This is a genomic window from Vibrio sp. HM8-C, from assembly GCF_058630515.1.
Genome location: NZ_JBMMKS010000005.1, coordinates 115344 through 173014, shown reverse-complemented (window position 1 = coordinate 173014; position 57671 = coordinate 115344). Strand labels below are relative to the sequence as shown.

Genomic DNA, 57671 nt, shown 5'->3' with positions numbered 1-57671 from the left:
CTTGGCTACCTCACTTGGTTTCACGACTCTCAACAATCGCGAACTTATGGTCGATTACTAGAAGCGTTCGGTACGCACCATGCTCAGCTCTACCCGAATAGCTCCAGCATGTTAAATGCGCTGCTCAAGGGTGAAATTTTCATCGCATACAATCTTGTAGGGTCTTACGCTTTTGAATGGTCTGAACAACACCCTTGGATAGAGACGATTATGCCTACCGACTATACGTCCGTCATAATGCGTACCGCTTTTATCTATCGCCATGCTAAGCATCTCGATTTAGCTCGACAATTTTTAGATTACTTATTGTCTGTAGAAGGGCAAAGTCAGTTAGCACAAAACTCTAGCTTAATCCCTTTATCAGAAACTGCAGAAGGTAAAAACAGCCGCGCCATTTTGCAACGTAAACCCCATGGTATTTTCCGCCCAATTCCCTTTGGCTTACCGACGCTTGTACAAACAGATCAAGCCAAGAAACAACTGCTATTGGAAGAGTGGCATAACGCCATGTCAAAACACAGTAATTGAAAGATTAACAACTGATTGCACATGATTGTTCTTCTTTCTTTAGAAGGAACTTATGCAAGGATCACAAAAGCGAGATGTTATGTAAATGTTAAGCCGCCATGAAAGGTTCATGAAAGGTTCAAGCGATATATTGCCTCCATGGTTAGAGCGTTATTTAACCATTAAAAATTATAAAAAGACTATTCCAATAACGAGGCACAAATGAAAAAGAACATCCTACTTGCAACGGCGCTTGCCGCCGCATTGACTTCGACGTTTTCTCTCGCAGCTGATCGTATTTCTATCGGTACCGGTGGTACAGGTGGTCTATTTTACGTGATTGGTGCTGGCGTAGCGGAAACCCTTAACAAACACTTAGACGATACAACTGCTCGTGCAGAAGTGACTGGCGCATCCGTTGAAAACAACCATCGAGTTGCTGCTGGCCAAATGACCCTTGGTCTATCCTCTTCATCGACTCTATTTGAAGCCAAAAATGGTCAAGGTCCTTTTGAAAAGACTGGCGCTTTAGATGTCGCAGCTATTTCATATCTTTACCCTGCGGTTCTTCAAATCGCGACTATTGATAATAACGGCATCAACTCATTTAAAGACCTTGTAGGTAAACGTGTAAGTATGGGGCCTCCAGGAAGTAATGCTGCTGTTATTGCAACTCGATTACTTGAGGAATACGGTGTATACGGCGTTATCATTCCTCGTTTTCTTTCATACACCGAAGGGGTTAAAGCGCTAGTGAATGGTCAGGTAGACGCAACGGTCGTACTTGCTGGTGCGCCAACGTCATCACTTATCGACTTAGATTCTCAGGTAGATATGAAGCTTCTGTCTGCAGATGAAGATAAGGTGAACAACATGATCAAGAAATACCCTTTCTATCAAGTTGCCCAGTTGAAAGAAGGTACTTATCCAGACGTTAAACAACCCGTCACCGTGATCAATGACCCAGCGATTCTGTTCACTAGCGGAAAAGAAGATCAGACTAAGGTTTACAACATTACTAGCGCGATTTTCTCTCATCTAGACGAACTGAGTCAGGTACATCCACAAGCTAAGTCTATTCAGCTAGATACAGCACCGAACACACCTATTGCTTTACACCCTGGTGCGCAAAAGTACTTTGATCAAGCAAAAGCTAACTAGAGGCATTCCTTATGAAGCAGACAACCTTTGCGAGTCTGCTTCTTCCATCTGATTATTTAGGTCGGAAGGAGCAGCTAGTTGTTTCCATTGTATTCAGCGTATTAGCTGTCAGTATCGCTGGTCTTGTGCTGTATGGAGCATATTACGGCGGTATCACAGCTCTGCTTTTACGTTCTTCGTTTTTCTCCCTCGTCGCTTGTGCCGCTATGATGTTCTATGCAGCAAAGCAACGATCATCTCTCGTACGAGGGAGCTTTTATTTGTTGTCGTTGATAGCGTTAATTCCCGGCCCTTATCTGTGGAATACTTATATCGACATCATCATGCGTGGCGCCATGTCTGTACCCGATGATATTTGGGTTTTCTTAGCGCTGGTTTTAGTCGTGTTTGTCTTTGTAAAGCTCGCGGTTGGTTATACGTTAGTGATACTCATGACCACAGCATTTCTCTACGCGCATTTTGGCTATTTGATCCCAGGGCAGTATGGACATGGCGGTTACGATCTTAATCGTCTAACCTCGACGCTGTTACTATCAACCGAAGGTGTTTATGGCGTACCGATGGGCGTCGCTGTTGAATACATCTTCTTGTTTGGTCTGTTTGGCGCCATCTTAACCAAAATCGGCACTGGTGAAGTATTCGTGGATATTGCACGTGGCTTAACGGGTCGCGTGCAAGGTGGACCAGGTCTGTCTGCCGCACTTTCCAGTGCTTTACTTGGCTCATTAAACGGAAGCGCCGTTGCTAACGTTGTTACCACAGGTACTTTCACAATTCCTTTGATGAAACGTGTCGGCTACAGTCCAAAGCTCGCAGGAGCGATAGAAGCCGCTGCCTCTTCTGCTGGTCAAATCATGCCACCTGTTATGGGCGCTGCTGCTTTCCTTATGGCAGAAATGATCGGTATTCCGTATGCGGAAGTGGCGTTAGCGGCATTAGTACCAGCGCTACTCTATATTCTGGCATTAATGGTCTCCGTGCGTTTAGAAGCAGGTCGTCTTAATCTCCAACCGGACACGGAAGCGGGTTGGGAGCTGCTTAAAGCCACATTAAAATCTAAAAGCTATTTGTTGCTGCCTCTGTTCGCCTTAGTAGGATTGATGATTGCAGGTAAATCGCCAACACAAGCTGCGGTTATTGGTATAGTGGTTGGCCTTGCGATTAGTCCTTGGAAAAAAGCGACTCGTGTTAACTGGATTGATTTAATTGAATCTTGCAAAGAGACACTGACAAACACGCTACCGATCGTTGCTGCGGTTGCTTCAGCTGGTATCGTGATTGGCATTCTCAACCTAACGGGTATGGGATTAATGGTGTCGGGTTTGATCATTGAAGTCGGTGACGGAAACCTATGGAGTGTTCTGCTACTAACTGCCCTAGCCTCATTCATATTAGGGATGGGATTGCCAACGTCAGCAGCGTATTTGTTACTTGCAGTGTTGGTTGCTCCGGCGATGACGCAGCTAGGAATGGAAACACTCTCTGCACACATGTTCATCTTCTACTTTGGCTTAGTTTCGGCAATCACACCGCCTGTAGCACTAGCAGCTTATGCAGCAGCCACTATTTCTGGAGCTTCTGCAAATGAAACTGCTATCGAGTCGATGCGATTGGGTTTTGTTAAGTTACTGGTGCCGTTCCTGTTCGTCACCATGCCGGGAATTCTGTTGATAGGTGATTCACTGAGTATCTTTATCGCAATTACCCTCGCGTCACTAGCAACAGTTTCTATGAGCATTGGTTTCTCTGGTTGGTTGGGTATTCCATTAACTTGGGCAAAACGATTCGGCTTTGTTATTGCAGCAGTGCTGATTGCATGGCCAGAAGCGGCCAGCAATTTCGATACTCATATCGTTGTCCTCCGCCTGACAGGTTTAGCTATATTTATCGCACTTAGCTTTGTGCTAAGTCCGCTTTGCAAGAGATGCAAAACCCAAACAGCTTAAACAAGATTACAGAGATAAGTAAAAGGCACCCTAAGGTGCCTTTTTGATTAATGGTGATTTAAATTTTACTTCAAGCTCAAATATCAGTTGCTTAACCTGTTGTCAGAACTTGCTTTTTAACGTGTTAAACGAGCCAACATTCGATTTGCTTTACTGATGAAACTTTTCGCGGCTTTTTCAGGAGTTGATTCACCGTAGTCAATCGCTTGAAGTTCTTCACTGAAAATATCGATTAACTGCGCATTGTCGGTGTACGGCGTTGAGGCGATTATTTGAGGTAAAGATAGTGCTTGCTGGTAACCAGCAAACGCTAAATTAGATTCGTCTAGTGTGCCTTCACTCTTAAGTACTTTCATACCTGAGCTGCTCAACGGTATACCACGAGTTAATCCCAATGCTTTGATACCATCCGTGTCGTTAAGCAGGAAGTTTATTAGTTTAGCCGCTTCTGCAGGATGCTTGGAATTTCTCCCCACTGAAAACATCATTGACGGACGAGATAGCAGACCTGCGTCTTTAGCACCTTTAGCCATCGGGTAAGGAGCTAGGTCTAAAGTTAGATTGTCTGTATATTTTGTGATAGCGGAATCCCACATATATACGCCTCCAAACTCGCCACTGAGCCATGGGCGCATTTCGTACAAATTCGCTTTACCATAAGAAGCAAACTCTTTAGTCGATGGGAATACATGATTATTCACTTGCTGTACATACAGTTTGAAGAAACTGGTCATCTCTTCAGGAGTGAAGTTAATTTTTCCATCTGTCGACAATATGTCTTTGTTCATGGTTTGAATCATGTATGAACGATTCATCGCAAACACGTCATGCGCTTCCAAAACAATTGGGAAATATTTGTCACCGAGTTTCGATTGGAAAGCTTTACCCGCAGCCATGAGTTCATCCCAGTTATTGGGATAAGCTACTCCTGCCTTCGTCCAAGTGTCGTGATTGTAAAAGAAAACGCGTGAAGTCATGCTAACCGGAATACCGTTTAACTTATCGCCAAACGTTACTGTGTTTAACGCCGCTGGTGCAAAGTTTTCTAAAGCGATTTCAGGTTTGACCTTTTTAAGATCATAAAAACCATTACCGTCTTTAGAAAAGATTGGCATCCAGTTTAAATTTGTTTGCATAACATCTGGTTCAGTGTTTCCCGCAATCTGTGTTGTTAAGCGAGTCAATGCCCCATCCCATCCAGTGTATTCAGCTTTTACTTTTATATCAGGATGCGCAACTTCAAATCGCTCAATAGCTGCATTCGTTGCTTGATGTCGTTCGTTCCCTCCCCACCAAGACATTCGCAGTTCAATCTCTGCAAACGCACTCGCAGATATAATGGCTAATGTTAATGACGTAACGGTCGTTACCAATTTAGTTTTCATGAACTCGTCCTTATTTCCATTACACAATTATTTCACGTACATTTACCACATTAATATTGCCTATAATTAATACAGAAAATATTAATATCTTTTATTAAAAACAACTATCACTTGACTATATAAATATCACTATCTTTATTCCAAACATCACTATCAGAGTTTTTTCGGATTACCTTTAATTTATTAACCTCAAATCCAGTAACACCAACGGAATAAATAGCCGGAATACCATTTTCATATCTTTCCACACCAAAAGGTTTTGTTGTTTCAGGATTAATTTTATAGCTATTATCTAATCCCATCCCTGTGGGTGTATCTGGATTACACGGTGGACGAATATCGTAATAACCATAATCGTCATGATCTGTGTGAATTTGCGTTAATGTTATCCCATTAAATTCGATACCTGACACCGCATGTTCAATTTCACTGTAAAGACTAATCGCCCCATGGCATTCACCAGAAATATTTGAGAAAGTAATATTTTCAATATTCCCCGGTCTAATTGCAGGATCTCGATATCTTACACTGATACCAATTGGCTCAGCTTTTCCCCAATGATGAGGTACACACAAACGGCTTTCGAAAATAATGTTTGAAAACATCATTTGACGTAAATTTCCACCGTCTCTAGATACCAGTGCAATTGCACGATTCGAATCAAATATGGAAATGTTGCTGACAAGTACACTTTCTACATTGCCGAACGTTTCCGTTCCCACTTTAATTGCAGCCCCACGAGAACGGATTACGCAGTTGGTTACTGTCACATGCTTAGTGTCCTGACATCCTTGCACCTTCTTTCTGGTGGTTTTAATGCAAACGCCATCATCAGCCGCGCTAAGGAAACAGTTCGCTATCCGTACATACTGACAACTATCAATATCAATAGAATCTGTGTTGGGTAGGTATAGGTGATTGTTTACTTTAACGTTGTCTATAGCAACGTTGCTACAACACACTAAGTGTATAGTCCACATCGGAGAACGCTGGATAGTGAAGTCATTAAGTGTGACGTTGTCACACCCCTCCAACACAAGCATCCTTGGGCGCTCAACTTTAGGCATATGATAGCCAGCGTCATCAGCATGTTGAGAGAACCATTTTGAATCTTGACCTTCTATCAAGCCATTACCACAGATCTTGATGTTACTTTTCCCCTTAGCATACAGAAGAGCCCGATAAGAAAGTTCAGCCATAGACTGTGTAGTGATGTGGTAATAGTCTTCAATGTTTTCGCTTGCAACAATCTCAGCGCCAGCCTCTAAACTCAGCACTAGATTGGAAGGCAAACTGAGACTTGCACATAAGTATCGACCTGCAGGGATTCTTAACTCTCCGCCTCCAGCAGATTGAATGGCATCAAGTTGTTTCTGTATTTGTTCCGTGACTAAGTTTTCTGCAGAACGACATATTTCTGGGTCATCTAGATATATAAACATTTATTTTCTTACCTTAATAGCTATAATCAAAATCACGATATTCTTTATGTGCTTATAAAAATGAAAAAAGTGCCAAATTTTTTGATGGAATTAAATACTCAATTCATATGGGATTGGAATTGGTTTACCAATTGCGTGTCCCACGCAGAACAATTTGGTTACACAGGCATAATTATTCACCAGCAAGAACTACTCTCTATTATTGTTTCTCCATCAAAAACTTCTGTTCATGCGCATAACGAGAATTTAATTCATCAGAGAAACCACGCACTTCAATATTTAAAAAGAATTTCCGAATATCTATCGAATAGAAAACTCTCATTTTGGCTTCAAGGTGAAGCAACCCCACAAGATGATATAGTCAATCGAAAATTTCCTGAATTTAATTCAGACAACCCTTTTAATGATAATTTTTGGACAGAGTTTTATTCATCGTTCCTAAATTCTATCTTTAATTATGTACCCAAATTTGATGGCATAATTCTGAGTTTAACTATGCCCGACTTTCAGCCTGATAATTGGCATGACTCGTTGCATCAAATGTGGCAGCAGCTGCGTCAGCAAGGAAAAAAGCTCGTACTGCGAGATTTTATCGACACCGGTTGGCCAAGACGCCAACTTCCTTTAATTCTTTCTAAACTACCAAACGATGTCAGAGCATCTTTCAAACCAACAGAGTTAGATTTCCATCCTGGGTTCGCAAACCATCCACACATTGATATGGTGCCAAATAACAAGAAATGGCTCGAATATGATTTGTGGGGCACAGGATACGGTTGGTCATTTCTCCCTTGTTACTTATCCGATGAGATCCAACAGCGTATTAACTGGGCAATGAGTCTTGAAGGTGAAGGCATAGAAGCCATTACAACCCGAGTGTGTTGGCAATGGATGCCCAGCAGAACAACCTTTGACTCTATAAACCTTATTAATCTGATTGGATTAAGCCTCTTTCACTCTGGTGAAGAAAACCTAAATACACAACTGGAGACCGATTGGCTCAAAATGTCCGGTGTGCATTTTCAATCTTCAATTGATAAACAACTTTTCTTCAATTCTATTCGCTCAAGTCACTCTTGGTTTATGAGTACTCCTAACATTCTTGGGCGTCGTTTACATTATCAAAGTCAGATTCCTCAAAGCCTTGCTCACGCCCGTCAATTAATGCACATGGATACTCGTAGTGCCAGATGGCAACTCTCTTTTGAGCCATTTTTGCCAGCAGACGACAAAGCGACTGGGCAGAAACAACGAGAACTTGTCTCTCTAGAGAAGGAAAATGCATCCTTCATTGCTCACTCTGAACTGCATCGTTTAATAGCTATGAAACCGACTGTCTTTGATCCTCATGGCTATTTCGAACAAGCTTTGGATGCTTGGAAAATTGCCAACATCTATAGCGAAATGTTCACTGCGGTATCACTCTCAACGACAGAAGCTATCTGGAAAGAGCAGTATGAATCTACCAATGGTAGTACCTTCAATCAGCAGCTTAAATCGCAAAATGAACTTCTAATACTCGCTGACAAATTAGATCATTTCTGCCAATCACGTAATGCACCGACTGAATTGACTTTACCTTTATTGCTCAGCGCAGAACGACTAGCCGACTTTGCCTATTCACTCACCATCAGTCCGTGATTAATAAGTTATCTCACCACATTCTTTTTTGCATAATCAACATTGAGTAATTTGGTCGGAAAAAAATAACGAACCACTACGAATGTGACTTCGGGCAAAGATTATGAAAGTTTCGTGTTACTGACATCACAGTCACAACTAAAAAAAATGTGAGTTAAGTAACCTTCATAGAGAAAGCCGTCTCTATTCGATCGATTTACTATCCTAAATGTAAAAATACGTAAGATTGATGTATCAAGATATTTGATGCAGTTAAATTATGAACTGGAAAATATATGAACAGTAATTCAACGTCATAGCTTGTAGTGCAGCACACTCCATGCCTGATAGAGGACTTTATGAAACCAATTCACGCGCTCACCTTTTCACTTATTGCCGCATCTCTCTTTTTAACTGGTTGCGAATCTAAAGCCCCTGAAACAACAGGTGCAGAGTATGTAGCACTCTATGAAGAGGCTAACGCACTTGGTAAGGATACCGAAGCACTCTACTACCTTAAAAAGGCGGCTGAAACGGGAGATGCAACAGCGGAGTCTCGTCTTGGAGACGCTTATTTGCATCAGCGTTACGGTCTGAACAACCCAACATTAGGCTTTACCTATGTGCAAAGCGCAGCGGAAAAAGGCGAAGCCAGAGCCATGACCAATTTAGGGATTCTTTATCTAAATGGTGAAGTAGTTGAACAAAACTACCCCCTCGCTTATCAGTGGTTCGAAAAAGCACAAGCCAATGGTGATATGAAAGCTCCACGCTATTTAGGGCTCATTTATGAAAAGGGATTGGGCAAAACTCCAGACTATGTAAAAGCATCTACCTTTTATAAAGCCGCTGCAGATAAAGGTGACATTACCTCTCAATACAATCTGGCTCATCTTTATGAAGCTGGCTTAGGTGTGGACCAGAGCTGGACTAAGGCGATAGATCTTTATGAACAATCAGCTGCTCGAGGAGATATCATCAGCATGCCAGCAATGGTTGCACTCGGTAAGATCTACGAAAGCGGGACTGGCGTTGAAAAAGATGTTGAGCAAGCATTAGTTTGGTACAACAAAGCCGCTAATCTTGGCGACCAAGAAGCCAAAATTAAAGTAGGTCAGTATCAATACCCCAATAACCCTTACATAATGAATGTAAATACACTCGTTAAGGTAATTGGCGATGGCCAAAAAGTTGCGGGGGTGGCTATTGAGTACACCTCTAATATCGATTCAAGTTCACTTCAATTAAGTGATTTTCATGTGAGTGGTAGAGAGATCACATCCGTATATCTCAGCAATCAAGTCGTTTTAGGTCACCCTATGGATAGCGGTTCATTCGTGATTGTTGAGCTAAAAACAGACATTGATCCTGCTAGTAGCCAGATGGGTGGTGGTCCTCAAGATCAAGCGAAAGGCAGCGGGAGTTCTAATCAAGGACCGGGACCAGGCGGACCGAAAATGGGACAAATTTCAGATAAGCCAGCTGAAGCCGTGATTCTAACTAGCAGTATCTCTCAGGTAGGTGATGTTTCACTGACAGATGGAACGCTGGTGAAATCAACTAAAGAGGTTCTCAATAGTAATCACACTCTTAATCCTGACATTGCAGATTTTCAACAATTGACCTTTCACGATAGTCAGTTCAACAAAGATCTGATGTACAACTTGTTCGTTCCCAAAAATTACGATCCGAAGAAGTCTTATCCTTTAGTGCTATTCATGCACGATGCGGGAGTGGTCAGCAATAATCCGATTGAAACCCTAACGCAAGGATTAGGTGCAGTTGTCTGGGCTTCAGATAAAGACCAAACGCTGAATGAGAGTTTTGTACTTGCGCCGCAATATACCTCTGTAATGACAGACGATACGGGCGCGGTATCTGATGACATGGATATCACTGTTAATTTGATTAAAGACCTAGTGACCAAATATTCCATCGACACGAATCGACTATATAACACAGGGCAATCGATGGGAGGAATGATATCCATTGCTATGGATATCAAATACCCAGACTTATTTGCTGCATCTTTGCTTGTCGCGTGTCAATGGAATCCTGACTTAGTTGCACCGCTCGCAAACAAACCGCTTTGGATCATCGTGTCCCAAGGCGATACAAAAGCGAATCCAGGAATGGACGCGATTACCAGTGTGCTTGCGCAGAATGGAGCAACAATAGCTAAGGCTTCATGGAACGCTGAAGCTGAGCCTAGCGAACTGGCAAACGATGTGGAGCAGATGCTAAGCAAAAATGCATCGGTCAATTATTCCGTCTTCGATGGAGGTAGCCACACTTATACTTGGCAATACGCCTATTCGATTGAAGGTGTACGCGAATGGTTGTTCAAACAACATAAATAGCGTGCAACATATTGAGATTTAAAATGGCTAAATTTTTCTGTGTCATCATCAAGTTACTGACTGGGGTGTTTATTTCAGCGGCGCTCACTCTGCTGCTGATTATGTTCACGCCCAGTATATTTAACAAAGCTCTCGGTCTATGGATTGAAACGTTACCGAGCTTTAAATATGTCAGTTATCAAGTTACCTCCAAACAGGAATTGGCGGACCGTTTTGGTCTAGAAACAAAAGATGATGACGTTGCTCTATTTAGTCAGCTACAAGACTCATTGCCTGATACCAAAGATAAAAGTTCGCCGTTTTTTAGATTTTTAACCGTACACGCATACCCTACTCCCTGTAGTTTCACGCTGATTGGTATCCACCGTACGATTGATGTCACATGGCAAATTGAAGGACTTAGATGTAAAGGCAAAGAAGCGTGTGAGCTAGCAAAAACTCAGCAAATCTGCCCAGACAAAAAGAAGCATGACAAATGAAGGAGAAAATTAAACTGTTATGCTGGTTAACTTCCGCAATATTAGCGATCTACGGGATGCAGCAAATCTATAGCACCTATAGCTTAGGAGACATGCAGCATATGATTAGCCTGTATTTTGTCCCAATATTAAGTTGCTATATTGTTCTCATCTCTATTCGTGGGATTCTCTTTATACCGACTATGCCGGTCATACTCTTGATGGCAAGTGCCTTAGATAATGTTTTGATGTTAGTCGTTACACTAACCGCAACTTGCTTTTCAAGTTACCTAGTATGTATCGCGGTCGACTATATGGGGTTTAAGTCTCGGATTGCAAACATGTCATCTAAATCTGTTAGGAAAGCACAAAGTTGGGTGCAGAATTATGGCATTGTTGCGATTGCTGGTTGGGCTTTTTTCCCATTTGTGTTTACTGAAATCATCGTTTATTTAGCAAGGATTGCCGGAATATCCAAGCAGCAGATCATTCTATCCGTTGCTCTCGGAGAGGGATTAATGTTATGTATTTTAGTTTACATTACCGATTGGTTTATTAATCTTACAGCATAATCATAAAATACAACTCGAGCCAATATATAAACTAAAGAATTAAAATATGAATACATTTGTAAATTAACAATTGGCTGATGTAAATATATGTAATTATAATTAACCCACAAAAAAATAACCTTTATATTTATAGTGTTTATTATATTAACGAGGTTAGGTATATGTTTAAACCAACACAAAAATCATGGCTAAGTCCCTTTTTGATGATCACTTATATTGCAACATCAATCACAGGTGTATTGATGTTATTTCACATAAAATTCCCAGGTTTATATCCCGTACATGAGTGGGTTGGCCTTGCATTTGTGATTGCTGGCATCATCCATATCGTTTTAAATTGGAAAATGTTTGCTTCCTATTTTAGTAAACTCAATTTAAGAGCAAATGCTACCTATGGTACTGTTATCGCATTGGTTCTCGTGGTCGTTATTGCTTTTGCAATTCCTTCGAATGGACACGGTGATCACAGTAAATATCATGCGAATGCAGGCAACACTTCACAATCGCTAGCCATTTCAAAACAATCTTAAACAAAAAAGCTAGTAGAATCTCTTATCTACTAGCTTTTCTTTAACATTCACAATCACTCAACAACCTGCATTAACTGCAATTTTCGCTGATATTCGTCCGTTACTTTCTGAACTTTTTGCTCATATTTTTCTTTGGCTCGAGCAACTTTGTCCGCTTTCCCTTCTGCTTTGGCCTCCGCTAAGTCATCTTCATACTCATCTAACGCGTCATCCAAATCTTCTTTATATTCTTCTCTAAGCTCTTTTAAATCAGCTTGATATTCAGCAGAAGTCAAATTTGGATTTTGTGCACAACTGTCTTTCACATGTACTAAAGAATTTTGCAAACCTAATATTTTAGAAACATCTCCATATTCTTTTGCTTTTTCTAACTCGGATTCTTTTTCACATATTTTACGTTCACATCCGGTTAATACAGAACAACTGGATGCTGATTGTGCCGCAATCGTTGTCCCTGATAATAATAGTCCTGCCATCATGCATGTTAATATCCTTGGACTTAAAGTTATTTTTTTCTTCACTTTGTATCTCCTATTCATATCTCATTTATAAATATATATATGAAGACAATAGTAATGGTTAGAGCTACTCTAAGGTCAATTCAGCAAGCTTAAATTTACTTTTATTTACATCCAAATAGATTGCTTAAATTTAATTAATAGCGTTGTTTTAATTTGATTGACATTAGAGTTACTCCAACCTTTAGACTACATTGAACTATGAATTATTGAATCACATAAGGACACATTCAATGAATGGTCAATTCTTTATATCGTTAATAGCCTTTGTCGCTTTGCTTTCCGGCTGCGCACACGATGAAGCAACTCACACAAACAACAAACCACTAGATGTTGCTTCTTCACTAAACATCGTTCTCCCCGTAAAAAATTGTAGTGACCTTTTAAGTACAGACCTTACCACTATCGGCGGTACAGGGAGCAAAGTAACCAAAGCGGATATCATTATGGATTCAAGCGGTTCATCGTGCGTAATTGAAGGTCTATTAGCTCCAGAAATTGGTTTTAAAGTTCAACTGCCACTTGAGTCATGGACACAGCGATACATGCAACTAGGCTGTGGTGGTCTTTGCGGCCGTGTCGGTTTGATGGTGAGCGCGGCTGATAGCTGCCTTGCAGTGAAAAACAATAACTTTGTTCTGGCATCTACCGATATGGGTCACCAAGGTGGAAGCGGCGATTTTGGTGAAGATCCCCAGAAACGAATTGATTTTGCCTATAGATCCATGCACTTAACGTCTGTTGCAGCAAAATCTCTGATTAAAGAATTTTACGGGCAGGCGCCTCGCTATTCTTACTTTAATGGTTGCTCTGACGGTGGACGCGAAGCACTTATGGAAGCGCAGAGATTCCCAGACGACTTCGATGGTGTTATTGCTGGCGCGCCTGCTATGAATTTCTCAGTACAAAATTCCTTTCATCATGGTTGGCTAGCTTTGTCGAACTTAGATGAAAATGGCAACGCTATAGTACACGCAGATAAGCTCCCAATGCTGCATAAAGCGGTACTAGATTCATGTGATACGTTGGATGGTTTAAAAGATGACTTAATTCAAGACCCACGAGCTTGTAACTTTGACCCTAGTGTACTTCTTTGTAAACAAGGACAAGAGACTTCGACATGCCTAACAACACTCGAAGTACAAGCTGTTACTAATATATATAACGGTCCTCATGATAAACAGACTGGGCTCGCTTTAGCCCTCGGCGCTCCTATGCGCGGTTCAGAGCTGTCATGGCCCGGAGTGTTCGTTCCTATGCAAGGAAAAGAAGATATTTTTAGTAAACGTGTTGCAGAAGAAGCATTAAGCGGCGTTATTTACCAAGAAAACCCAGAGAATTTTAAACTTACCGGTTTGAAATTTACTGAAGCTGAATTTGAAAAAGTGAGCGCTTTATATGGCCTGTACAGCGCGGTAAATCCTGATCTTGCTACCTTTAGGTCTCAAGGCGGTAAGCTGATTTTATGGCATGGTTGGTCAGACCCACACATCTCACCAATCAATAGTATCGCTTACTATGAAGCTGTACAGAATCAAATGGGTAAAGATGAAACTGAGAGCTTTATGCGATTCTATCTATTTCCAGGTATGTACCACTGTTTCGGTGGTGATGGCCCCTATCAATTTGATTTGGTAACACAAATGATGCGATGGGTTGAGCAAGGCATATCTCCTTATGAGATCATTGCAAAGCAAAGTAGCCAACCTGAAACCTTCAACGGCGCAGGAGCACCAGAAGAAAACGTAGATAAACCAGCTAAGGCTGTACAAAATACGCCTTCATTAGATCGTTCAAGACCGGTTTACCCATATCCATATGTGGCAAGTTATAAAGGTATAGGTTCGATCAATGAAGCGGAACAATTTGAAGCTAAATTAGGCAGTACAGGTCCAGAGCGCTATATCTGGGCAGGGGAGAAATTCTATCAACCCAACCAACAGTTAAAATGCCAAGTTGATAATAACCAGTTGAAATGTTCAGCTTGGAATCAAATGTAGTAGTATAAGTACCCTGTTAAACAGGGCACTTTAACACTAGAGATAACTATGGAGCATACTCTTGCAACGAACCTACACCATTAAAGAGTTTGAAAAAGTCACAGGCGTCAGTGCACATACATTGAGGTACTTTGATAAAGTGGGGTTACTCAGCCCTGCTCGACTAGATAATGGCTATCGCACCTACTCCTTAAAGCAAGTATCCATTGCAGAATTTATTACCCTGCTACAACAGGCCATGTTCAGTAATGCTGAGATAAAGGAAATATTAAGTAACTACAACTCTCAACAAACCATTGAAAGTCTTAAAGTTAACCAAAAGAAACTGCGTGATGAAATCATCAATTTACGTAGAGCGCATGGTTTTATAAGTGAACACATTGCTTATCTAGAACAACTCAGCTCCGTTCGTGACAAACTTAGCATACCATTTATTGAACAAACAAAATCAAGAACTGTTGGCTTAGTACAACCTGATCTAGTAAGAGATATTGTCGATTTCTTTGACACTGTCGATGAAATTATTCTAGAACCTACATGGCCACACTTTTTCACTCACGGCATGCTTGTCGATACACGTAAAGTAACCGAAGCAGGCTATCCGCTGGAAACGATGTACGTCGAAAACAGCAAAGTCGCTAAAGTACACTCACATACAATACCTGCTGGTCGTTATCTCTGTATGTATTGTGACCAGAGTATGGAAGACAATCCACACGCTATAGAGTTGATACGACACGCACAGCAAACTGGATTTCATTACGAGCCGTTTTTATACATCGAGAAAGTCAGCGGCCCTGTGATTGAAAAAAGAAAAGAAGATTTCTTAGTCAAGCTTATGCTAAAAGAAAAATAGCATTCGTTCGGGCCACTAGCTCATACCCGCTAGTGGCTTATATATTCATAACTGACCGCTATTCCCAGACATCAAGCCTTTCATCTCGGAAAAAGAATTCCTTATCCTTTTCGCCAATTTCTCTAATCACTTTACATGGCACGCCAAAAGCAACACTGTTTTCTGGAATGTCTTTGGTAACCACGCTACCTGCTCCAATTACACAGTTATCGCCAATAGTAACGCCCGGCATTATTTGCGCACCAGAACCAATCCAAACATTGTTTCCTATATGTACAGATCGGTTATACACATAATTGTTCTTACGTAGGATTGGCAAAATTGGATGACCAGATGTCGATATCACCACGTTTGGCGCAATCATGCAGTCGTCCCCAATATAGATATCCGCATCATCTACAAAGGTAACGTTTGAATTGCAATAAACCCCTTTTCCTAAATGCACATTTTTACAGCCCCAGTTAGCATTCAACGGAGCTTCTACATGTGTTCCTTCACCAATTTCAGCAAACATTTCTTTTAGAAGAGTCTCTCTTCTTGCAAAGTCGGTCGGACGAGAGTGGTTAAAGTCATAAAGCTTTTCTTGGTAAAGAAATTGATTGTCTTGAAGTTCTGGATCATCGTATCTATAAACCAGCCCTTTTTCCTTTCGTTGTTTATTGTCCATGGGAATTCCATTGATAGATTGCAAGTTTGACGTCAGTCTGTAAGCAAATTAATCGGATTAAAGTTAACTAAGTCAACAGTTTTACCCACCATTATCGATAAGTAATGTTTCGTTTAATCAGCCTTTTGCTTTACTTCACATATTTGTTTATTAGCTCATTGACCTTAGAGTATCTCTAACCCTTATGGTTTGCACTCCAATAGCTCGATAACTATTCCAAAGGCTGTGAAACATGAAGACTATAAAAAGAATAAGTACCTCCCTCGCATCGGTTGCCCTAGCTGTGGCCGCCGTTCCTAACGTTATGGCAGATGTCAAAATGCCTAGTGATTGGAACGGACCTAAAGTTATGGGACCACCACAAGGTGCTAATGCTTGTGGTGAAGCGCCTGATATCACCCGAATTACACATAAATACCTTGATGTCGCATACGCGAACATTTCCGATGCTCAGAAAATGGACATCTTTCTTCCGGAAGAATGGAAACCGCAATACCCTGTTATTATCAATGTTCATGGTGGCGCATTCTTTGGCTGTGACAAGATGGACAACCAATTAGTACCAGCTCTGTATGGCTTAGGAAAAGGCTATGCTGTGGCAAATATTAACTACCGACTAAGTCCAGAATCTAAATGGCCTGCTCAGATCAACGATGTTAAAGCCGCGATTAAGTTTGTACGTGCAAATGCGAAAAAATTCAGTTTTGATCCTAACAAAATTATCCTAATGGGTGGTTCAGCCGGTGGTCATCTCGTTGCACTTGCTGGTGTTTCTGGCGATGTTAAAGAGTTAGAAGATCCAAATTTGGGCTACACGGATATATCGACAAAAGTTCAGGCCGTAGTCGCTTGGTATTCTCCGATCAACTTCAAAACTACGGATAAGCAGTGGGAACAAATTGGCATTAAAGGTCAATTGCATGAACCTCTAGATTCATTTGAATCATTCTTGCTTCGTGAAGAGCTAGGTAAAGCTTCAGAGGCAACTTTAAAAACCTTAAATCCTGAAAACTACATTACCAGCGACGCACCACCTTTCTTACTTCAACACGGATATAAAGATGAGGTGATCCCTCGCCTGCAAAGTCAGGAGTTTGCCGTCAAACTTGCTGAGGCAATTGGCAGTGACAATGTTGAATACAACTTGTTGATGAGCTCAAACCATGCCGAAGACAAGTACTTTCATACTGAAAACAACTTAGAACGCAATTATGAGTTTTTAAAGCGACACATTAAATAAACCAAATAAAGTGTTCTGACTGAGGCAGTAATGATTTCCCCCAAATCTACTGCAATGGTCAGAACATTTTTCAATCCTCACACCTTCTCATAACTTAATGTTTGATTGCATTTTTTCCATTTTTTACTCAATTCATCTAAATTAATTTAAAATTTTATTGGTTCATATGGTTGATTGGTTCATTTCTTAGATCTATTATGAACCATAACTTAAAATGAACCAATAAACAAAAAGGAGTCTTTATGACTACAACTTATGGATACATCCGTATCTCTCCAAAAATTAATGATATAGATAGTCGAATAGAAGCGTTTTCCAAATGCAATGACAGTATCCAATTAATTACGGAAACAAAAATCCGTGGTGGCGTACCACTAGCAGACAGACCTGCATTTTCTGAATTGGATAAAAAACTAAAACAAGGTGATCAGCTCATTGTGTGGTGGATTGATGAATTGGGTAAAGAGTTTGCAACTTGCGTTAACAACGTAAAATCACTCATTGATCGTGGCATAACCATAAAAACCATCGTTCAAGATTTAGAATTCAAACTCAACGACCAAATCACAGATGCTCTCGTAAAAATGATGCAAGGGTTTTCAGAATCTGAAAAACATCGTCGACTTTTCGCAGCTGAGTTGGGGCGCCGCTCATTGAGAGGAGATGAAGACAATTGGAAAGCAAAATTTCGTGGACGCCAACGAGATGAAGGCAAACATCAGGAAATCGCTCAAGCTCTATTTGAAGGTAAAACACTTCAAGCCGTAGCTGAAGAAACTGGCGCAAGTATGTCTACAGTAAAACGGGTTAAAGCGAAAATTAAAGATAACGATGAACTGGGTCATCTTAGAGGTAAAGGCCGTGGACATGGCGGACGAGGGAGAACTGGGCACGAATCGACAGATAACGGAGAAAGACGTTTCGGTCGACATAGAGGCATTGGTCGCGGCCGTCCTGATAATCAAGAAACCAAAAACGACTAAACTTTAAAACTCAATAGCTCTTCAAAACCTGAACTGTAGAAAGAAAAAAAGCGTCCTGTCTAGACGCTATAAAAAGTGCAAGAAGAGTTAAGCAATAGGTAAACATAATCTGTTTTAACGCTAGGAATGATAAGTACTCAGTCTTACAGAAAGATGAAAGGATGATGTAACTTTGATGAAGCATAAATTATCCTAGCGTTTGATTCCACGCAAATATACCTATTTCCATCGGCACTCTCCACGTGAACAAAAATGTTTAGCTCGGTTTCTAATTTTTAGGCACAATCGTTCCATAACGCCCACATTCACTGTTAATAAAACCAAGGCGTAACACGTACTTCCCTAGAATAAAACTAAACAATTTGAGTACCGATTTATGCAAATAAGAAACAACACCTTTCAGCTTGAAACGGTAGAACAGCCAACTATTTTCCATGATGTAAAAACAACTCTTCTAAGTGATGAAACCATTCAGTCTCGCGCTAAAAAGTTAACCGAGCTGATGAAAGCTAAATCTTTGGATGTATTGGTAATATATGCAGACAAAGAACACGGCAGCAACTTCGAGTACTTGAGCGGATTCATTCCTCGTTTTGAAGAAGCGCTAATGATTTTAAAGCATACTGGCGAAATCACTTACATCATGGGCAATGAAAACCTCAAGCTTGTTCCTCATGCACGACTTTCAGGTAAGTGTCTTCATGCACCCGTATTCTCCTTACCTAATCAACCGATGGATGGAGATGCACCACTTTCTGAAACACTTGTAGCAGCAGGCATTCAACCAAATCATAACGTTGGAATAGTTGGCTGGAAGCTTTTTACTGGGACACATATTTCAAAACAAACCCAGTTCGACATTCCGTATTTTGTGGTTGAAGCAGTCAAAGAGATAGTTCCAAACACGCAAATCTTCAACGCCACACACCTTTATATTGCGCCGGGCATTGGCGCCAGAACGATAAATAACGCCAACGAAATTGCTCATTACGAATATGGAGCTAACCTTGCTTCAAGCGCAGTACTCACGGCTCTTAACGCTATCGAACTCGGTAAAAGCGAAAAAGAGATTGGATCTTTGCTTTCTTTAAGCGGTCAGCCTAACAGCGTGATCCAAATAGCCGCTACTGGAGATCGCTTCGACTTTGCACAGCTTTATCCGCGCGACAAGATCATTTCGTTGGGTGATAAATTCTCGCTAACCACTGGATTTAAAGGCGGTTTAACCAGTCGATCCGCTTATGTGGTAAACAACGAAAACGAGCTGCCGCAACAAGTCTGCGATTATGTCGAAAAAGTAGCGACGCCCTACTACAACGCCGTCATCCATTGGTTGGAGAATATGCAGCTCGGCGTTTGTGGTAAAGATATCTATCAACTTATCGACACGGTATTGCCGCGCTCAGAATATCACTGGCATTTAAATCCGGGGCACTTTGTGGCTGATGAAGAATGGCTGAGCTCACCAATAAGCCCAACTTCAGACGTCGAACTATGTAGTGGAATGATGCTACAAATTGACATCATCCCGTCTATTGCCGGATATGCTGGAGCAAGTATTGAAGACACTATAGCCTTAGCCGACCATGAATTACAGCAGCAAATACAGCAAGAATATCCATATCTTTGGAGCCGTATTGAATGTCGCCAAAACTACATTAGAGATGTATTGAACATCAATCTACCCGAATGTGTGTTACCCCTATCCAATACCATCGGATATTTACGACCATACTTATTAAATAAGTCAGCGGCTTTGATCAGGCAAAAATAGCCTGTTGAAACAAAAATATAAGGCTGCAAATTCGGAACATGCAGCCTTATATTGGTTAACATCCGACGGTTATCGCTTTTAAAGCGCATTATTCTCCAACAGCCTGTTTGCATATTCCTTCAGAACTCGCGCGTTATCGGCGGTGTTACTATCGCCGCACTTTTCACCTTGATAGTAGATATCTGGGCTTGAGTAAACAGGTAAGATTTCTTCTTCGTAGCCCATAATCGTGCCTGCATTTCCACATCTAATTGCTCTAGCGTAAGGCTTTAAATTGTCATGGTAGCCTTTTGGCACAATCGAACGTAGGTATAGTGATAGATTGGGGGTTGGATAATGTTCAGCATGCTCCGCCCATGCTAAATGCCCTAGCTCGTGTTCTAATGTCTCTATGGAGGCATCAGAAGAGATAGCAAAAAACCACGCACCGAAAAGCATTTCCGCTATTCCAGAATAATCCATCATTAAGTCAGACTCAGCGTTAATAACTAGCCCATATTTCTCATGTTCAGGTATGTTTTTTACATCAATACCTTGCTGTTTGAGCATGTTTGCAACTGACGCCTTTGCTGAGTAAATATCGGTAACTGAGTCTACATCCAAGTCTATGGTATAAATTTCTCCAAAACTTCGCTTCAAAGGGACGCAAGAGTTTTTCAACACTTGGTTTGCATAAGCTAATGATTCGTTAATTTGTTCAATGATCTCGTCTAAATATGCCGAGTCCAATATCGACCGATCAATCACAAAACTGATAGGAGTCTCCGCTAAATCTTTTAAATCACACTCAGCTAATTCAAGTTCACCAGGCTTGGTTTTGGTTAAAGCAAAAATGGTGATAACGGAGAGTAGACTGATTATTACAATCAACGTTTTTTTGTTCATAGGCTCTTTCTACATTTGTTTATAATTAGAAAATGTGACTAGACATCTATTCTAACGCATTGTTTTTAATCCACTCTTCCAAATTAGTAATTTTGAACTTTTTGCGAATGCGATGTATCTGTATAGCTTGAATCCCCCCTGTGCTGACACCGAAAACCATTGCGATATAAAAGTTACAAATATTGCTCTCTTGGAATTGCCAAATACACAACCACATAAAAAGTCCCCAGAAGATCGAACCAAATATGGATTGGAATACAAAAATTTTTGTCGGGTTTTCAAACACGACAGGCTGTCTATATGTATTAATAAATGTAAACAAGAGATGTGGATATGGCGTGTTTAGAGCAGGCTTAACTCCATGCTCTTGGAGTAGTGTTTGAACAAATTTCATCTTTTCTTTTGATAGAGTTTTCATCAATTCTCCCATTCGCTTAATCAAATGTTCTGTTTATTAAGAGCAAAATACTAAACGTATTTCATATAAATTGATTGAGAATGGAGAATATGTGGTTGGCAAAATACCTGTCATCTTAGTTATGACCTGATTTGCTTAATCAAACTTATAAATGCGAGTGAATTCAAACAGTATTGGATTTGAAAAGCAAAAAGGCGCTATCCAACAAGGAATAACGCCTCTCTAAGCTTTATCGAAAGTGTTTAAACTTGATGCGCTTTAGTATGAAAAAAGTACTTAAATACTTTTGCAGCAAAGCTGTTCATCAGTGAAGCAATAATGATTAAAGCGATCCCCACAACCTGATAGTGAGAAAAAGTTTCATCAAAGAACAGTACTTGCCATATTGCTGTGAATAGTAGGTTTGTGAAAATCAGTGGTGCAAGTTGAGAGTTGCTGTCTGCAAGCTTATAGGCTTTTGAGCGCAAAATTTGATTCCCAACCACAGTGATTGACAGCACAAAGAGGCATCCCCAAACCAATAGATTATGTTGTGGCTCAAGCAATATCTGAGTATCCATATCTGACAAACCGAAAATAAACGATAAAGGCAGCACCGCTATCGCTGCTATAAGAAAAGTCCAGCTGTTCAGAACCGCTGGCTTCACTTCCCGCTTACTTGCACGAAACAAACTAACTTGTGAACCCGCATTGAATAAACCAGCACCTAAACCAAACAGCAACTCAGGTCTAAACTGAATTCCGGTCACATCACCAGCCAGCAACAATACGCCAGCGAATGTTGCTACTAGACCAAACTTAGTTTCTGTCTTTATATTTACTTTGAAAAACAGCTTTTCCAGTACAGCAATAAACAGTGGTCCTGTACCAAATAACACCGAACTTTCAACAAGTGTTAACGTGTTAAGTGATGCGATAAAACACAGTTGGCATGCCGCAATACAAAGCCCTCGTATAATAATTGGCTTTAATACCGTTCGCGGTGGTAAAGGCAATTTAGCAACTGCGACCATGGCAAAAAGTAACAATGCAGGCATTAAGAAACGAAGGAATGTTAAAAGCTCGATTCCCATCATTTCGGTAAGTTTTTTTAAAATAAGCCCAGTTAACGACATACTAAAAGTTGATATGAGCATATAAGGTACGGCGCGATTCTTAAACAACATGATATCCCCCTATTGACGCGCCCATAGTAGTGCAATGACAACAGAGATAAAAACGAATATATTTAAACAAACCTGTTAGATAAACTTACATATGAATAGACGACCACCTCTTAAATCACTCTACGCATTTGTTGCGGTAGCAGAGACAGGCAGCATGACGGAAGCTGCAGGTCTGCTTAATGTTAGCCATTCTGCAATTAGCCAAGCGATCAAAAGCTTGGAATCGCTTATTGAGCAACCACTATTCCTACGCATAGGTAGACAGGTTCAACTCAATGCGGTGGGTCAGAAATACTACAACGATATTGCGCCAGCGTTGAAAACCATCATGGATGCAACGGACGCCGTCACACAGCAGCCGCAATCCAACCGAATTGCACTCAACATGATCAACTCTTTAGCGATTCACTGGTGGGTTCCACGCGTCGACAACTTTCAGCAATACGCACCCAATGTCGATATTCGTCTATCAAATTTGGTGGGACCATTTGATCTAAACCAAGAAGGCGTCGATGTCGCCATCATTCATGGTAAAACAGATGAATGGGAAGACTACTATTGTGAAAAACTCGGTGATGATGAGCTTCTATTGGTTTGCAGCCCAGAGCTACTAGATCCAACACAAGAGACACCAAGCCCGGCTGAAATGCTTCAACGTTACCCAGCAATTTATGCTGAAAACCTAAGACGAAAACATGACTGGAGTGTCTGGTGTCAGGGCAACGAACTACCAGTCCCGAAGCAACAACGTAATTTAAACTTCATAGCATCGATACATGCGGTTCAAGCTGCGATTCGAAAGTTGGGTGTATTCGTTACACATCGTCTTTTTGTTCGCGACGAAATCAAACATGGGCTATTGGTAGAGATAGGGACACCTGTGAATAACCCTCATCAGCAATTTTTCTTCGTGTGCAAACCGGAGAAACTGCGCAATGAAAACGTCCTTACGTTGAAATCATGGCTAAGCAAAGAGTTTGATGATGCTAAATCAAGCTAGAACTTGTTGTTAAGTTTGTTTTCGCTCTTCTAATACATAGGTGGTGAACATGTTGCAGCTTCCAATTAGCTCTCCTTATAAAAACTTTGAATAGTGCGAAGTTGCCTCCCGTTCATCTGTCAAACCGATGTCTTTTTTCATATGGGAGCTTAACGCACTTGTACTGTTCTCCCGCTCAGGTTCACTCTTTCTAAACCAATTAAATATCTTGAAATAACTGAATTTAACCTTTGTAATTTTACCTATCATTTGCATAAATTTGCCTTGCTTCCATTTGCGATAGGAATATTATCTGAGCAACACGAATCGGTTACGAACAACCGTTTATTACAGGAACTATAAGCTCAGGTTATGGACAAACGACTACGTCATCTTTCCTCACTTCGCTATTTTGAGTCTGCCGCTCGTCTGAAAAGCTACAGTAAGGCTGCCGATGAGTTATATGTCACTCAAGCCGCTATCAGCCAAAAGCTTCGTCAGCTAGAAGAGCAATTAAAGTGCAAACTGTTTATTCGTCGTGGACGGGAAATGCATTTGACTGACAAAGGCCAAATTCTGCATAAACACATCGATGATGGTTTCAAACAGATCATTACTGGGCTTAATCGCATACAAAATGAACCATTAGAAGGTTTACTGAACGTCAGTGTCCCCCGCTCCTTTGCTACACGTTGGTTGATGCCAAGACTGTGGAAGTTCACCATGGAATATCCTCATATTCCGATTAGAGTGCAGAACATCAAAGAGATCGACATTCGTCATACCGAAACCGATGTTCTCATCTGGCAAGGTCAAGAGAGCGTTCAACATCTCGATCTTGAGCAAGAAACGCTGTTTGAAGAAGCGATTTATCCTTACTGCTCACCGCAGCTTGCTGAATCGATGAAGTTCGAGCGGCCTGATCAGCTTCTAAAATGCTGGTTAATCGATTTCCACTCAGCCTCTTTTAGTTGGGATCACTGGTTCGCAACAGCTCAAGTCAATGCAAAGCGTGAAAGTCTGCAATGGATGGAAGTCAGTACGTTTGATATGGCGATCAACGCGGTTGTCGCTGGTCACGGTGCTTGTTTAGCCACAGAGAGTATATCGGCAGATTTCGTCGAACGCGGGTTGTTAGTGAAGCCGTTTGATATCGGATTAAAACCAGGAATTCGTTATTCATTGATTAGTGATCCGGCGTCTTCAAGGGCTTTGAGAGGTAATGCATTTAAAGCGTGGTTGAAGAAAGAGCTTATGATAAAAGCCTAAGCACAGGCTGATTCTAAACATTGTGTTTTTCAGATAAGTATCTGTCAGTAACGTTGATCGACATTACTGACAGATAGACATTACTGACAGAAAAAATAGCGACTTAACTTATAACGTAGTAACAACGTCTTCCATCGACAAACGTGATTTTGGCAGACCATGGTTATAGTCTTCGCCATCTTTGTGGTAGCCAATCGCTAGGGCGACTTCACACACGTGGCCATCCAATTCCTGCTTAAACTCTTGACCGATCAACTGTGGGTCTACCCCTTCCATCGGCGTTGAATCAATACCTAGACGAGCCAAGGTGTGCAGCAAGTTACCTAACGCAATATACAACTGAGCCTTAGTCCAACCGCTGTTAAAACCAGCTTCGTCCGTATTCGCTTCAGCAAAAGCGTAAGCCCCCATGCGTGCATCAAATTTCTCTGGTGACAGACGACCAGCAACCACTTCTGCATCTAAGCGTTTAGCGTATTTTTCTTTAGTAAATTTTGGATCGTACGCCAGCAAAATTGTGTGAGATGCAGCCTTAGCATGAGGCTGGTTAAACTGGTGTTTATTAGCAAAAGTGTTGTAGAAACGCTGCTTTGCAGCATCACTTTCAATAACAATAAATTTCCATGGCTGAGAGTTGATCGAGGAAGCTGAAAGACGCACCGCTTCTTTAATCACTGCCATATCTTCTTGAGAAATACGTTTCTCTTGATCATATTTCTTGGTTGTGTAGCGCTTACTTAGATCTTTGATAATTTGATGAGACATTACTGCTCTCCTTAACACCAATTATTAAAGGCTCGCTTTGTATCAATACAGTTACGACCTTGGAATGGGTTCTATAATATCGACTTATCTAATAATTGGTATGGCTTCTTTAATTTAAGCGTTTAATTGTACTTAAGATATTGACCTTACCCTAGGGGAAGGCTTTATAGTCTAGCCAAATTTTCAATAGCGGTTCACCATGCGACTAAACATCATTTCAACAACTTGGGTCACCATTCTGGCATTAGCAGCTTTGCTTATGTCGAATGTTGCTACAAGCGCAGGAATGATGAATAGCTCTATGTCGCATGCCATGCAATCTACTTCAGCGCTTTGCCAGAGCCAGCAGATGTCGTCGCATCACAAGATGCAAATGGAGCATCATTCTGAACCAAATGTTGATTTGGTTATCAATCAAAGCCAATGTGAAATGTCTACAGACATCATTCATAACTGTTGTGATACCACTTGCGCTTCAGCTGCCGCTATTTTGATTGTTCCTGATGAATTGCTGACTGCAATGACTTCCCTCGCCCTATTTTCGTCACCTAAATCCGGTGATGTTATTCATACCACCAGAAGTCTCGAAAGACCGCCCACAGTATAAATCCATCTCTAAATCTTAGGTTCCGCACGTAACTGCGGAAGTATTCCCGTGCGCATCTTGCGCTCAGTGATGGATTGAAATTTCGTGAAAATTAAACAATGCCTTTTGGCACTGTCTATCAGTGCTGCGGTGTTAACGTCAGCTGCCTATGCCGGCGAGCCACTTGCTAGTGAGAACGCTCAAGGTAGCTTAGCGTCAACACCGGACAAAACACTTGTTCAACTTATTGAAGCTGCGCTTTCCAACGACAGCGCTCGCCGCCAATACTACGCAGAAGCGCAAGCAATGCGAGAAACAGGCAAAGCCAGCGCAACTTTAATGGACCCAAAACTTAGATTTGGCGTCACAGGTCTACCTACCGATAGTTTCGCTTTCGATGAAGACCCAATGACCAATATTACCGTCGGTTTAATGCAGCAGTTCAACCGTGGTGATACCTCCGATCTCAACGATAGAAAAGCCAGTCAACAAGCTGGGGCATTAGAAGTTAAGGTTGCAGCTAGAGAACTGGAAGTCGCTAATGCCATCACCCAAATTTGGCTTGAATTAGGCTACCAGCAAGTTGCCAACCAAGTACTGCTAGAGAACCGCACCTTGATGAGTGAGCTTGAAAACTTCATCCAAACCAATTACTCGATTGGTAAAAGCGAAGCTCAAGATCTAATTAACGCTCAACTGCAAGTCACCAAGTTGGATGAGAAGATCCAAGCAAATGAACAAATGCAGCAGCGACTTGGTGCTCAACTATCAGAGTGGCTGGGCTCAGACTGGTTGTTAAATGCAGGTACGCTAAAAGCAACCAATCAGCTCAACTGGGATGCGTTGCAAAACATAGAAAATACCGCCAAGAGTCGAAATTACTACTCGCAACTCAATCAAAACCCGACAGTGCAGATGCTTGATGCTTCTATTGATGCACGTCGAACTCAAGTCGACATTGCTCGCGAGTCATATGCCCCACAGTTTGGTGTAGAAGTGATGTATGCCTATCGCCAATCAAACGATATGCGCGGTGAGCCAGCCTCTGACTTAGTCAGTGCCTATATCACCATGGATATCCCTCTGTTTACTGGAAACAAGCAAGATAAAGACTTAGCTGCAGCCCAGTACCAAGTTGGCGCAGCTCAGTCGCAGAAGGATACCTTGCTCAGTCAAATGAATGCCAAAGTCAATGCTTTGCTAATTGACAAGAACAACCTCGTTCAGCGCCTTGAACGCTTTAAATCTACCTTGTTACCACAAGCGGACTCTCGTGTGAAAGCAACCGAAAGGGGTTATCAGAACAACACCGCTCAGTTTAATGATGTGATTTTAGCCACTCGCGATGAGCTTGCATTGAAGCTGGAATACCAGCGCCTCATCACCGATTTGAATCTGGTTAATAACAATTTGTCTGCGCTTTTAAATAGCTACAGCTATCAGGTAGATAAACCAGAAGTATCCATAACATCAGAGCAGCAATAACGAGGCATAATAATGAAAACACTTCACGTTACAACACTTGCGCTTGTTATTGGCGCAGCTCTGGGCTTCGGTGCTCAGACTCTTTTGTCCCAGACAGACATGTCAAATCACACGGCACAATCGAGCGAAAGTGGCATCAAACAAGCGCAATCCAACAATGAGCCGCTGTACTGGGTTGCACCGATGGATCCAAACTACAAACGTGATAAACCGGGCAAATCACCGATGGGGATGGATTTAATTCCTGTTTATGCAGATGACTCAGCGCAAGATAAAAAAACTGGCACTGTCACTATCGATCCTGCGGTTGAGAATAATCTCGGCGTAAAAGTCGCGTCAGCTCAAATCACACCATTGTCGCCAAGTATTGAAACCGTTGGCTATATCGCCTTTGATGAAAGCCTGCTGTGGCAAACCAACGTACGCGTAGCAGGTTGGGTAGAAAAACTAAACGTTAATGCGATTGGCGACAAAGTAAAAAAAGGCGATGTGCTGTTTACCCTGTACTCCCCTGAATTGGTTAAAGCACAAGAAGAACTGATTAATGCTTACCGCACGGGACGAGATGGACTCGTTAAAGGGGCAACTGAAAGGTTGGTTACTTTAGGCGTTGACCGCCAACAAATTCAAGCGATCGTTAAACGTGGAAAAGCATCACAAACCATCGATATCAAAGCCAAATCCGATGGCGTCATCGCCAGCTTAAATGTACGCGAAGGTGGTTATCTATCTCCAGCTCAAGCCGTGATTAGCGCAGGTCCTTTGGAAAATGTCTGGGTTGATGCAGAAGTATTTGAGCGCCAATCTCACTGGGTTAAGGCGGGTAGCAAAGCCAAGATGACATTGGATGCGTTACCAACTAAAGAGTGGCAAGGCGAGATTGATTACGTCTACCCTATTTTAGATCCGAAAACTCGCACCTTACGCTTACGTCTTAAGTTCCCAAATCCTCAAGGGGATTTAAAACCCAATATGTTTGCCAATATATCGTTGCAACCTGTGACGGATGAATCCGTACTGACTATCCCTAAGTCGGCAGTGATTCGCTCTGGTGGTATGACTCGAGTAGTTTTGTCTGAAGGTGACGGTAAATACCGTTCTGCACGAGTTCAGATAGGAAGAGAAGCTGGCGACAAAGTAGAAGTGCTACAGGGTCTGACAGAAAAAAGTAACGTTGTCACGTCTGCACATTTCTTATTGGACTCTGAATCAAGCCAAACAGCGGATCTAGCGCGTATCGACGGTATTTCTGATGACGAAGGGACAGTGAACAACCCAAGCGTATGGGCAAAAGGTGAAATCAGCGATGTTCTAACCGCATCTCGCACACTCACCATCAACCACCAGCCAGTGGCTGAGTGGAACTGGCCGGGCATGACGATGAACTTCACCGTCAGTGACGATATTGATTTCAGCGCATTAAAAGCAGGTCAAGCAATTGAGTTTGAACTGCAAAAAACACCCGATGGTCAATATCAAGTTATTGACCTTAAATCCGATGGCAGCGTGGTAGCTGGTGAAGTTTGGATTGAAGGTGATATCACCATGCTGATGCAAGATTTTGGCATGATTACCCTGCAACACTTACCTGTTTCCGAATGGAACTGGGAAGCGGGTGAAATGAATTTTACCGTTGACCCAGAAATTAAACTGAACGGTCTGGTGGAAGGTGATCGTGTACGGTTTCTAGTGCAAAAGCAGAACAATGACTACGCACTAAAAAGTATTGAGCGAATGGGAGGCAAGCAATGATAAATGCCATTATTCGCTGGTCTCTGAAGAACCGCTTTATGGTTCTTCTGGCTACCGTTGCTCTTATGGCTGGCGGCTTATTTAGCGTTAAAAATACTCCTGTCGATGCTATTCCTGACTTGTCGGATGTTCAGGTTATTATTAAAACCAGCTTCCCGGGACAAGCTCCGCAGGTAGTAGAAGACCAAGTCACCTACCCGCTGACTACAGCCATGCTCGCTGTACCCGGAGCTGAAACTGTACGCGGCTATTCGTTCTTTGGTGACTCCTATGTCTACATCATTTTCAACGATAAGACAGACATGTACTGGGCTCGATCTCGGGTACTGGAATATCTCAGCCAAGTAGCGCCTAAACTGCCTGCAAATGCAAAACCTACCCTAGGTCCTGATGCCACAGGTGTGGGTTGGGTGTTCAGCTATGTGCTGCAAGATAAAACGGGCAAGCACGATCTGGCACAGCTACGCAGCCTGCAAGACTGGTTCTTAAAATACGAGCTACAGACTGTTGATGGCGTGTCAGAAGTTGCGACGGTTGGTGGTATGGTCAAGCAGTATCAGATCCAGATTGATCCAGCCAAGCTTCGCGCCTACAACTTGACACTCCAGCAAGTCAACATGGCAATTCAGAACGGCAACCAAGAGACTGGTGCATCGGTTATTGAAGTGGCTGAAGCGGAGCATATGGTTCGCACCACTGGCTATTTAACCAATATTGAAGACATTCAGTCTCTACCGCTAAAAGTGACCGACAAAGGCACACCACTGCTGCTTGGTGACATTGCGGACATTTCATTAGGTCCACAAATGCGCCGCGGAATTTCAGAACTCAACGGCGAAGGTGAAGCGGTTGGCGGTGTGATTGTGATGCGCTTTGGTGAAAATGCCAGTCAGGTCATCGACAACGTCAAAGCTAAATTGAAAGAGCTACAACGTGGTCTTCCCGATGGTGTGGAAATAGTTCCAACTTATGATCGCTCAACCCTGATCAACGCCGCAGTTGAAAACCTTTGGAAGAAGTTAGCGGAAGAGTTCATTGTGGTTGCAATTGTGTGTGCTTTGTTCCTGTTCCACATCCGTTCTTCACTGGTTATTGCTCTTAGCCTGCCAGTCGGGATCTTGTCTGCATTTATTGTTATGCATTGGCAAGGTATCAACGCCAACATCATGTCCTTGGGGGGAATAGCCATAGCTATAGGCGCTATGGTGGATGGCGCGATAGTCATGATCGAAAACGTACACAAGCATATTGAACGTACACCACTGACGGATAAAAACCGCTGGCAAGTCATTGGTGACGCCGCGCAGGAAGTTGGTCCACCGCTGTTCTTCTCGCTGCTTATCATTACGTTAAGTTTCGTCCCCGTGTTTGCGCTTGAAGGTCAGGAAGGGAAAATGTTCTCTCCACTAGCCTTTACCAAAACATACGCGATGGCAGCTTCCGCTGGCTTAGCTATCACGCTAGTCCCTGTGTTAATGGGTTATTTTATTCGCGGAAAAATCCTTCCTGAGCACAAGAACCCTGTAAACCGTGCATTGGTCGGCTTATATCGCCCGCTATTGAACTTGAGTCTGAACTATCCAAAATCTGTACTCGTTTTGGCATTGGCTCTGATGGCTTCGGCTTACTATCCAACCAGCAAATTGGGCAGTGAATTCATTCCGCCATTAGACGAAGGCGACTTGATGTATATGCCAACGACTTATCCGGGCATTTCAATCGGTAAGGCTCGTGAACTATTACAGCAGACCAATAAGTTGATCAAGACAGTACCTGAAGTCAAAACCGTATGGGGCAAAGTAGGACGCGCCGACACCGCAACCGATCCAGCGCCACTCACCATGATAGAAACGGTTATTCAACTTAAACCTCGCGAAGAGTGGCGTGAAGGTGTGACAACTGAATCGCTACGCAAGGAACTGGACAGCCTGATTCAGTTTCCGGGTCTGACCAACGCTTGGGTTATGCCGATAAAAACGCGAATCGACATGTTAGCGACCGGTATCAAGACACCGATTGGCATTAAGATCGTAGGTCCTGAGCTTGCAACAATCGAAAAAATCGGTTCGCAACTCGAGCCAATTCTAAATCAAATCAATGGCACAGCTTCTGTTTACGCAGAGCGTGTAGCAGGCGGTCGATACGTTACTGTTGATATCAAACGTAAAGCAGCCGCTCGATACGGGTTAAACATCAAAGACGTTCAACAAGTGGTATCAACGGCTGTCGGCGGTATGAATGTGGGAGAAACGATTGAGGGTTTAGAGCGTTACCCAATTAACGTTCGCTATCCACAAGATTACCGTGATTCTGTTGTGAAGCTGCAAAACCTGCCATTGGTAACACCTAACGGCGCGCGCATTGCGCTGGCTGATGTAGCTGATGTTCGCTACGAAGACGGTCCACCGATGATCAAAACAGAAAATGCGCGTCCAAACGGTTGGGTGTTCGTCGATATTGATGGTCGTGACTTAGGTTCATACGTATCGGAAGCGCAGAAACGTGTCGCTGACGAGCTAAAACTCCCTGCGGGTTATTCACTGGCTTGGTCTGGTCAGTATGAATATATGGAACGCGCAAAAGAACGTCTTAGCGTTGTTATCCCAATTACGCTGACTATCATCACCTTATTGCTTTACTTCAGCTTTAGACGAGTGGGTGAAGTGTTAATCATCATGGCAACCCTCCCACTGGCAATGGTTGGCGGCTTATGGCTGATGTATTCACTTAATTACAACTTATCCATTGCTGTTGGCGTTGGCTTCATCGCGCTTTCCGGTGTAGCGGTTGAAATTGGCGTCATCATGTTGGTTTATCTCAACCAAGCATGGCATTACACCAAACTCAAAGCGCAGGAACGGAATGTTCCGCTAAGCAAAGATGACTTAAACGAAGCCATTCGCGAAGGTGCTGGGCTGCGCGTACGTCCGGTAATGATGACGGTGATTACAGTCATTATTGGTCTAGTACCGATTATGTACGGTCACGGTACTGGCTCGCAGATCATGCAACGCATCGCTGCACCTATGATTGGAGGAATGGCTTCTGCTCTATTACTCACACTGCTGGTTATCCCAGCTATTTTCAAGCTGTGGAAACAGCGTGAAACGAACTCACTCTCGAAAAATGATTAACGAAAAACGATTAACGAATAAGGAAACAAACATGAAAAAGTTAACTCTCGCAATTGCACTTACTATCAGCTCTTCTGTCGCTTTCGCTGCCATGAACAATTCCAGTTCAATGGACCCGAATAAAATGGATCATAGCCAAATGGATAATAGCAATATGAATCACAGCCAAATGGCTTCTGCGAGCATGAACAAAGGCATGTCGATGAATCACGACAACATGATGAGTATGGATGGTATGTCTGACGTAGGTATGCCAGCAATGGGCTCAAAACCGAACAAAGTGATTCACGTTATGCTCTCTGACGACATGAAAATCACCTTCAAGAAAGAAGTAAAAATCGAACCTAACGATGTCGTGCAGTTCGTAGTGATGAATACTGGGAAAATTAACCACGAATTCACCATCGGCTCTGTTACAGAACAAATTGAACATCGTGAAATGATGAAGAGTATGAACGGTCAGCACATGCACGACTCGGGAAATTCTGTCACCGTTGAGCCGGGTAAAGCCAAGCAAATTACATGGCATTTCCACGGCGACAACAACGTTGAGTTTGCTTGCAATATTCCGGGTCATGCTGAAGCGGGAATGATGAAGAGCTTGACTCTTTAAATGACTAAAGCCCCTAAAGCCAATTTTGGGGCGATTTTTGAAGCATGAATAGACAACCAAACTCAAACATGAAAATAGTGAACAAAATGCTTATTGGTACTTTGTTTTCCTTGGTTAGTGCCGTATCAGCTAGCGCTGTATCTGCGACCACGACATCACCGAATATCAATGCGGGCGAACAGTTGTTTAGAACCGCAGGTGGATATGGATGTATTGCCTGTCATGGGCTTTATGCCAATGGTGCAGGTAATGTCGGAGGCAACATTCGCGGCAAAACCTTGGATGACATCAACCACAGTTTGGCAAACGAACCCACAATGCAGCTGCTTTCCAGCGCACTTTCCGAGATAGACAGGTTAAATTTAGCGGTTTATCTAGAAGCGCTAGGGAAAATATCTTTAGTTGAATGGACGATAGAAGACAAAGCGACTTCCTCAACCATTACTATTGAATCCGATGCCCCCGCCCAACTGGTGATCTTTAATAAATTATTTGAGCCTGTTGAACTCGCGCTGCCACAGCTAACACCAGAGCAAAGCGTTCAACTAAATCCTTACGAGACAAAAGCTGTAGATTGGATACCAAGCAAAGGTATTCATACACTTAACTATAATCAAAGCCAATTAACCATCGACATAAAATAAGCGATGAAGATTAAGCACTGTGAACAAAAAAGTTCACACAAGAGGAACGAATTATGAAAACCATACTAAAAGCCATCACTCTTTCAGCACTCACGTTCAGCTTCTCGGTTTTTGCTAAACCGACTATTGAGCTCTATAAATCCCCTACTTGTGGTTGCTGTAAAGAATGGGCAGCTATCATGGAAGAGAAAGGTTATGAAGTTAACGTGCATCATCAAAATGATTGGAGTGCAGTGAAACAGAAATTTGGTATGCCAAATCAGTTAATGTCTTGCCACACAGCAGTTATCGACGGTTACATGGTGGAAGGTCACGTTCCTGAAGAGGATATCGCTCGCCTGTTAACGGAGCGTCCAGCAAATATCTCCGGCATAGCGGCTCCGGGCATGCCACAACACTCTCCGGGTATGGCTGCACCGAATCAACCATACAAAGATTTCAACGTGATCGCCTTTGATCAAAACGGCAAACTCTCTTTGTATAAAAAATATTAAGCTTTGTATAAGAAATACTGAACACGGTATAAAAATACTAAGCATTGGATAAGAAATCCTAACCACTCATCTTCTACTGGCTGGGCAAATATCTCGACAAGAGCGTTTACCCAGCCTATTTCTTTGTTCTTCCTTAGCGAAGATAACTTAACCAAAATTTCGATTTAAAAACGGACGTGAGGTTGGTAGAGTTTATTTCGTACTCGCCTTTCAACCTTTCCATTCAAAGGTCATTGGTCAAGTCTTCCATTCTTTACAGATGTACACCATAAATTATAAGAACACTCAGCAATGCAGTTATATCAACACCTAAAGTGGTTTTTCCGTCAGCATCGTTTTACTTACGCAATCGCGTTATCGATGCTATTTGCCGTCGCTATGCTCAACATGGCGGTGCCGTGGCTTATTGGTAATGCCATCGATAAGCTATTACAAACCAAAGACTTTTCTCAGGCTGAAATCTATTTATTCGCCCTTTTAGGCGTCAGTATTCTGGTGTACCTGCTTAGATATGGCTGGAGAAGAATGCTGTTCGGTACTTCCTATAAGTTGGGGAACATACTGCGAGAGCAGTTTTATCATCGCCTGCTTCGTCAGGGCCAAGCGTTCTACAACATCCACTCTACTGGTGATTTGATGGCGAGAGCCACAAACGATATTGATGCTGTCGAAGTTGCTGCTGGTGAAGGTATTCTTTCTGGTTTTGATGGATTGCTTACGTTCATTCTGGTGCTGATCATGATGTTCATCTTCATCGACTGGCAGTTGGCGATTTTAGCCATCATCCCATTTCCTTTCATGGGATACGGCTTCTATAAGCTGTCGAATCGAATCCATCACCAGTTTAAAGAGACATTAGATTCTTTCTCTACCCTAAACGAACAAACACAGCAGTCGGTATCGGGTATTCGTTTGATTAAATCTATGGGTCGAGAAGAGATTGAATCAGACAAGTTTTCGCAAATTGCCCAGCAAACTGCACGCACCACCTACAATGTGCAGCGCTCGGAAGCTCTGTTTGATCCGATAATTCAGCTAAGCCTTGGGGCTGCCCTGTTGATTGCCCTACTCGTCGGTGGTTGGCAAATTAGCGAAGGTCGTTTAACGGTTGGTCAGCTAACCAGTTTTACTCTGTATTTGTCTGAATTAATTTGGCCGATGTACGCATTTGGTTGGTTAATGAACATTTTGCAGCGCGGTAACGCGGCTATTGGTCGTTTAGAGTCATTGTTGAAACTACCCGATTCTGTTGCAGATAAAGGCACAACACTACCAGAAGGTTACGCTCTTTCTGTCGACGATGTCACTTTCAACTACCCTGATACAGCGCCTAATGTCTTAGAAAATAGTAGCTTAAAAAATAGCACCTTGAAGCATGTTTCTCTGACCGTAGAGCAAAATCGAGTGTTAGGGATTACCGGAGCCACAGGTTCAGGTAAATCAACCTTACTGCATTTGCTAATGCGCTACTGGGAATCTACCCACGGTAGTATTTCAGTTTCAGGCGTGCCAGTTGCGAATATTCCACTCGCCAATTTGCGAGGGCTGTATGCGTACGTACCTCAAGATGCGTTTCTGTTCAGTATGACCATCATCGAAAACATTCGTATTGGCATGCCAAACGCCACCGATGAAGACGTTTATCACGCAGCAAAACTAGCTGCGATTCACGACGATATACTGCAATTCCCAGAAGGCTATCAAACTCTTGTGGGCGAACGCGGTGTGACTCTCTCAGGTGGACAAAGACAGCGAATTTCCATTGCTCGTGCACTCATAAGCCAAGCACCGATATTGGAATTGGATGACGCTCTCTCCGCCGTCGACATTAAAACAGAGAAACTGATCATTAAGCATTTACAACAACGAAGAGAACAAACTGTTGTGGTGGTTAGCCACCGCTTGTCAGCTATTGAGCACGCCGATGAAATCATTGTCCTTTCTCATGGGGAAATTGTTGAACGCGGGAAACACAATCAACTTATTAGTCTTGATGGTTGGTACTCTCGAATGGCGGCATATCAACAAATGGAACAAGCATTAGAGGAGGATCTGCTATGAAAAAATCATCTTCTAACAACTCAGGATCAGTTAAGCTTCTGATGAGTTATGTCTTTGCTGAAAAGTCGCTGTTTATTAAAACATTAATGCTGGTAGTACTGGCAACTGGCTTTGATGTGCTCGGTCCAATGCTCAGTAAAGTGTTTATTGATGAATTCGTTATGCAGAACCACTACCCTGTTTGGCCTGTGGTGGGCGTGATTTCGCTGTTTGTTATCTCAGTATTGCTTGGGACATACCTCAAGTATCAACAAACGCTGCGCTTTTTGGACATCGCACTCAATGCCGTATTGGACATTCGCAAGCGCTTGTTTAAGCACGTTTTGACGCTGCCTGTTTCGTTCTTTGATTACTCACGCACGGGTCAACTAGTCAGCCGAATCACTAATGACACAGAGTCGATCAAAGACATCTATGTGCAGTTTTTGTCGAACATCTTAGCTAACTTAGTGCTACTCATCGGTATCCTGACCGCAATGGCGATTTTGGATCTTCAATTGATGTTGGTTGCTTTGACACTTATTCCGGCAGTTGTAAGCTTGATTTACCTTTACCAAAAGTTCAGTGTGAAAGCGGTAACCCAAAGCCGACAACTGCGCTCAGACATCAACTCGACGATGAATGAGTCCATTAGCGGCATGACGGTTATTCAAGCGACAAACCAACAAAACAACAAACAGCAGCAGTTCGAGGGCATTAACAGCCAGTATTACGACACCCGCTTAAAAGCTGTGATTGTTGGCTCAATGTTGCTTCGCCCTGCGATTAACTTGCTCAGTATTCTTATACTTGCCGGCGTAGTATGGTTCTTTGGCTTACAAGTGGTTGAAGGCGTGGCTGAAGTCGGTGTTTTGTATGCTTACCTCAGTTATCTTGGTCGTTTTACTGAGCCGCTTGTTGAGATCACTCAGCGCTTTAGCTTATATCAACAAGCAGTTGTAGCTGGCGATCGCGTCTATGAGCTATTGCAAGAGTCCTCTTTAGAACAAAAAGACGTTCGTTGGGACGAGATTGAGCAAGGAGATTTAAGCATTGAAGATCTTACCTTCAGCTACCAAACTAATAAACCCGTTCTGCACAGCATCAATGCCACGATTGATTCAGGTAAGTTCTTCGCCATCGTAGGACATACTGGCAGTGGTAAATCGACTCTGCTTAACCTGCTATTGAACTTCTATCAGCCACAAGCAGGTTCAATAAAAATTGATGGACACGAGCTCAGCCAGTATTCGCCGAAGACTCTACGTCAATTGATTGGTTTTATCCCTCAAGAACCCTTCGTCCAAGCAACAACGGTGTTTGATAACATCGATATGGGTAGAAACTTAAATCAAGAAGCCGTAGAACGAGCTGCTAAACAAGCCCATTTGCATGAAGTGATTATGCAGATGACTGACGGATATCAAACCCAGTTAGGTGAAGGCGGCTTGCGCTTATCGACAGGTCAAAGGCAGCAATTGATCATTGCTCGCGCATTGGCAGGATCACCTAAGATTTTGTTGTTGGATGAAGCAACCGCCAACATCGACAGTGAAACTGAGCAAATCGTTCAACGCGCTTTAAATGAGTTGAGAGGCAAAGTGACACTGATCGTGGTAGCGCATCGCCTTTCCACCATTCATCATGCCGACCGAATTTTGGTGCTTGATAAAGGACACCTTATCGAGCAAGGCAATCATAATGAGTTGATGCGGTTGGATCATGGTCGCTATAAAGCCATGTACCAACTTCAGCAACAAGAGCGTATGGTTGCAGAAGCAGAACGTTAAGCAAAAAGAGTGGCAACTAAGCCACTCTTTTTTTAGCAAATACAATTAGCTAACTCGCTGATCATTTCTAATCGAAAAAACATTAAGCAATCCTTGATGTCTAACTGCTACTATTCCAAAGAACAAATAACCATATAAAACAATGTGATTAGATATAGTTATTCTACGAATTTAACTTTCTTGACCCTCTGTTAAAGATTCGATTTGGACGAATAGGCAATACTGAAAGAGGATCTGGCATTCTCTTTTACATTTTGAATTACTAAAATATGTCTTAGATTAAACGTCATCTGCATTTTATTTGCGGGTGTATAACACGGTTAGCGTCAATGTAATTCTGAACGTTAACTGCAACTCTCAAGAAGGGTGTGACAATGCAATTAGATTTCTCTTACTACAACCCAACGACCATTCACTTTGGTAAAGACTCTCTGGCTAAATTGGATAGCGAGCTACCAAAGTTTGGTGACACTGTAATGTTGGTTTACGGTCGTAATGCGATTAAATCAAACGGCCTTTACGATAAAGTTATCGCTAGCCTAACCGCTGCGGGTAAAAAAGTGGTTGAGCTTTCTGGTGTAATGCCAAACCCAACATACAGCAAAATGATGGAAGGTGTTGAGCTTGTACGTGAGCACAAGGTAGATCTTATTCTTGCTGTAGGTGGTGGTTCAGTTGTTGACTGTGCGAAAGGCATTTCAGTGGCAGCTTACTGTACTGAGCAAGACCCATTCCAAAAATACTGGGTTGAATGGCAAGACGTTTCAAACGAAGTAGTGCCAGTTGCTTCAATTCTGACGATGGTTGGAACTGGTTCTGAAATGAACGGTGGCTCTGTTATCACTCACGAAGAAAGCAAAACCAAAGCGGGTCGTGTGTTTCCACCAATGGCCTACCCTAAATTTTCAATCTTGAGCCCAGAATACACATTCACTGTATCTGAGTACCAAATGGTCAGTGGCGTGTTCGACACAATGTCACACCTAATGGAGCAATACTTCTCTGATCAAGGTGCAAACACGACTGATTATGTGATTGAAAGCCTGTTGAAATCTTCTATCGACAACCTACGCGTTGCGCTAAAAGATCCTCAAGATTATGAAGCACGCAGCAACATCATGTGGAATGCGACTTTGGCTCTTAACACAGTTACCGGCCTATCAAAAACACAAGACTGGCAAGTTCACATGATTGAACACCAGCTAGGCGCTTACACTGACTGTGCGCATGGTATGGGTCTGGCTGCGGTTTCTCTGCCTTACTACCGCCTAATCTACAAATTTGGTTTGGATAAGTTTGTTCGCTTTGCAACTCAAGTTTGGGGTGTATCAGCGGAAGGCAAAACCAAAGAGCAAATCGCACTAGAAGGTATTGATGCACTAGAAGCATTCACCAAAGAATGTGGCATCGTGACTTCACTTGAAGAGCTTGGCGCGACGAAAGAGATGCTACCGAAAATCGCAGAATCAACCATTATCCTAGGTAATGGCTATAAGAAACTGACAACAGAAGAAGTGCTTAACATTCTGGAAGAGTGTTACTAATACTTTTCAAATTGTGAGTTAAAAATAAAGGGTCAGATATGGGTTTCCTGTATCTGATTCCTTCATTTAAAAGAGCTATGTTAATCAAGGAGGATGACATGAAACTTAAACGAATTGGTTTCACTCTCTTCACTTCCCTACTTGCTGGTCTTTCGCTCATGGGCTGTACCGAGAAAGATTGGCGTACGGCTAGCCGAGAGCCCGCGGGGATTGCCCCGAATCCTAACGAAGTCAGTGAAGCTGTTATAGAGTTCTATGCAGCCGACGCATACAGTTGGCGCGGTTGGTTTGCCGTACATTCATGGCTTGCTGTAAAACCACAAAACGCAAATAAATATACGGTTTATGAAGTAGTTGGTTGGCGGCAACCTGCGCTGAATGAATATACAACTGACACTCCAGATCGCTATTGGTTTGGTGCTCGCCCAGAGAAAATTCTATCTCTTCAGGGTGAAAAAGCTGAGTTATTAATACCTAAAATTCAGCAGGTGGTAGCCCTTTATCCATGGGCTAATGAATATACCCTTTTCCCCGGTCCGAACAGCAATACTTTCCCTGCTTGGGTTGGTAATCAAGTTCCAGAGTTAGGATTGAAAATGCCTTTCAGAGCTATAGGCTCTGGCTACGCAGACTAATCAAGATCCAAATAAAAAAGCCATCGCCAACAACATATAGGACGATGGCTTTTTATTGCCTAGTATTAAGAGAGATCAGCTAAATGATCCTTAATGTAACTATCCAAACTGCGTGCAGGTTTGCCTGTTAGCACCTGAACCGCATCACTGACACCCGAAGTCCAACCTTCGCGAACTGGGTAGAAAATCGAAGTCAAGAATTCTGCGTAGTCAGCTGGTACTCCAACACTCTTTAGCATGTCACAGAATGCAACGTCTTCCATTGCTTGATATTGCACAGGCTTACCTAGTGCTGAACTGATTTTTGCTGCTGCTTCCGCATAGCTGAAAGCTTCTGGACCAGTTAGATTAAACGCTTGATTGTCAAATTTGTCCGTTAATAAAGCCGCTGCTGCACTTGAAGCAATGTCTCGCACGTCAATAAAGCTAGATTTTCCGTCAGCAGCAGGAACAGCGATCACTCCTTGGTCAATGCCCGCTTTCCAATAGGTATGGAAGTTATCTGAGAACCAGTTAGGGCGAAGAATAACATACGGAACACCTGATTTTTCAAGCGCTATCTCTACTTGGCGATATGGAATAGAGTCATCCGCATCTACACCTAACACGCTTTGAAAAACAACTTTTACATTACGCGCTGCTGCTGCTTCAACCACTGGGGTCAATAACTCTTTAATTGCTACATAACCGCCTGCGAGCATAACGTATGCGCGATCGACACCTTCAAATGCAGAGTCAAAGGTTGTTGGATCGCTGTAATCAAACACCACACCTTCAGCCGCACCCATTGCTTTACCGCTACGAGAAGCCGCTTTTACTTGTTCACCTTTAGCCAATAATTCTTCCACTAATGGGCGTCCAACATTACCTGATGCGCCTAATACCAATACTTTACTCATTTTGAATCTCCTAAGTATATTTTAGATACTTTGTAGTTGATGGATACTTGATGATTAATCTATACTCTTCGAAACGAGTTGTGAAGAAGGCACTTTTTAGTAACAAGGTAACTTCGAAGTAACCATCTCGTGATTTCAGCATAGAGGATAAACCGTGGATTTCGCGTACGACGTTTATGAAAACCGCTGCCCGACAAGAGCAGTGTTGGATCGCATTGCAGATAAGTGGGCAATGCTCATTTTGGATAAGCTCAGCCATGAGCCAGTGCGTTTTAATCACCTTAAAAAAGATATCAAAGGCATATCTCAAAAGGTGTTATCACAAACATTGAAGAAACTAGAACGTGATGGACTCGTAACAAGAACCGTTTTTCCAACCGTTCCAGTTACTGTTGAATATGCGCTTACACCATTAGGTAATACGCTAACAGAAGCCGTAGCTGCACTTGCTCACTGGGCAGAACAAAATATGGATGCAGTACTTGCAGCTCAAGAAGATTATGATTCGAAGTTAGAGCTAACAAATTAGACTTTCGACGACCGTCTTTTTACTAAATTACGCTGTATGTGTATTAATAAAGCTGCACATATACAGCGTATTTTTGAATGTGCTATCCGGCCTAGTCGAGCTAAACCAACCAACCCGAAGTAAGGTTCTCATAGATTAGCTTGCTGGTCATGATGAGAGTGACGGCGATAAACACAGGGCGTACGAGACGTGAACCAAACGAGATAACACATTTACTACCAATGATAGATCCTATGATCTGCCCTGCTCCCATGATTAAACCCAATTGATAGTCTACGTGCCCTAGCCAGATGAACAGAATGAGAGATATAACATTGCCTATTAGGTTTAAGGGTTTTGTCGCCATTGTTGCTTGTTTAATGGTGTAACCAAGTAACGTAACAAAAGCCAACATCCAGAAAGAACCAGTGCCCGGCCCAAAGAAACCGTTATAAAAGCCAATCAAAATTCCACATATCATCATAAAGCGAACATTCGACAACAAAGCGGCACTCGCTTCTGTCACTTTCAATTTCTTAGCAAAAATTGAATAGAAAGTAATGCCCACCATTAGCACTGGTAGCAATTTTTCCAGAATTTCCTTATCCATTACACCAACAGAGAAAGTACCTAATGTTGCACCTATCAAAGTGAAGATTACCCCCAAAACAAGTCCTTTGGCGGGGAACTGCTTGTTCCTTATAAACATCACAGATGTTGTCAGTTCACCAATCACAGCCTGCAGACGATTTGTCCCTAAAACCGTCATGGGAGGAAGCCCAACAAGCAATAAACTCGGCACTGTTATTAGCCCGCCGCCACCAGCAATTGCATCAACGACTCCGGCAACCACTGCAACCAAAAATAAGAACACATAAACCCATTCCGCCATGCTGAGATTCACAACATTTTCCATATATCACCTAGTGAATTAAATTTTGTATGGCTATTTGTATCACTGCGTCATATGTAGTTAAATTAACGAAAACTAACTCCTTCATTAAAGTTGAACTTAATGCTTTCATCTCAGGATATTGAATTTTTCATTACTGTAGCGGGTAGTCGTTCACTGGCTGCGGCAGCGAGAAAATTGAATGTAACACCGCCAAGCGTATCTCAGCGTTTACAAAATATTGAAAGAAAACTGGGCGTTAAGTTGATTGACCGAAATGCTCGATTAACCTCTTTAACCACAGAAGGAGAAGTGTTAGCGAGTAAAGGACAGCAACTATTAAAAGATCTTGAACACTTAACTCAAGATGTGTCGGATAAAAAACTGGCTATTTCGGGAGAGTTAAAGCTCGTTTCGTCACTTGGCTTTGGTGAGAAACACATAGGCCCTTTAGCGGCAGAATTTCAGTCGTTATACCCCTCACTTCGTATTGACCTTTTCCTTTCAGATATCCCAAAATGGTCTGTACACAACAGCCCTGACATCATGTTCTATATAGGACATTTGCAAGACTCAGCCCTTAAACGAATTGTGTTATCTAAGAACCGAAGATTATTACTAGCCTCACCTGAATACCTAAAATCAGCACCACCATTGGAAGAACCTCAAGATTTGGAGTTACACCGTTGTATCGCCTTAAGAGAAAACGATGAAGATGCCACAATGTGGCGCTTAACGCATATTGATACTCAACGTGAAACCAGTGTGCGTGTTCTACCAGTGCTTTCCAGTAATGTCAGCAGAGTAACGAAGAACTGGTGTATTGACGGGCAAGGGATCATTCAACGTTCTGAATGGGACGTAAAAGAAGAATTAAAAGCGGGTAAATTGGTTCGGGTTTTACCGGAATATCAACTTCAGGAAGCAGACATCGTTGCCCTACTTTCCTCGGATCAGTTTCATCGCTCACAAAAAGTGTCGGCATTTTTGGACTACGTTAAGCAAAAGCTTCCAGCGAGATTGTGACTCTACAATTATATATTGCTTTGTTACGTGCTAAGACACGAAATATTCAAACAGATTATTTTCAGAACCGTATAGTTCCATTGTCCCTGTCTGTATAAAACCCACGTCGCTTAATAAACGATTCGAAGCTTTATTATCAGGGAATGTAACAGCAAACACTTTATCTAACTTTTGCTTTGGAAGTTCGCTATTTAATACCGCTTGCGCAGCTTCTCTTGCATAGCCATTCCCGTGATATTGAGACAAAAAAGCATAGCCTAAATCGGGGGCATCTAACTCCGGCCTTTTTAATATTCCACACATGCCTATCGGAGTTTGGTTCTCTTTCAATTCAACCATATTTAGGCCAAAACCGTTCTTTTGATAACTGGATATCGGGCCGTTCGTTAGATAAGAAACCGCATCGGCAACACTTCTAACATTCTTGTCTCCAATAAAACGGATAAAACCAGCTTCATTGAGCAGACGAACAATAAAATCAGCGTCAGTTAACTCAAACTGCCTGATGACTAATCTTTCTGTTTCACATATCCGTTTCATTCATTTGCCTTTTTACTTGGTTAAGAGTTCGGTAACTGTAGCCATTATTGTTAGAACACTACCATCTCTGAATCGAAAAATATTCAGAGACAAAATCGATATAGGCTCGTACCGCTTTGGATAGATATTTTCTTGAAGAATAGAGGGCATAAATCGTCAGCGTATTCGGCTTCCATTCAGGTAAGACATGGAATAATGAACCTGATTTTATCTCTTCGGAAACGAGATACGTAGGTTGCAGTGTTACACCCATCGAAGCTTTAGCCGCATGCAACAACACCGTTGCTTCGTTGGCGGTTAAGCAGGGTTTTATTTCAACCGACTCATGTTTATTACCACAGTTCATGTGCCAAACATGTTGCTCGAAATGTTTATAGCCAAGACACTTATGGTTCAATAAATCCTTGGGAGTCTTAATCGGCTTTTTCTTGGCTAAATAAAGCGGAGACGCCACTAAAACCGAATGGCAATCTGCGATAGGTTTACCGATTAATGATGAATCTGGGTTGGATGAAATTCTGATCGCTAAATCAATTTGCTGCTCGACTAAATCTGTAATGGTGTCCTCAACATTGATATCAACCACAACATCTGGGTACTTTTCCATGAAGAGTTTAGTCACGGGTATTAACTGGGAGAAGCCAAAAGACATACTTGCAGAGACTTTGATTCGGCCTTTCAGAGAATCGGCTACTTCAGTCTGTGTTAAATCGACTAATGCTTCCCCGGCAAGCAGCCAGCTTTCCACCTGCTTCAAGCAGTTTTCTCCTGCTGAAGTTAACGTTACTTTCCTTGTTGTACGGTGAAGTAATCTTGCATTCAACCACTCTTCCATCGATTCGATATAACGTGTCACCATAGGTCGTGACATGTTCAATCGGTCTGCTGTTAAAGTAAAACTACCCGACTGAGCAACATCGATAAACACTCTTGCTGCAGTTAATCTGTCCATTTAATTAGATCGTTTTATGAAACACTGATGTCTATAATTAGCTATTTTTCTGAACTTATCAATTCACTATATTAGTTACAAATAAACGAATAGACCCGTTCAGGAACAATAACATGACCAATATTCACTATTTCTATGATCCTATGTGCGGCTGGTGCTACGGCGCATCTTCGCTAATTCAAGCAATAGAAGAAAACCCTAATTTGAACTTGATTTTTCACCCTGGTGGAATGATTGAAAAAAGCGCCCTTTCTGAGCATTTTAAGCAACATATTCTAGCCGCTGACCCACGAATAGCCGCATTAACAGGTGTAAAATTTGGTGAAAATTACACAACGCGACTGAGAACCAGCAATGAGTTTATTGTGGATTCAATGCTAACGACCAAAGCCATCCTAAGTGCACAACAACTTGGCGTGAGCAGCTATAAAATGCTCAAAGCAATTCAGCAAGCTCACTATGTTCAAGGGCTAGAAGTATATAAGTTGGAAGAGCTCCACAAGCTCGTCCAACAATTTGATATCGATGACTCAAAGTGGCTCGAACTGATGGCGTCAGAAGAAACTGAAAGACTGCTTGATGAAACCATCAATCAAAGTCACCTTCTTATGCGTGAGTTGCACGTTTCTGGCTACCCGACTCTTATCGCAGAGCGTGAGGACTCATTAATGAAGCTGCCACATGAACAACATTACGGTCGAATAAACGATTGGAAAAGTTACTTAACGTCTATTTAAGTTGCCATAGCTTCTCCGCAAAACAACTAAAGAATGCCGACACTGCCATAGTGGCGGCCTGTTCAAAACTTGAATCTTAACCAGACGTTATAAACAGCTATTGGAATTCAGATAGATCCAAAGGTACAGCTTCACCAAGCCAATAAGCGTAAATAGTATGGTCCTCAAGTTCATCACCAGACAAAGCATGACCCAAAACACTTAAACCTTTTCGATTTTCATCAAGCCAAGTAATAAGGTGGTCAAAATCCCTCGAAGTAAATTTCAACTGACAACTCCACTTTGTATGAGGGCCAACCAACTTTTGATGCACTCTCCCGACGGCTACTGGATAAAGTTCACCCGCTTTATGGCAAAGATCGGTAGCAAACTGCAATGTCTCTTGTTCAAAATACACATGTGCATGATATGCACGATGCGAGTTGATTGGTCTCTTAACCTCAGTCATAAACGTTACTTCTCTTAGTTATCTGTTTCGATTCCAAGCATAAATAATATACAAATTCATACATTTAATCCTAGATTCGATAGTTTGCGTTGTTTACTAAAGTATTAATTTAATTCATTGAGAGTCTAGTAAAAATATCTCACCTTTAATCTATTAGTGCTATCCCCTCATCACACATTATGCCCAGAAATACCGTCTATACTGTCCAATGATGTAACGGATCAACCTTTCAGAACCTCAACAGGATGAGAATAACTATGCGGAACATTAAAATTGGCGTACTACTTTTTGGTGGCTTCACCATCCCTGTCATTGCTCTATTAGGTCTAGTTTGGATCTCAATCACTCAAATGGGCACAATCAATAACCAATCGACGATCATTTCGACCAATTGGTTACCTTCTGTTCAGCTCATCGAACGAATTAACACCCAAACAGCAGATCTAAGAAACGTAGAATCAGTACATATTATCTCAACTGATGCTGCACAGATTAAGCAAGCGGATCAATCAATTCAGAATATTAAATCAGAGGTCAACGAAACGCTTTCAGCCTATGAAAAACTGGTATCCAGCGATGAAGAAAGTCGCTTGCTACAAGACTTCAAAAAGAAATATGACAACTATCTGAACATTCAAAAATCATTGCTGTCGCTGTCGGAACAAAACAAAAACCAAGAAGCTAAAGATCTATTTTTGGGCACTTCACGAGATGCCTACAGAGAATATTCGGACGTGTTATTGAAGCTGTCTGACCTGAATGAACTTTCAGCAACAAAGGCCAGTGAATATGGTGATATTCTCTACGGTGAATCCATCAGCTTGATGATGTGGGTTGTTGTAGCCGTGATTATTATCGTTATTTTCACTGGCGTGCTCATTGCCAAGAACCTCACTTCATCAATTAAGCAAGTACAGGATGCCATGACCAAAATGGCTGATGGCGATCTAACAACTCGTATCGACCATTTAGGCAAAAATGAATTAGGCGTACTTGCCGAAAGCTACAATAAAACCGCAGCCAATCTGTCTAACTTAACCAGTCAGCTTGTTTCGGTTGCCAATAACGTTGCAGGCTCTTCGGAAACATTGGCCTCTGCCATGAATCAGGCCGACCATAACTCTCAAAATATGCTCTCCCAAGTAGAGCAAATCGCTACGGCTTTGAACGAAATGTCGAGCACTGCATTGGAAATGAGCCAAAACGCAGCCAACGCTGAAACAGCGGCAAATGAAGCCATTACCAACGTTGAAATCGGCAACAAATCGCTGATTAAGTCCAATGACATCTCGCTAAAAATTGGAGAATCCATAACCGAAGCAACGAAGTTGGTGAACCAGTTAAAAGAGTATTCAACTGAAATCGGTGCGGTGATCGAAGTCATCAACAGCATTTCAGAACAAACAAATCTTCTGGCACTTAATGCAGCAATCGAAGCGGCGCGAGCTGGTGAAGCTGGTCGAGGTTTTGCGGTTGTTGCGGACGAAGTTCGTTCATTAGCCGCGAAAACTCAGCAATCAACCATCGATATCCAAGAGATCATTACCAAGCTACAAACCCAAGCAGAAAAAGCTGACCAGTTCATGAAATCAAACACCAAGTTGATTGACGACTCTCAACAAGTAGCCCATAGCGTTCAGGAAGCGTTCAAAGGAATTACTGAGTCTGTAAATACAATTTCTGACGTAAACTCAATGGTCGCAACGGCGGCTAGCGAGCAATCGAGTGTCACTGAAGACATATCTTCAAACATTGCATTAACTGTCGATATTGTTAACCAGAATGTGTTGGGTATCGCGGAAAGCACCAATGCTAGCCGAGCACTAGCACAAGAATCTGAGAGTCAGAAAAAGCTACTGAGTGTGTTTCGTGTCTGATAAGTCCAACCGAGCGGTGTAGACTTTATATAAAATACAATATCTCAAAAGTGCCGGTTAACCACCGGCACAGATAATTCTTTTGTAAAGCTGAGCCATGAAATTCAAGGTTAATTATCGTCACGATAAAATGGTTTAGTGGAAATTTTCTCAATCTCGTGGTCAGTTGTGGATAGAATGGCGTAACTTTTCTATCCGGATAGCCTCCATGAGCCTACTTGAAAACCTCTCCATTATCATGGCACTGATCTTAATCAGTTGTTTTTTTTCGATGTCAGAAATCTCATTGGCTGCAGCGCGCAAAATTCGCCTGCGCCAACTCGCAGATGATGGAGATCACCGAGCCACTTTGGTCCTTGGGCTGCAAACGCACCCAGGTAACTTTTTCACAGTTGTGCAAATTGGCTTAAACGCCGTTGCTATCATGGGCGGTATCGTCGGCGAATCAGCGTTTACTCCCCACATCGCCGCCATACTGAACAATTGGGTTCCAGCAACGTGGCTCGCACAGACCAGCTTTGTACTCTCTTTTATCTTGGTCACTAGTCTATTTATTTTGCTTGCCGACCTGATGCCTAAACGTATCGCCATGGCCATGCCAGAAACCATTGCTTTGATCCTAGTAAAGCCGCTATTGGTGTGCATTTTAATTCTCAAACCCATCGTATTCGTGTTTAACGGAATGGCTACGCTGATTTTTCGATTGTTACACATCCCCGCAGAGCGTAATGACGACATTACCAGTGATGATATTTACGCGGTGATGAATGCGGGTGCAGAAGCTGGAGTGCTCGATACCAACGAGCAACAAATGATGGAAAGCGTATTTCAGATGCAATCCATACCGGTCACCTCAGCCATGACTCCGCGCGATAATATCGCTTTTCTCTCACTTGGCGACGATGAAACCATGCTAAAACGTAAAATCGCCGATAACCCTCATCACAAATTTCTTGTTTGCGATGGGCAACTCGATGCGATCAAGGGCTTTGTCAATTCAACGGAGCTGCTGATTCGGCTCATTAACGAGCAGACTTTGGATTTAAAAAGCAGCAGTGTGGTACAAACCTGCCCGATCATCCCTGATACGTTAAGCTTATCCGAAGCATTGGAGTACTTTAAAACCAACCGCGTCGACTTCTCTGTAGTAATGAACGAATACGCATTAGTGCTTGGCGTAGTGACGTTTAATGATTTACAAAGCGCAGTAATGGGCAGTTGGGTATTGGCCGAAGGTGAAGAGCAAATTGTAGCTCGTGATGAAAATTCTTGGCTGATCGATGGCGTAACGCCTATCACCGATGTAATACGCACGCTACAAATTGACGAATTGCCACATTCACAAAACTACGAAACCATCGCTGGCTTCATGATGTTTATGCTGAAAAAAATCCCGCGTCGCACTGACTCAATCGTCTTCTCTGGCTACAAATTTGAGGTCGTCGATATCGATGACTACAAAGTAGACCAATTGCTGGTCACTCGAGTGGAAAATAGAGATAGCGATAAGTAACGAATACTGGAGCACAGGCTTTTCAATGGTAAGAAAAGCCTGTATCAGTACTTTATCAGGCTGTTTCCTCAAGAAAACTCAAGACAGCAAATACTATCTGACTGTCTTGGGGCAGATAACTCAATCCAATTTATCAAAGTTGCTTAGCATTTCCTGTGTTGATATCTGATTAGCCATACGTCCACGATTCAAACTTATTGGATCACTTTAGGTGCTTTTCAAGGAATGCAGAAACCTTGTCCATAGCCATACTTACTGCTTCAGGATGGTCATACAGTTCATAGTGAGACCAATTTTCTAGATTAACCAGTTGTCGGTCTTGTGATTGAACAGAGCGACCATAAATTTCTTGTCCATCACGATAAGCACCAAACGCCCCTACCTTTTGGCCAACCACAGCCATAACAGGCTGAGTTAGTAACGTTTCGGCAAACGCAAAGGCATCCCAACTCAATGTTTTCTGTGCATGTGAAAACAACATACGAGTCGCTCCACCTTCGGTTTGTCCACGTGGCGTTTTATAGTATTCAGTCGCTTCAAAAACATCTCGCTCTGTTAATCCATTTTCTTTTGCAAATTCAACACTTGGAGGCAGAAGTTCATTGATTTGCAATTCTGAGCCACGCGCTTCGGCGGTACGCTGTACAGCCATAGCTTCAAGATTGGCGATAGGGTCGTACATGCTAAAACCTTCACGGAATAGGCGACCTAAGTTGACTGGCGTAATACCTACGACAACTTTCAAGCGTTTTTCGGTTAGAGCTGAATTGATGATGTAACCACCACCGCCACAGATACCGAGACCGCCAATTCGATTCTCATCGACATAAGGTAAAGTCACTGCATAGTCGATAACGCGACTGATATCTTCTACACGTTGACTTGGATCTTCAACGTAACGAGGCAATCCCCCCGACTCTCCCTGAAAGCTAGCATCAAACGCGATCACGACATATCCTAACTCAGCTAGAGCCTTACCATAGACAGCGCTGGATGTTTGTTCTTTACAACTACCAAAAGGATGAACACTTATCATTGTTGGGTAGCGTTTTGATTCATTAAAACCTTCTGGGAATATAACTAATGCAGAAATATCCCAAACCATATCAGCATTTCTGAAAGTGATTTTTTGCGTGTTCATAATCCATACCTTGAGAGTAAAAAGCCTTGAGAGTAGAAAGGCTCAAGCAATCGAGCCTTTCATTGGGAATATTAAAGAGAGCGTTGGAAGAAAGATGAAAGTTGAGATACAGCGTCATCGACGTATTCTGCAACATCATATAGCGACATGTGGTTCGCACCATCGATGACATATAAGGTTTTGTCGGCACTCGCTGCACGACCCAATAGGTCGTCACTCATCCACTTACTACCTGCGTCACTACCAACGACAGCAAGAATTGGTTGAGTCAAAAATGCTTCCGCTTTGTGGTATGCATCGTACGTAATGATTTGGCTTAAGTTACGAGTTAAAGCAAAACCCGGAGCATTTGGATGTTCACAACGTGGCGTGTGGTAATACTCCCATGCCTCTCGCAATTCTGCGTTTGGTGCATCTTCTTCACGAATAGGAGCTAATGGAATGATTGCGTATTCAGACCCAATAGCATCTGTTGTACGTGCATTCGAACCAAACTCTAAGTAACCGACTGCGTCAGAATCGTTAACCGAATTGTCCCAACCATTACGGAACATTTGTCCAATATTTACTGCACTAACCATACCTAGAGCCTTAATGCGACGGTCATTAATGGCTGCATTTGCACTATAGCCAGCACCTGCACAAATACCCATCGCACCAATTTTGTCATTGTGGACATAAGCCAGAGTGGTTAGGTAGTCAACGACCGCACTAACATCTTCCGTGCTCGTATAAGGATTTTCCATCTGACGAGGCTCACCCGTGCTTTCACCTTGGTATGAGCGGTCGAACGCTACAGTGATTAGACCGTTTTCAGCCAGTTTTTTTGCATACAAACCCGCTGTTTGTTCTTTCACACCGCCACCTGGGTGCGAAACAACAACGGCTGCATACTGTTTAGTTGCATCAAAATCTTTAGGGAAGTTAATAACCGCAGAAATCTCGATACCTTGACCATTTAAATTTTTGAAAGTGACTTTAGACATAGCGACATTCTCCATTAGAGGTTAACTGTTCATCTCAGGCTGACCTAAGCTTCGAGGTAATATTAGTCAACACACTGTTTCGGATAAATATCGATTTACCTACATGACTGTTTAGTTATACTTAACAAATGCGAATAGAACCTTCTTTACTTTCATCACTGACATGGTTTGCACATATTGCTCGCCATCGCAGTTTCACTAAAGCGGCCTCAGAAATGGGGATAACCCGTGCTGCCTTATCACAGCACCTGAAAGCGTTAGAACAACAACTACAAGTACGTTTAATCAATCGTACAACCAGAAATATGTCGTTGACTGACGAGGGGCAGCGTCTGCTTGATATTTTGCAGCCTTCATTGATGAGTATTGAGCAAGTCGTTAATGAACTGAACGAATCTCATATCGAGCCTTCAGGATTAATTCGAATTAGTGTATCGAGAACCGCTGCTCGGTTGCTTATTGAGCCTCACCTAGGTGAATTCCTAACTCGTTATCCTAAAATACGTTTAGAGCTAATTATGGATGATGGGTTTTCTAACATTGTTGCTGACGGTGTTGATGCCGGTATTCGGTTAGGAATAAGTTTGGATGAACACATGGTTGCTGTTCCGATTACTCCACCATTAACAACTGCAATCGTTGGCTCTCCAGATTATTTCAAAAGAAATGGCATTCCGGAGAAACCAGAGGATCTAGAAACACACAACTGCCTTGCTTACCGTTTTACCTCGAGCGGAACAATAGATCATTGGTCACTGACTTCTCCCGATGTCGAGAAGCACACCGTAGTCTTCGAGCCAAAAGGTAATGCTGTGTTCAACGATGACCATAGCATGTTACAGGCAGCAATACAGGGTGTAGGTTTAGTGAAACATATTGATTTGTGGGTGGAAAAACACATTAACGAAGGTAGGCTAACCCGAATTCTCACACCTTGGTGTAAATCGTTTCCAGGGTTTTACTTATATATCCCTTCTAGGGAACATATGCCTAAAAAAATCCGCGTGCTAATGGATTTTTTAGTCGAAAAGCGCGAACTTCTTAAACCAAAATAGTAGTTATCCAATAGTTTTTAATAGAGAAAAGCTCTGTAGCTAATTAAACGAAATACCAGTAACCTGCCTCACTTCAGAGCAAAAACAAATTAGCAAAACATATCTAAATCGAAGATGGTCATAGCTACTTTTGGCTCCAAATACAGCCCACATTCAGAATGTTAACCGCATTTATACTAATTCAATCGCAAGTCACTAACGTTATTCGACATTAACGCTGCAAACGCTCAATCAACTGCTGTTGGTAATCAGCAAGTTTAGAACTAGAAACCGATTGAAAAGCTAATGGTTTCAAAAAAGTCATCCCTGCGTGCAATGCACTTGCCTTCATTGGTGTAAAGACATCTTCTAGAGCCACACCGATTCTTCCTGATTCACCATACGTTGAACTGCCGCCTGCAGCAGTAGTAACAAGGAGCATTTCTTTGCCTTGCCACAATCCAGGTCCCACACTACCCCAGACATCATTCATATAAGCTTTCATCATCGGCGTAATATTGAACCAGTGTGTAGGAAACATAAAAACAATACGGTCATGCGCCCTTGTTAGTTCCTTTTCTTTCGGTGCATCGATCGCTCTTGTATCAAAGCCATAAAGCGTTTCCAAGTTTCTTACGGTTACCCCTTCAACACTTTCAGCAGCTTGTTGCAAACCTTTTGTCATCACTGAGCGTTCTGGATATGGGTGAGAAACTATCACTAGAGTTTTAATGTTTGTCTTGGGTGCTTCGGCGGCATTAGCCATATTTGTCAAAGCAATAAACAGTATCTGTATTGTGACAAGTAGAGTAGATAATTTTGAAAAGCTTAATTTTATACCCATATGGATACACCTATTATTTAGCCAGTTAAAACAACTCATCACCGCTCTAGTCAGTGATGAGTTTTTGTTTATTTAAATGATAAGTTATTGACCTGATGTATATTGCTCGTCAGTAACTTTCTCTTTCCAAATTACGTTTTTGCCATCTTTTGACGCAGTAACAACAAGATGTGTCATTGGAGCTTCAGGTGTAGCACCATGCCAATGGTCGATACCTGGTGGGCACCAAACGCTTTCATTCTCTGCAAATCGGATAACTTTGCCATCTCTTGTACCCGTCAAAGCGACGCCAGATGTTACGATCATATGCTGACCCGCCGGATGCGTATGCCAAGCTGTTCTCGCGCCTTTGTCAAATGTGACGTAGGCAGCGCTGTAGTTAGCCACTTCATTCTCTGGAAACAACATGTCCACTTTGACATGTCCAGTGAACAGATTTTCAGGACCAACAAATGAATTAAGATCTTTTGCTCGGTAAACCTGTTGCTCAGCTGACGTGCTGTCAGAAGCAACTGCGCTAGAAACAAACGAAGATAAAGAAATAACGCCAGATAGCATTATTAAAGCCAAGTTATTGTTCATAATATCTCCTTATTATTTATTTAATACGGTATTTAATACTTGCTGAGCATTATCAGCCACTTCCTGACCAACTTGCGTTGACAAAATCGAAATAAATTCATTTAGCTCACTTACAGAAACATTATTGTTCATGCTGATATTGTAATGAGAAGCTAATTGGCTGTTGACACCGTTTATATTTGCCAACGTTGCTATTGTTGCAATTTCACGTAGTTTCCACGAAAGAACATCACGTTGAAAAATATCGCCAAACAAGTGTGACTTTAGGTATTCATCAATTTGAGGAGAGAAATCAAATAAAGCACCTTTAACTTCAACACCAATCAATTTTGTTTGATTATCTTTACCAAATTCTAAACTGGTTCTGTCTGTTGGTAGGGGTGATGGTTCTGCGCCTACAACATCTTTGATGCCTTTACTTTCACGTTCTTGAACCACTTGCATAAATGCTGATAACGCATTCAAACTACGAGGAAAGCCTGCATAGGCATATAACTGACCTAAAATCTCTTTCGTTTCATTTATAGTTAGACCAGCTTCCAGGCCATCGGCTAGACTCACTTTTAGCTTGTCTATATCACCACTAGCGGCAAAGGCAGCGATAGGAATAATAGCTTTTTCTTTCTGTGTGAAACTGTCGGCTGCGACAGTTAAATGGCTTGCAAGTAGTAGTGATGTTCCCAAAACAAATACAGATAATTTCTTAATAACAATGTTCAAACTGAGCATATGATTCTCCCTATACCAATAACTATCAAATCACGACATACTTGCGTGATTTAATTAATCTACAATGAAAAGCAGATACTCTATTGCCTAGAAAAATCTAATTATTGCCTAATCTTCCCATCTTAAATGACAAATATATTTCAGAATCATATAAAAACAGTAATTTACAAAGTGATACAAATAATACAACCAATAATCATTGACTAAATAAAAAATATTCACTTTAACAATCCAGATATTTAGATTGTCTTTTATATTTAAATTATTATTTCCTTAGATTTTAAGGTACACCACCCCCTAAAACAAAGACAAGATTGGACAACGATTGAGGAAGATTAGGCATTACTGGCTGTTATCGAGAGATTTAAAATATTCATACTCGTCATAAGCTTTGTACTCGACACCAATCGCTATACTTTAACGCTTGCAATTAGAGTCTTCAGTTCCTTTAACGAGTCTTCTTTAATCCAAGTTTTGGGGATACCTCGTTGCAATATACATCTCATCGATTTTCATTCGTAAGCACCGCGCTGTCTTTGATGGTGACATACGTAACATCAGCAGTTCCTATTCCATTGTATGGTGTTTATCAGGCACAAGATGCCATTACCTATTTCCAACTATCACTCAGCTCAGTTGTTTATTTTATTGGCGCTGTAGCTGCGCTAGTTTTATTTGGTCGCCTATCCAACTACATGGGGCGAAAACCAGTAGCAGTGTTGTCATTGTTGCTAGCAGCACTTTCAACGCTGTTCTTTCTCAACCTTCATAGCGCTACACCCTTGCTTTTGGGGCGACTCTCTCAGGGGCTTGCTTGTGGACTAGCCTCTACCGCGTTGACTTCTTGGTTAGTTGATCATTCACACTCGGTTCGATCTTGGATCGCGCCAGCGATTATTAGCTGTGGACCGATGACAGGGTTAACTTTTGGTGGTGTGGGTTCGGGAATTCTATTCGAGTACGCGCCTTACCCACGTCAAATTGGATTCGTAATTGCGTTATTGCTAAATCTAATCTGTTTATTTCTCATTATTAGAAGCAAAGAAACGATGTCCGTTCGTTCTGGTGCTCTTGCTTCTATTAAGCCTAATTTTGAGATACCGCTTTCAGCTCGCAAGGCATTTCCTGTTGCAGCATGTACCTTTGTTTGTACTTGGGCACTAGGCGGATTCTTCCAAGCTTTTGGACCAGCAATGGCGCGTGAACAACTTCATTCGCAAAGCGCGGTTGCAGCGGCGTTTGTATTTGCATCCATAATGGCACCAAGTTCAATTGGAGCTTCAATTGCAGGAAAAATGACAAGCACACAAGCACAACGTACTGGGATGCTGGCTTTCAGTCTGTTTGTTGGCTGTATATTGCTCTCATTGCATTTAGGTCTTTTAACTGCGTTTCTTTTGGCAAGTATTTTTGCAGGAATTGCTCAGGGGCTTGTTTTAACAGGAAGTATTGGAACAATGGTTACTGGTTTGAAGGCTGAGGAAAGAGCTAATGTCTTTTCCGTTATCTATGCTTCATCATACGTTGGCGCAGCAATTCCAACACTAATCGCGGGAAGATTGTCCAATCATTTAGACCTTCTACAAATTGCCTACGGGTACGGTATGTTGGCTTTGTGTGGTTCTGTTGTTGTTTTAGTTAAGTACTTACGTTCTACCCAAAAAACTGCTGTTGAATAACACTTTCTTATTTTTTCTTATTTATGCCGCTTTCTATACAACAGAACGATTGAATGGCTCCCATAAAAAAACCACCGTGCCAATGGTGGTTTTTTTGTTCGTTTGCTTTACTCGACAGATTCAATGGTCACTTTCATTGAGCCATTAGATGTAAATCTATCCAAGCCACCATCTAACTTACCTAAGTTAATAAGACCCGACGCATAGCCAAAATTCTTGTAGAAAATGACCAAGTTACCCCAAGGAGCGTAATAGGAAATGTCCCCCGCTTTAGAACTCACACCAGTAGGAGCACCTTCACGAGTAAGCTTGCTTGGTAAGTAAGCAATCTTTTCAGTGCTTGCGTAATCTTCAAGGTCAAAAGTTAAAGGCAATTGCGCAATAAAATCTCTTGTACTTGGGCTGTCATTCAGTGTCGCCGTAACAGTTCGATCGTCAAACACAAAACGAATCTTCATCGTTCTTTCTCCGATATTTTCTCCGCCGTTAGCGGGTATGGTATTGGCAAAGCTATGTGAACTCGACATGACTGACAACACCATTGATAAAGCAGTTATAGGCTTTGCCCAGATTGTTCTCTTCATCATGTCACACACTCCATTTGGTATTATTTGTCACCTAATACACTTGCCATGCGTTTCAGCCCTTCAATAAGGAGCGATCTCGGGCAAGCCATATTGAGTCGAATGTATCCATCACCCGATTCACCGTAAACGGTACCTTGGTTAATCATCAACGCGCCTTCTTTCAGCAGCATTTCACCAATTTTAACTGATGGAATATCCAGTTTTCTGCAATCAATCCAAGCTAAGTACGTCGCTTCTTGCTGGATTACGCTAAGTTTTGGTAATTGATGCTGAACAAACTCAACCACGGCGAGATAGTTTTCATATAGATAGTGGTTTAATTCGTTTAGCCACTCTTCTCCTTGGTTATAAGCTGCGACTAATGCAGCTACACCAAACGGGTTGACGTCACAGACTTCGTGAATGTTAAGAGCACGATCAACTTTTTGTTTTAGCTCTTTATTTGCGGTAACAATATTAGCAATCTGCAGTCCAGCAAT

The 57671-nt window shown here is 42.2% G+C and carries 53 protein-coding genes (2 of these 53 cut by a window edge); 33 read left to right on the top strand and 20 right to left on the bottom strand.

What is annotated here, in order from left to right:
* The 3 genes from ACOSVQ_RS08435 to ACOSVQ_RS08425 form a co-directional block, all read left to right on the top strand.
* On the top strand, positions 1-528 hold the final stretch of the coding sequence (locus ACOSVQ_RS08435) for an ABC transporter substrate-binding protein (protein WP_491982101.1). The gene continues 585 nt to the left of window position 1, outside the view; the window shows 528 of its 1113 coding nt (coding positions 586-1113); its start codon lies beyond the left edge, outside the window; its stop codon occupies positions 526-528.
* Between the two features lie 201 nt (positions 529-729).
* Complete coding sequence (locus tag ACOSVQ_RS08430) at positions 730-1668, top strand: TAXI family TRAP transporter solute-binding subunit (RefSeq protein ID WP_491982100.1); 939 nt, start codon at positions 730-732, stop codon at positions 1666-1668.
* Positions 1669-1679: 11 nt separating this feature from the next.
* Positions 1680-3614 carry a TRAP transporter permease gene (locus tag ACOSVQ_RS08425; protein ID WP_491982099.1) on the top strand — a complete coding sequence of 645 codons (1935 nt, stop codon included), beginning with the start codon at positions 1680-1682 and terminating at the stop codon, positions 3612-3614.
* A 116-nt stretch (positions 3615-3730) separates the two neighbouring features.
* Here ACOSVQ_RS08425 and ACOSVQ_RS08420 read toward each other — a convergent pair whose 3' ends face one another.
* Together ACOSVQ_RS08420 and ACOSVQ_RS08415 are read right to left on the bottom strand one after the other, a co-directional pair.
* A complete protein-coding gene (locus tag ACOSVQ_RS08420; RefSeq protein WP_491982098.1) occupies positions 3731-4999 on the bottom strand; it encodes an ABC transporter substrate-binding protein in 1269 nt (422 codons plus the stop codon).
* A gap of 107 nt (positions 5000-5106) precedes the next feature.
* Positions 5107-6441: a glycoside hydrolase family 28 protein gene (locus tag ACOSVQ_RS08415; RefSeq protein ID WP_491982097.1), complete on the bottom strand. Its 1335-nt coding sequence runs from the start codon at positions 6439-6441 to the stop codon at positions 5107-5109.
* Positions 6442-6501: 60 nt separating this feature from the next.
* Here ACOSVQ_RS08415 and ACOSVQ_RS08410 point away from each other — a divergent pair, with 60 nt between their 5' ends.
* The 5 genes from ACOSVQ_RS08410 (at position 6502) to ACOSVQ_RS08390 (ending at position 11981) form a co-directional block, all read left to right on the top strand.
* Positions 6502-8082, top strand: coding sequence for a hypothetical protein (locus tag ACOSVQ_RS08410; RefSeq protein WP_491982096.1), 1581 nt, complete (start codon positions 6502-6504; stop codon positions 8080-8082).
* A 338-nt stretch (positions 8083-8420) separates the two neighbouring features.
* Complete coding sequence (locus tag ACOSVQ_RS08405; RefSeq protein WP_491982095.1) at positions 8421-10421, top strand: alpha/beta hydrolase-fold protein; 2001 nt, start codon at positions 8421-8423, stop codon at positions 10419-10421.
* Positions 10422-10444: 23 nt separating this feature from the next.
* Entirely contained in the window at positions 10445-10900 is a 456-nt protein-coding gene (locus ACOSVQ_RS08400; RefSeq protein ID WP_491982094.1) for a hypothetical protein, read from the top strand.
* The gene (locus ACOSVQ_RS08395; RefSeq protein WP_491982093.1) at positions 10897-11451 is read left to right on the top strand and encodes a VTT domain-containing protein; all 555 of its coding nucleotides are present in this window, start codon (positions 10897-10899) and stop codon (positions 11449-11451) included. The genes ACOSVQ_RS08400 and ACOSVQ_RS08395 overlap by 4 nt, the downstream gene beginning before the upstream one ends.
* A gap of 161 nt (positions 11452-11612) precedes the next feature.
* Positions 11613-11981 carry a DUF4405 domain-containing protein gene (locus ACOSVQ_RS08390; protein WP_491982092.1) on the top strand — a complete coding sequence of 123 codons (369 nt, stop codon included), beginning with the start codon at positions 11613-11615 and terminating at the stop codon, positions 11979-11981.
* A 53-nt stretch (positions 11982-12034) separates the two neighbouring features.
* Here ACOSVQ_RS08390 and ACOSVQ_RS08385 read toward each other — a convergent pair whose 3' ends face one another.
* Complete coding sequence (locus ACOSVQ_RS08385; RefSeq protein WP_165313956.1) at positions 12035-12460, bottom strand: DUF1090 family protein; 426 nt, start codon at positions 12458-12460, stop codon at positions 12035-12037.
* A gap of 272 nt (positions 12461-12732) precedes the next feature.
* Between ACOSVQ_RS08385 and ACOSVQ_RS08380 the strand changes: the two genes are divergently transcribed.
* Complete coding sequence (locus tag ACOSVQ_RS08380; protein WP_491982091.1) at positions 12733-14499, top strand: tannase/feruloyl esterase family alpha/beta hydrolase; 1767 nt, start codon at positions 12733-12735, stop codon at positions 14497-14499.
* A 61-nt stretch (positions 14500-14560) separates the two neighbouring features.
* Positions 14561-15355, top strand: coding sequence for a MerR family transcriptional regulator (locus ACOSVQ_RS08375; protein WP_491982090.1), 795 nt, complete (start codon positions 14561-14563; stop codon positions 15353-15355).
* Positions 15356-15413: 58 nt separating this feature from the next.
* Here the strand turns inward: ACOSVQ_RS08375 and ACOSVQ_RS08370 are convergent, their stop codons facing one another.
* The gene (locus ACOSVQ_RS08370; protein WP_491982089.1) at positions 15414-16022 is read right to left on the bottom strand and encodes a sugar O-acetyltransferase; all 609 of its coding nucleotides are present in this window, start codon (positions 16020-16022) and stop codon (positions 15414-15416) included.
* Positions 16023-16254: 232 nt separating this feature from the next.
* On the opposite strand from ACOSVQ_RS08370, the gene ACOSVQ_RS08365 reads away from it, so the two are divergent.
* From ACOSVQ_RS08365 to ACOSVQ_RS08355, 3 genes are all read left to right on the top strand, one after another.
* The gene (locus tag ACOSVQ_RS08365) at positions 16255-17262 is read left to right on the top strand and encodes an alpha/beta hydrolase fold domain-containing protein (RefSeq protein WP_491982088.1); all 1008 of its coding nucleotides are present in this window, start codon (positions 16255-16257) and stop codon (positions 17260-17262) included.
* A gap of 242 nt (positions 17263-17504) precedes the next feature.
* Complete coding sequence (locus ACOSVQ_RS08360) at positions 17505-18245, top strand: recombinase family protein (RefSeq protein WP_491982087.1); 741 nt, start codon at positions 17505-17507, stop codon at positions 18243-18245.
* Positions 18246-18621: 376 nt separating this feature from the next.
* Entirely contained in the window at positions 18622-20019 is a 1398-nt protein-coding gene (locus ACOSVQ_RS08355) for a M24 family metallopeptidase (RefSeq protein ID WP_491982086.1), read from the top strand.
* Positions 20020-20097: 78 nt separating this feature from the next.
* Here ACOSVQ_RS08355 and ACOSVQ_RS08350 read toward each other — a convergent pair whose 3' ends face one another.
* The 3 genes from ACOSVQ_RS08350 to ACOSVQ_RS08340 form a co-directional block, all read right to left on the bottom strand.
* On the bottom strand, positions 20098-20904 hold the full coding sequence (locus ACOSVQ_RS08350; RefSeq protein ID WP_491982085.1) for a hypothetical protein: 807 nt from the start codon (positions 20902-20904) through the stop codon (positions 20098-20100).
* A gap of 46 nt (positions 20905-20950) precedes the next feature.
* Positions 20951-21322 carry a DUF6404 family protein gene (locus ACOSVQ_RS08345; RefSeq protein ID WP_491982084.1) on the bottom strand — a complete coding sequence of 124 codons (372 nt, stop codon included), beginning with the start codon at positions 21320-21322 and terminating at the stop codon, positions 20951-20953.
* A gap of 242 nt (positions 21323-21564) precedes the next feature.
* Entirely contained in the window at positions 21565-22488 is a 924-nt protein-coding gene (locus ACOSVQ_RS08340) for a DMT family transporter (protein WP_491982083.1), read from the bottom strand.
* A 91-nt stretch (positions 22489-22579) separates the two neighbouring features.
* Between ACOSVQ_RS08340 and ACOSVQ_RS08335 the strand changes: the two genes are divergently transcribed.
* The gene (locus tag ACOSVQ_RS08335) at positions 22580-23488 is read left to right on the top strand and encodes a LysR substrate-binding domain-containing protein (RefSeq protein ID WP_491982082.1); all 909 of its coding nucleotides are present in this window, start codon (positions 22580-22582) and stop codon (positions 23486-23488) included.
* A gap of 351 nt (positions 23489-23839) precedes the next feature.
* Complete coding sequence (locus ACOSVQ_RS08330; protein WP_491982081.1) at positions 23840-24736, top strand: LysR substrate-binding domain-containing protein; 897 nt, start codon at positions 23840-23842, stop codon at positions 24734-24736.
* 108 nt (positions 24737-24844) lie between these two features.
* Here ACOSVQ_RS08330 and ACOSVQ_RS08325 read toward each other — a convergent pair whose 3' ends face one another.
* Entirely contained in the window at positions 24845-25501 is a 657-nt protein-coding gene (locus ACOSVQ_RS08325) for a nitroreductase family protein (RefSeq protein WP_491982080.1), read from the bottom strand.
* 199 nt (positions 25502-25700) lie between these two features.
* Here ACOSVQ_RS08325 and ACOSVQ_RS08320 point away from each other — a divergent pair, with 199 nt between their 5' ends.
* The 11 genes from ACOSVQ_RS08320 (at position 25701) to ACOSVQ_RS08270 (ending at position 40218) form a co-directional block, all read left to right on the top strand.
* Positions 25701-26108: a hypothetical protein gene (locus ACOSVQ_RS08320; protein WP_491982079.1), complete on the top strand. Its 408-nt coding sequence runs from the start codon at positions 25701-25703 to the stop codon at positions 26106-26108.
* 90 nt (positions 26109-26198) lie between these two features.
* Entirely contained in the window at positions 26199-27572 is a 1374-nt protein-coding gene (locus ACOSVQ_RS08315) for a TolC family protein (protein ID WP_491982180.1), read from the top strand.
* A gap of 12 nt (positions 27573-27584) precedes the next feature.
* Complete coding sequence (locus ACOSVQ_RS08310; RefSeq protein WP_491982078.1) at positions 27585-29324, top strand: efflux RND transporter periplasmic adaptor subunit; 1740 nt, start codon at positions 27585-27587, stop codon at positions 29322-29324.
* Positions 29321-32458, top strand: coding sequence for an efflux RND transporter permease subunit (locus ACOSVQ_RS08305; protein WP_491982077.1), 3138 nt, complete (start codon positions 29321-29323; stop codon positions 32456-32458). Before ACOSVQ_RS08310 ends, ACOSVQ_RS08305 begins: the two co-directional genes overlap by 4 nt.
* Positions 32459-32489: 31 nt before the next feature.
* Positions 32490-33071 (top strand): copper-resistant cuproprotein CopI, encoded by a 582-nt coding sequence (gene copI, locus ACOSVQ_RS08300; protein ID WP_491982076.1) that lies wholly within the window; start codon positions 32490-32492, stop codon positions 33069-33071.
* A 44-nt stretch (positions 33072-33115) separates the two neighbouring features.
* Entirely contained in the window at positions 33116-33715 is a 600-nt protein-coding gene (locus tag ACOSVQ_RS08295; protein WP_491982075.1) for a c-type cytochrome, read from the top strand.
* A gap of 53 nt (positions 33716-33768) precedes the next feature.
* A complete protein-coding gene (locus ACOSVQ_RS08290) occupies positions 33769-34209 on the top strand; it encodes a DUF411 domain-containing protein (protein WP_491982074.1) in 441 nt (146 codons plus the stop codon).
* Between the two features lie 291 nt (positions 34210-34500).
* A complete protein-coding gene (locus ACOSVQ_RS08285) occupies positions 34501-36270 on the top strand; it encodes an ABC transporter ATP-binding protein (RefSeq protein ID WP_491982073.1) in 1770 nt (589 codons plus the stop codon).
* Entirely contained in the window at positions 36267-38039 is a 1773-nt protein-coding gene (locus ACOSVQ_RS08280) for an ABC transporter ATP-binding protein (protein ID WP_491982072.1), read from the top strand. The genes ACOSVQ_RS08285 and ACOSVQ_RS08280 overlap by 4 nt, the downstream gene beginning before the upstream one ends.
* A 374-nt stretch (positions 38040-38413) precedes the next feature.
* Entirely contained in the window at positions 38414-39583 is a 1170-nt protein-coding gene (locus ACOSVQ_RS08275) for an iron-containing alcohol dehydrogenase (protein WP_491982071.1), read from the top strand.
* 98 nt (positions 39584-39681) lie between these two features.
* Positions 39682-40218 carry a DUF3750 domain-containing protein gene (locus ACOSVQ_RS08270; protein WP_491982070.1) on the top strand — a complete coding sequence of 179 codons (537 nt, stop codon included), beginning with the start codon at positions 39682-39684 and terminating at the stop codon, positions 40216-40218.
* 65 nt (positions 40219-40283) lie between these two features.
* Here ACOSVQ_RS08270 and ACOSVQ_RS08265 read toward each other — a convergent pair whose 3' ends face one another.
* A complete protein-coding gene (locus ACOSVQ_RS08265; RefSeq protein ID WP_491982069.1) occupies positions 40284-41117 on the bottom strand; it encodes an SDR family oxidoreductase in 834 nt (277 codons plus the stop codon).
* Between the two features lie 154 nt (positions 41118-41271).
* Here ACOSVQ_RS08265 and ACOSVQ_RS08260 point away from each other — a divergent pair, with 154 nt between their 5' ends.
* Entirely contained in the window at positions 41272-41646 is a 375-nt protein-coding gene (locus ACOSVQ_RS08260) for a winged helix-turn-helix transcriptional regulator (RefSeq protein ID WP_165313977.1), read from the top strand.
* Positions 41647-41746: 100 nt separating this feature from the next.
* On the opposite strand, the gene ACOSVQ_RS08255 is transcribed toward ACOSVQ_RS08260, so the two are convergent.
* Positions 41747-42541: a TSUP family transporter gene (locus ACOSVQ_RS08255; protein WP_491982068.1), complete on the bottom strand. Its 795-nt coding sequence runs from the start codon at positions 42539-42541 to the stop codon at positions 41747-41749.
* A 99-nt stretch (positions 42542-42640) separates the two neighbouring features.
* Between ACOSVQ_RS08255 and ACOSVQ_RS08250 the strand changes: the two genes are divergently transcribed.
* On the top strand, positions 42641-43543 hold the full coding sequence (locus tag ACOSVQ_RS08250) for a LysR family transcriptional regulator (protein WP_491982067.1): 903 nt from the start codon (positions 42641-42643) through the stop codon (positions 43541-43543).
* A gap of 30 nt (positions 43544-43573) precedes the next feature.
* On the opposite strand, the gene ACOSVQ_RS08245 is transcribed toward ACOSVQ_RS08250, so the two are convergent.
* The gene (locus tag ACOSVQ_RS08245) at positions 43574-44083 is read right to left on the bottom strand and encodes a GNAT family N-acetyltransferase (RefSeq protein WP_491982066.1); all 510 of its coding nucleotides are present in this window, start codon (positions 44081-44083) and stop codon (positions 43574-43576) included.
* 58 nt (positions 44084-44141) lie between these two features.
* Positions 44142-45035, bottom strand: coding sequence for a LysR family transcriptional regulator (locus tag ACOSVQ_RS08240; RefSeq protein WP_491982065.1), 894 nt, complete (start codon positions 45033-45035; stop codon positions 44142-44144).
* 113 nt (positions 45036-45148) lie between these two features.
* Here ACOSVQ_RS08240 and ACOSVQ_RS08235 point away from each other — a divergent pair, with 113 nt between their 5' ends.
* Complete coding sequence (locus tag ACOSVQ_RS08235; RefSeq protein ID WP_491982064.1) at positions 45149-45772, top strand: DsbA family protein; 624 nt, start codon at positions 45149-45151, stop codon at positions 45770-45772.
* Positions 45773-45869: 97 nt separating this feature from the next.
* Here ACOSVQ_RS08235 and ACOSVQ_RS08230 read toward each other — a convergent pair whose 3' ends face one another.
* The gene (locus ACOSVQ_RS08230) at positions 45870-46220 is read right to left on the bottom strand and encodes a DOPA 4,5-dioxygenase family protein (RefSeq protein ID WP_491982063.1); all 351 of its coding nucleotides are present in this window, start codon (positions 46218-46220) and stop codon (positions 45870-45872) included.
* Positions 46221-46477: 257 nt separating this feature from the next.
* Here ACOSVQ_RS08230 and ACOSVQ_RS08225 point away from each other — a divergent pair, with 257 nt between their 5' ends.
* The gene (locus ACOSVQ_RS08225; RefSeq protein WP_491982062.1) at positions 46478-48097 is read left to right on the top strand and encodes a methyl-accepting chemotaxis protein; all 1620 of its coding nucleotides are present in this window, start codon (positions 46478-46480) and stop codon (positions 48095-48097) included.
* A 208-nt stretch (positions 48098-48305) separates the two neighbouring features.
* Complete coding sequence (gene paeA, locus ACOSVQ_RS08220) at positions 48306-49610, top strand: polyamine export protein PaeA (protein ID WP_491982061.1); 1305 nt, start codon at positions 48306-48308, stop codon at positions 49608-49610.
* Positions 49611-49812: 202 nt separating this feature from the next.
* On the opposite strand, the gene ACOSVQ_RS08215 is transcribed toward paeA, so the two are convergent.
* On the bottom strand, positions 49813-50751 hold the full coding sequence (locus tag ACOSVQ_RS08215; protein ID WP_491982060.1) for an alpha/beta hydrolase: 939 nt from the start codon (positions 50749-50751) through the stop codon (positions 49813-49815).
* Positions 50752-50822: 71 nt separating this feature from the next.
* Positions 50823-51737 (bottom strand): alpha/beta hydrolase, encoded by a 915-nt coding sequence (locus tag ACOSVQ_RS08210; RefSeq protein WP_491982059.1) that lies wholly within the window; start codon positions 51735-51737, stop codon positions 50823-50825.
* A 128-nt stretch (positions 51738-51865) separates the two neighbouring features.
* Here ACOSVQ_RS08210 and ACOSVQ_RS08205 point away from each other — a divergent pair, with 128 nt between their 5' ends.
* Positions 51866-52792 (top strand): LysR family transcriptional regulator, encoded by a 927-nt coding sequence (locus ACOSVQ_RS08205; protein ID WP_491982058.1) that lies wholly within the window; start codon positions 51866-51868, stop codon positions 52790-52792.
* A gap of 211 nt (positions 52793-53003) precedes the next feature.
* Here the strand turns inward: ACOSVQ_RS08205 and ACOSVQ_RS08200 are convergent, their stop codons facing one another.
* The 3 genes from ACOSVQ_RS08200 to ACOSVQ_RS08190 all read right to left on the bottom strand — a co-directional run bounded on the left by ACOSVQ_RS08200 (position 53004) and on the right by ACOSVQ_RS08190 (position 54926).
* Positions 53004-53615 (bottom strand): NAD(P)H-dependent oxidoreductase, encoded by a 612-nt coding sequence (locus tag ACOSVQ_RS08200; RefSeq protein WP_491982057.1) that lies wholly within the window; start codon positions 53613-53615, stop codon positions 53004-53006.
* 84 nt (positions 53616-53699) lie between these two features.
* Positions 53700-54197 carry a (R)-mandelonitrile lyase gene (locus ACOSVQ_RS08195; protein ID WP_491982056.1) on the bottom strand — a complete coding sequence of 166 codons (498 nt, stop codon included), beginning with the start codon at positions 54195-54197 and terminating at the stop codon, positions 53700-53702.
* A 12-nt stretch (positions 54198-54209) separates the two neighbouring features.
* Positions 54210-54926, bottom strand: coding sequence for a carboxymuconolactone decarboxylase family protein (locus ACOSVQ_RS08190; protein WP_491982055.1), 717 nt, complete (start codon positions 54924-54926; stop codon positions 54210-54212).
* 488 nt (positions 54927-55414) lie between these two features.
* On the opposite strand from ACOSVQ_RS08190, the gene ACOSVQ_RS08185 reads away from it, so the two are divergent.
* A complete protein-coding gene (locus ACOSVQ_RS08185; protein WP_491982054.1) occupies positions 55415-56605 on the top strand; it encodes an MFS transporter in 1191 nt (396 codons plus the stop codon).
* A gap of 107 nt (positions 56606-56712) precedes the next feature.
* Here the strand turns inward: ACOSVQ_RS08185 and ACOSVQ_RS08180 are convergent, their stop codons facing one another.
* Positions 56713-57192, bottom strand: coding sequence for a cyclophilin-like fold protein (locus ACOSVQ_RS08180; RefSeq protein WP_491982053.1), 480 nt, complete (start codon positions 57190-57192; stop codon positions 56713-56715).
* 20 nt (positions 57193-57212) lie between these two features.
* Positions 57213-57671: the final stretch of a MalY/PatB family protein gene (locus ACOSVQ_RS08175; RefSeq protein ID WP_491982052.1), read on the bottom strand. It continues 708 nt past the right edge of the window; the window shows 459 of its 1167 coding nt (coding positions 709-1167); the start codon falls outside the window, past its right edge — the gene reads right to left on this strand; its stop codon occupies positions 57213-57215.

Coding starts and splice junctions, on each gene's coding strand:
- ACOSVQ_RS08240 (WP_491982065.1), bottom strand. CDS start 45,035: ATGGACAGATTAACTGCAGCAAGAGTGTTTATCGATGTTGCTCAGTCG.
- ACOSVQ_RS08395 (WP_491982093.1), top strand. CDS start 10,897: ATGAAGGAGAAAATTAAACTGTTATGCTGGTTAACTTCCGCAATATTA.
- ACOSVQ_RS08310 (WP_491982078.1), top strand. CDS start 27,585: ATGAAAACACTTCACGTTACAACACTTGCGCTTGTTATTGGCGCAGCT.
- ACOSVQ_RS08405 (WP_491982095.1), top strand. CDS start 8,421: ATGAAACCAATTCACGCGCTCACCTTTTCACTTATTGCCGCATCTCTC.
- ACOSVQ_RS08245 (WP_491982066.1), bottom strand. CDS start 44,083: ATGAAACGGATATGTGAAACAGAAAGATTAGTCATCAGGCAGTTTGAG.
- ACOSVQ_RS08380 (WP_491982091.1), top strand. CDS start 12,733: ATGAATGGTCAATTCTTTATATCGTTAATAGCCTTTGTCGCTTTGCTT.
- ACOSVQ_RS08305 (WP_491982077.1), top strand. CDS start 29,321: ATGATAAATGCCATTATTCGCTGGTCTCTGAAGAACCGCTTTATGGTT.
- ACOSVQ_RS08360 (WP_491982087.1), top strand. CDS start 17,505: ATGACTACAACTTATGGATACATCCGTATCTCTCCAAAAATTAATGAT.
- copI (WP_491982076.1), top strand. CDS start 32,490: ATGAAAAAGTTAACTCTCGCAATTGCACTTACTATCAGCTCTTCTGTC.
- ACOSVQ_RS08215 (WP_491982060.1), bottom strand. CDS start 50,751: ATGAACACGCAAAAAATCACTTTCAGAAATGCTGATATGGTTTGGGAT.
- ACOSVQ_RS08225 (WP_491982062.1), top strand. CDS start 46,478: ATGCGGAACATTAAAATTGGCGTACTACTTTTTGGTGGCTTCACCATC.
- ACOSVQ_RS08330 (WP_491982081.1), top strand. CDS start 23,840: ATGGACAAACGACTACGTCATCTTTCCTCACTTCGCTATTTTGAGTCT.
- ACOSVQ_RS08325 (WP_491982080.1), bottom strand. CDS start 25,501: ATGTCTCATCAAATTATCAAAGATCTAAGTAAGCGCTACACAACCAAG.
- ACOSVQ_RS08355 (WP_491982086.1), top strand. CDS start 18,622: ATGCAAATAAGAAACAACACCTTTCAGCTTGAAACGGTAGAACAGCCA.
- ACOSVQ_RS08365 (WP_491982088.1), top strand. CDS start 16,255: ATGAAGACTATAAAAAGAATAAGTACCTCCCTCGCATCGGTTGCCCTA.
- ACOSVQ_RS08205 (WP_491982058.1), top strand. CDS start 51,866: ATGCGAATAGAACCTTCTTTACTTTCATCACTGACATGGTTTGCACAT.
- paeA (WP_491982061.1), top strand. CDS start 48,306: ATGAGCCTACTTGAAAACCTCTCCATTATCATGGCACTGATCTTAATC.
- ACOSVQ_RS08270 (WP_491982070.1), top strand. CDS start 39,682: ATGAAACTTAAACGAATTGGTTTCACTCTCTTCACTTCCCTACTTGCT.
- ACOSVQ_RS08285 (WP_491982073.1), top strand. CDS start 34,501: ATGCAGTTATATCAACACCTAAAGTGGTTTTTCCGTCAGCATCGTTTT.
- ACOSVQ_RS08320 (WP_491982079.1), top strand. CDS start 25,701: ATGCGACTAAACATCATTTCAACAACTTGGGTCACCATTCTGGCATTA.
- ACOSVQ_RS08430 (WP_491982100.1), top strand. CDS start 730: ATGAAAAAGAACATCCTACTTGCAACGGCGCTTGCCGCCGCATTGACT.
- ACOSVQ_RS08370 (WP_491982089.1), bottom strand. CDS start 16,022: ATGGACAATAAACAACGAAAGGAAAAAGGGCTGGTTTATAGATACGAT.
- ACOSVQ_RS08275 (WP_491982071.1), top strand. CDS start 38,414: ATGCAATTAGATTTCTCTTACTACAACCCAACGACCATTCACTTTGGT.
- ACOSVQ_RS08390 (WP_491982092.1), top strand. CDS start 11,613: ATGTTTAAACCAACACAAAAATCATGGCTAAGTCCCTTTTTGATGATC.
- ACOSVQ_RS08400 (WP_491982094.1), top strand. CDS start 10,445: ATGGCTAAATTTTTCTGTGTCATCATCAAGTTACTGACTGGGGTGTTT.
- ACOSVQ_RS08235 (WP_491982064.1), top strand. CDS start 45,149: ATGACCAATATTCACTATTTCTATGATCCTATGTGCGGCTGGTGCTAC.
- ACOSVQ_RS08385 (WP_165313956.1), bottom strand. CDS start 12,460: ATGATGGCAGGACTATTATTATCAGGGACAACGATTGCGGCACAATCA.
- ACOSVQ_RS08295 (WP_491982075.1), top strand. CDS start 33,116: ATGAATAGACAACCAAACTCAAACATGAAAATAGTGAACAAAATGCTT.
- ACOSVQ_RS08415 (WP_491982097.1), bottom strand. CDS start 6,441: ATGTTTATATATCTAGATGACCCAGAAATATGTCGTTCTGCAGAAAAC.
- ACOSVQ_RS08190 (WP_491982055.1), bottom strand. CDS start 54,926: ATGCTCAGTTTGAACATTGTTATTAAGAAATTATCTGTATTTGTTTTG.
- ACOSVQ_RS08200 (WP_491982057.1), bottom strand. CDS start 53,615: ATGGGTATAAAATTAAGCTTTTCAAAATTATCTACTCTACTTGTCACA.
- ACOSVQ_RS08340 (WP_491982083.1), bottom strand. CDS start 22,488: ATGTTGTTTAAGAATCGCGCCGTACCTTATATGCTCATATCAACTTTT.
- ACOSVQ_RS08195 (WP_491982056.1), bottom strand. CDS start 54,197: ATGAACAATAACTTGGCTTTAATAATGCTATCTGGCGTTATTTCTTTA.
- ACOSVQ_RS08265 (WP_491982069.1), bottom strand. CDS start 41,117: ATGAGTAAAGTATTGGTATTAGGCGCATCAGGTAATGTTGGACGCCCA.
- ACOSVQ_RS08410 (WP_491982096.1), top strand. CDS start 6,502: ATGAAAAAAGTGCCAAATTTTTTGATGGAATTAAATACTCAATTCATA.
- ACOSVQ_RS08230 (WP_491982063.1), bottom strand. CDS start 46,220: ATGACTGAGGTTAAGAGACCAATCAACTCGCATCGTGCATATCATGCA.
- ACOSVQ_RS08350 (WP_491982085.1), bottom strand. CDS start 20,904: ATGAACAAAAAAACGTTGATTGTAATAATCAGTCTACTCTCCGTTATC.
- ACOSVQ_RS08290 (WP_491982074.1), top strand. CDS start 33,769: ATGAAAACCATACTAAAAGCCATCACTCTTTCAGCACTCACGTTCAGC.
- ACOSVQ_RS08210 (WP_491982059.1), bottom strand. CDS start 51,737: ATGTCTAAAGTCACTTTCAAAAATTTAAATGGTCAAGGTATCGAGATT.
- ACOSVQ_RS08250 (WP_491982067.1), top strand. CDS start 42,641: ATGCTTTCATCTCAGGATATTGAATTTTTCATTACTGTAGCGGGTAGT.
- ACOSVQ_RS08345 (WP_491982084.1), bottom strand. CDS start 21,322: ATGAAAACTCTATCAAAAGAAAAGATGAAATTTGTTCAAACACTACTC.
- ACOSVQ_RS08280 (WP_491982072.1), top strand. CDS start 36,267: ATGAAAAAATCATCTTCTAACAACTCAGGATCAGTTAAGCTTCTGATG.
- ACOSVQ_RS08335 (WP_491982082.1), top strand. CDS start 22,580: ATGAATAGACGACCACCTCTTAAATCACTCTACGCATTTGTTGCGGTA.
- ACOSVQ_RS08420 (WP_491982098.1), bottom strand. CDS start 4,999: ATGAAAACTAAATTGGTAACGACCGTTACGTCATTAACATTAGCCATT.
- ACOSVQ_RS08425 (WP_491982099.1), top strand. CDS start 1,680: ATGAAGCAGACAACCTTTGCGAGTCTGCTTCTTCCATCTGATTATTTA.
- ACOSVQ_RS08255 (WP_491982068.1), bottom strand. CDS start 42,541: ATGGAAAATGTTGTGAATCTCAGCATGGCGGAATGGGTTTATGTGTTC.
- ACOSVQ_RS08180 (WP_491982053.1), bottom strand. CDS start 57,192: ATGATGAAGAGAACAATCTGGGCAAAGCCTATAACTGCTTTATCAATG.